This window comes from Flavobacterium movens (assembly GCF_039581425.1).
Taxonomy (GTDB): Bacteria; Bacteroidota; Bacteroidia; order Flavobacteriales; family Flavobacteriaceae; genus Flavobacterium; species Flavobacterium luteolum.
Window position 1 is genome coordinate 173,015 of the sequence record NZ_JBCPXY010000008.1, and the last position, 57,671, is coordinate 230,685.

Here is a 57,671-nt window from a genome sequence, read left to right on the forward strand (position 1 = left end):
TTCGTTCTTTAAATACCTTGTTTTTTGTTTTTTTTTTGTGTTAGTCAAGAGCCTGTTCCTTCAAACAGGCTCTTCTACTTTTATAAAGTTTATAATTCTGAAAGGACTTCTCGCATTTCCTCAATTACAAGTTTAACATCATCTTCTGTAGTTCTCCAATTCACAAAAGAAGCCCTGATTCCTTTTTTACCTTGATAAACCGTTGGTGTCATAAATACTTTTCCCGTATCATTCAAAACAGATAAAAACTGACTTACTTTTTCTTGATTGTGTTCTCCTTTCAGCGTAAAGCAGACATTATTTAAACGAATTGGTGCCAACAGCTCAAAATCATTTTCTATTAAAGCATTTCCAAAATGCAAAGCCAGTGCTGTACTATTTTCGATAATATCTCTAAAGCCTTCTTTCCCATAAGCTTTAAGCGAAAACCATACAGGCAATGCACGCAAACGACGTGAATTTTCAGGAAGAACATTCAAATAATTAAAATTCTCCAGCGGATTAGCTAAATATGGTGCATTAGAATTTTGGAATGTTTCAATCTGCAGATTTATATGGTCTTTTTTAACTAAATAAAAAGCACTTTCATAAGGTACATTGAGCCACTTATGACAATCGATCGTAATACTGTCTGCTCCTTCCCACCCTTGCACTAAATGTTTATATTTTTCTGAAACTGCTGCAAATCCGCCAAAAGCGGCATCAATGTGCCACCAGAAATTATATTTTTCTTTTAATGCTGCAATTGCTTCAAAATCATCAAAATCAGCTGTGTTTACCGTGCCTGCGCTCGAGATTAAGATAAAAGGCTTTCCGTCTAATTTCTTTATATTTTCTTCTAAATCATCAATATCAAGAGCTTCACGATTTCCCTCGACAGCTTTTATTGCTGTATAATTTTGACTTCCAATTCCTAAAAGCGATAGACATTTTATAGTAGAAGAATGTGGTGTTGCTGTTAGAATATTAATTGGTTCTGAAATTCCGTTTTTAGCAAAATCTTTTCCAAACTGCTTCCCAAACCATTGTCTAGCAACGCCAAGAGAAGTAAAATTTGACATTGTAGCACCAGTAACGAATCCGCCCAAAAATGAATCAGGAAGTTCTAACAATTGCAATAATAAATTGATGGTTTCAAACTCTATTAATGCCGATGCTCCTCCTTGCGCCTTTACAGCTTGAGTATTCTGATCATACACGGTCGTCAGCCAATCGCCTACAATAGATGCAGGCGTCGAGCCGCCTGTAACAAATCCCCAATATCTTGGCCCTGGCGAAGAAACCATCAATGGAGCTAATCTCTCGTTAAATTCCTTTAAAGCTTCAATAGATCCTAAACCTAATTCGTTTAGCTCCGTTTTAGGATCTATTGAATAAGTATTAGACGTTGGAATATTTTCGATATTATTCAGAAAATCAATTCCGTGCTGTTTTGTTTTTTCTAAGATATTCTCAAAATTGTTGAGATCATGCTGTAGTATTGAATTCATAAGTTTGTTGTATTAGTTATGTCGCGCAGATTGCGCGGATAAGGAAGATTAATAAAAATTTTGATTGTTTTAAAGAACAGCTACCACTTCGTCTTTTCAGAGAATCTCGAAACCATCATAGAACAGATTACATCTCCATTGGCGTTTAATAACGTAGCAATTGGGTCAACCAATGTCCCCAAGATCATAGCCACTGGCAAAGCTTGCTCCATCGGAAAACCATAAACCGTAATGGCTAAAATTTCTCCAATATAACCTCCGTTTGGAATTCCTCCTTCGACAATTGAAACTACAACTGTAATCCCGAGTGCTAAAAGAATCGTCATCGGATCTGAAAAATCTTTACCAAACATGGCAAACAAAAAAGTTATTTTTAAAATGGACGACATACTCGATCCATCTTTATGCAAAGGTGCTCCAAGCGGAATTACCAAATTACGTACGTGAGCCGGAATTCCCATTTTTTCTGCTGCAGCTAAATTGGCTGGAATAGTCGCAATACTGCTACAAGTTCCTACTGCTGTTAATGACGGTGCTATATTATTACTCCAGAAAACTTTAAAAGCTCTTTTCCCGCCAGAGACAAAAGCATATAAGCTAAAGAACACAAAGAAATAGAAAACACAAGCTGCATAATAAACTGCCATCGGTTTTGCATAAACTCCCAACAATTGCGGTCCAAAAACGCCAACTTGATAAGCAAAATAAGCTCCTAAACCAATTGGTGCAAATTTCATTATGATGTTCAGAAGCTGTTTCATTACCTCGTTTCCTGAATCTAGAAAACTTTTGAAAGCATTTCCTTTTTCTCCTGACTGTAAAGTGGAAAAACCGACTAAAAAGGAGAAAATGATCAAGGCTAGCATGCTTTTTCGAGATAATAATTCAAAGAAATCATTTGCTGTAAGCAGTTTTGCAATCTGATCTCCTGCTGATCCTGATGCTACTTCTTCAAACGGAACTTTGGCAATAGCAATATCTTCATGAATTGGAAAAAGATAAACAGCGCAGATCATTACAATTGCTGATATCAAAATTGTCCCTAGAAAAACTAGAATCATGATGATAAACAGTTTCCCTAATTTCTCCGTTCTTTCCAGATTCGCTATCGAAGAACCAATTGTAAAAAAGATAAGGGGAATAATGGCTGTAAAAAGTAAGTTTAGAAAAATATCCCCAAGTGGTTTTATAATTAAAACTTTTTCTCCGAAAACCAATCCAAAAATACTTCCAGTTATAATTCCGCCAAGAAGCCATAAAATGCTGCTGTAACTCTGTAAAAAATTGATTTTCTTAACTTCCATAATGATACAAGGGTTTAGAATTCAGCAACCTTTATTTTTTAACACATAGAAACGTTCTCTTTGTCTATAAAGGCGTTTCACTTATTTAAAACAAACATAGCTATGTGTGAAAAATGTATTTTTCTTTTAATTCTTCTCAACTAAAATTAAGAAAAATCTATGTTTCTATGTGTTTAAAATTTCAACTACTTCTCCAGAACAATAGTTGTAAAAGCTCTATCAACCAAGTCGCCGGTTTTGCTTTTTACTTTTTCAGTCTGTGTTTCTGTATAGACGATTTTAAAATCTGATTTTTTGATCAACTCCTGCGCTTTTTCTGTACTATACAATTCAAATTCGAATTGCGTAAACGGCAGTTTTTTCATAAAATCTTCTTCTGCAAATGTCAAACAGAAATTTCCATTTGGTTTTAAAACTCTGTAAATCTCTGAAAGCAATTCTTCGGGTTTCTGCCAAAAATAGATTGTATTTACAGTAAATATTTTGTCGAATAATCCATCCTCAAACGGAATTGCATTCCCATCATAAAGCGAAAAGAAAGCTTGTTTTTGAGAAACAAAATTTCGGTTGATCTGGCGCGCTTCCTGAAACATCAGTTCCGACATTTCCAGTCCGTAGTATTTTAATTTTTCTGCTTGTTCGAATAGAAATTCTACGTGCCCAGCGTTTCCGTGACCTAATTCTAGAATTCTATTTTCTTTGGAAATATTCAGATTGTGAATCGAATGTTTGGTCATATTGATGTTCGTTTCGTTCATCATATTGGCCATTTCGATTCCTTTTTCTCCTGTTGGATGTTTTAATTGAGAGGCTATGGCTTGTAATTCTTCGTTTTTCATGACTCGAAAATTTAAACTTCTAAATTAAACAAAATCCTTCAGCAATTTGTTGTCACTTGGTGACAGATTCCAATCAATGCTTGTTTTGAGTAGAAAGCCTTAAAAAACCTGACTAGCGATCTGACGAATATTCTCAGATTTACCCATTGAATAATAATGTAAAAACGGAACTCCAGCAGCTTTTAATTCTAATGACTGCTGAATTGCCCATTCGATTCCGACTTGTTTGATTTCAGCATTGTTTTTGCATTTATCAACCGCATCGATTAAATCTTCCGGCAAATCGATTCTGAAAATTTGCGGTAAAACCTGTAAATGTCTTTGAACAGCAATTGGTTTAATTCCAGGAATAATCGGAATTGTAATTCCCATTTCTCTTGCTTTTTCTACAAAGGCAAAATATTTTGAGTTGTCAAAAAACATTTGTGTTACCACATAATCTGCTCCTGCATCAACTTTTTCTTTTAATCTTTTTAAATCTGATTGTAAAGATGGTGATTCTAAATGTTTTTCGGGATAACCTGCAACTCCAATACAGAAATCAGCTTTATTATCAGCATCCATTACCTCATGCAGATATTTTCCGCAGTTCAAATCGTTGATTTGTTTTACCAAATCAATTGCATAATGATTACCACCCGCTTTAGGCACAAAAGATTGTTCGTCTTTCATTGCGTCACCTCGAAGCGCCATTACGTTATTGATTCCCAAATAATGACAGTCAACCAGCATATATTCTGTTTCTTCTTTAGTGAAACCACCACAAAGCAAATGCGGAACAGTGTCAACATTGTATTTATGTTTTATAGAAGCGCAAATTCCAAGCGTTCCTGGACGCATACGAGTCAATTTTTTATCCAAAAGTCCGTTACCACGATCAATATAAATATATTCTTCGCGAGAAGTCGTTACATCAATAAACGGCGGATTAAACTCCATCAACGGATCAATATTATCGTATAATTCCTGAATGCTTTTACCCTTTTGAGGCGGAATAATTTCAAATGAGAATAATGTTTTTCCTTTGGCGTTTTCTATATGTTCTGTTACTTTCATTTATTTTTGGTTGATTGTTGTTGGTTGTTGGTTGATGGTTCTTGTGGAACTTTACAATCATAACTTCAACTACATTATTTTTTTATAATAATTAATAAATCCGTTTAATAACTTCTTGCAGGTTTCAATCTGTCCAAGTGCGATATTAAAATTATTTTCTTCTATATATTTTTGATCAAAAGCTAAATAAAATTGAGTTTCCAATTCATAAAGCGATCCTCTCGAAATATGAAGAAAATGTATTGTTTCTTTTGATGTCTGTCTTCCACAACCCTCAGCAATATTTGAAGGTATTGAAATTGATGCTCTTCGCATTTGATTCGTCAATCCAAATAACTCTTCTTTTGGAAACAATTTGGAAAAATCATACAATAAATTCACCAACTTCCGAGCCTCCAGCCACACATCCAGTTTACTGTATTCCATTTTTTATTAGTTGTTTGTTGATGGTTGATAGTTGTTGGCATTTTGCATTCAAATCTATCAACCAAAAACCATCAACTATCAACTATTCTAGTCTGCTATATTAGGGTTTAACCATTTCATTGCGTAATCAAGCGGTACATTTCGGCGTTTGGCATAATCTGTGACCTGATCTTCTTTTATTTTTCCTAGTCCGAAATAACGGCTTTTTGGGTTTCCGAAATAATATCCTGAAACCGATGACGCCGGCCACATTGCCATACTTTCTGTCAGCTTTACTCCAATTTGTTTTTCAACATCTAAAAGCTTCCAAATCGTTGGTTTTTCCAAGTGATCTGGGCAAGCTGGATAACCCGGAGCCGGGCGAATTCCTTTATAATTTTCTTTAATCAATTCTTCGTTGGTTAAAGATTCTTCGCTATCATAACCCCAGAAATCTTTACGCACTCTCTCGTGAAGATATTCGGCGAAAGCCTCAGCAAAACGATCGGCAAGCGCTTTCACCATAATCGAATTATAATCGTCTAAATTCTTTTCGTATTCCGCTGCCCATTCATCAACACCAAAACCGGTTGTTACGCAGAAAGCTCCAATATAATCATCGATACCGCTTTCTTTTGGCAGAATAAAATCGGCTAAAGCGATGTTTGGAGCACCCTTTGTTTTTTGTGACTGCTGACGAAGCGTTAAGAATTTCTCCAAAACTTTTCCGTTTTCATCACGCAATTCAATATCATCGTCATTAACCTGATTCGCAGGAAAAATTCCGTAAATACCTTTTGCTTTTAGTTTTTTCTCTTCCAAAATTACTTTCAACATCGCCTGAGCATCATTAAAAACAGATGTTGCTTGTTCGCCCACAACCTCATCTGTTAAAATCGCTGGATATTTTCCGTACAATTCCCAAGTCTGGAAAAATGGCGTCCAGTCGATATACGGAACCAAAACATCCAATTCTATTTCAATGGTTTGTGCGCCAATTACTTTTGGTTTAGTTGGCGTGTATTCCGACCAATCCAATGGTAATTTATTTTTGCGAGCATCTTCAATCGTTAAGAAATTCTTGTCTCTCGAACGATTTAAAAACGTTTCTCTAAAAGAATCATATTCTGCACGAATGTCTGCCGCATATATTTTTCGGTTATGATCTAACAGATTTCCTGCAACGGTAACAGCTCTTGAAGCATCGTTAACGTGAATTACAGTTTCTCTGTATTGAGGTGCAATTTTCACGGCTGTATGCGCGCGAGAAGTCGTCGCCCCACCAATCATAATTGGGATTTTAATATCTTGTTTGTCTAATTCTTTGGCCAAATACACCATTTCGTCAAGCGAAGGAGTGATCAATCCACTTAATCCAATGATATCAACATTATGCTCAATTGCAGCTGCAATAATTTTTTCCGGAGGCACCATAACGCCAAGATCTACAATCTCATAATTATTACAAGCCAACACTACCGAAACGATGTTTTTTCCAATATCGTGAACGTCACCTTTTACGGTTGCCATCAAGATTTTTCCGTTTCCTTGTTTGTCTCCGGCTTGTTTGCTGGCTTCGATAAAAGGCAATAAATAAGCTACGGCTTTTTTCATTACACGAGCCGATTTTACTACTTGAGGCAAGAACATTTTTCCGCTTCCGAATAAATCTCCAACCACATTCATTCCTGTCATCAAATTGATTTCGATAACTTCAATTGGTTTTGTTGCTGCCTGACGTGCTTCTTCAACATCTTCTTCAATAAAAGCATCAATTCCTTTTACCAACGAATGCGTAATACGTTCCTGAACGGTTCCAAAACGCCATTCTTGAACCGCTTTTTCATCGCTTTTTGCTTCGCCTTTTACACTTTCAGCAAAATCCAAAAGTCGTTCTGTAGCATCATCGCGTCTATCTAAAATTACGTCTTCAACGTATTCTAATAAATCCTTCGGAATATCATCGTAAATCGTCAACATTTCAGGATTAACGATTCCCATCGTCATTCCGTTTTTGATTGCGTGGTATAAAAACACCGAGTGCATCGCTTCACGAACCGTATCATTTCCTCTAAAAGAGAACGAAACGTTACTCACTCCACCACTGATATGCGCGTGCGGAAGGTTTTCACGAACCCATTTTGTTCCTCTAAAGAAGTCTAAAGCATTTAAGCGATGTTCTTCCATTCCCGTTGCAACTGGGAAAATATTCAAATCGAAAATAATATCCTGCGGAGGAAAACCTACTTTGTTCACCAAAATATCATACGAACGCTGACAGATTTCAACTCGACGATCATAATTATCGGCCTGACCTACTTCGTCAAACGCCATGATAATTGCCGCCGCTCCGTAACGTTTGATCAATCGTGCGTGATGAATAAAGGCTTCTTCACCTTCTTTTAACGAAATCGAGTTTACAACGCTTTTTCCTTGTACTACTTTTAGACCTGCTTCAATGATTTCCCATTTCGAGCTGTCGATCATAATCGGCACTCTAGAAATATCTGGTTCTGCAGCGATTAAATTCAAAAATTTAGTCATTGCAGTAACGCCATCAAGCATTCCTTCATCCATATTGATATCGATGATCTGTGCTCCACCTTCTACCTGCTGTCTTGCAATATCAAGCGCCTCGTCATATTTCTCTTCCTTGATTAATCTCAAGAATTTTCTTGAACCTGTTACATTCGTACGCTCACCAACATTCACGAAAACACTTTCCGGCGTGATAATCAACGGTTCTAATCCTGATAATACAAGGTCTCTTCTTTTTTCTGTCATTTCTTTTTAAAGTTACTGAGATTCTAAGATGCTTAGATTCTGAGTTTTTTTATTCTATTTCTTTCCTGCAAGGTTTTTAAAATCTTGTAGGCATACTATTTACTTTTAATCAATAAAAACATGCTTCTCAAATCCTCCATAAAATACCTTTTCTATCCATGTCTTAAACTCTAAATTTGTCGTAATAGGATATATTTTACCATTACTTTCTATTTTGAATTTTTCGTTATTATCAATCTTGTTTCTAATAATTTTTAATTCAGAAACACAATATAAATATGGACTCGCCGTATCATACCAATTTGAATTCAGAAAAGCTTTAAAAATTTCCCCATCTTCTGAATAAACAATATGCTCTCCGTCCATTTTTAATAATGATTATATTTATTCAAAAACCGGTGCCACTCTCGGCTTATAATCCTTCGCAGCCTCAGCAATCAATCGAATATGATCTGGAGTTGTTCCGCAACAACCACCAATGATATTAATCAAATTATCATCCAAATATTCCTTTATCAGCACTTGCATTTCTTCTGGTGTTTCGTCGTATTGTCCGAAAGCGTTTGGCAATCCTGCATTTGGATGAGCCGAAACATTAAATTGTGTATGCTGTGATAATGTTTTTAAATAGGGTTTCAACAAATCGGCTCCAAGGGCGCAATTGAATCCTACGCTTAATAATGGAATATGAGAAACTGAAATCAAAAACGCTTCAACTGTTTGTCCTGAAAGCGTTCTTCCAGAAGCATCTGTAATTGTTCCTGAAACCATGATTGGAATATCAAGATTGCGTTCTTCTTTTACCTCTTCGATTGCAAAAAGTGCGGCTTTTGCATTTAATGTATCGAAGATTGTTTCTACCAAAAGCAAATGACAACCACCATCCATTAAGGCCTCGACTTGTTGTTTGTATGCAATTCGTAAATCGTCAAATGTTACGGCTCTGTAACCAGGATCGTTTACATCTGGTGACATACTTGCCGTTCTATTTGTTGGTCCGATTGAACCAGCTACGAAACGTGGTTTGTCAGGATTTTTAGCGGTAAACTCATCGGCTACTTCTCTTGCGATTTTTGCCGATTCGTAGTTTAACTCGTAAACCAAATCTTCCATGTGATAATCGGCCATACCGATTGTCGTTCCTGAGAAGGTATTGGTTTCTACAATGTCAGCACCTGCTTCATAATATGCGGCGTGTACATCGCGAATCGCTTGTGGTTGTGTTAGGGATAGTAAATCGTTGTTTCCTTTTAACGGATGCGGGAAATCTTTGAAACGCTCTCCTCTGAAATCTTCTTCTGAGAAATTATAGCGTTGCAACATTGTTCCCATTGCTCCATCAAGGATTAGGATATTTTTTTTTATTGCTTCTTGAATTGTTATTGCCATGTCTTCTTTTTTTAGCTTCTGAGATACTGAGAGTCTAAGATGCTAAGTTTTTTTATTTAATTGTATTTCCGATTTAAACCCGACAGGTTTTTAAAACCTGTCGGGTTTAACCTTCGATATTTTTTTTCACATTAATTCCAAAAATGCACTATTGCTGGCTCATTAGCCCCGATTGAAGTGGAAATCCTTTTGATTTTTTCTTTAAAAAATCAAAAGATTGCAACGTAAAGCGGGAACTACTGACTGCAAAAATGCGCCAATGATTCGCTCCTGATACAGAATCTGTTTCAGTAAATATTATATGTTATCGAGAAAAGTTTTGAGAAATACGAGTATGTATTTGTGTTATCTATCTTTAATACTGGAAAATGTCGTATAAAGTAGAATTTAGCACCTTCTTTATGATAAAGGGTTGCTAAGGTTTCATCGGGTCTATCCCTCCGCCTTTCGTGATAACGAACAATAATTTTAAGAACAGTGCAAAGGTATGAAATAGGCTTTCGATTTGCAAATGTTTTTTTTTCTAAGGTTCTGAGGGACTTAGGCGCTAAGGTTCTTAGGTTTTATCTTTTGGTTGATTTAGCTCCGGAGGAGCATAATATTTATAGAAAACAATCTACACAACGCAAAAGCTCCAGCGGAGCGACATATATTTCGCTCCGCTGGAGCTTTTGCAAACGAATAATTTCTTTTCTATAAATATGTCATCCCTCTAGGATTATTCATGGTAATTAAAAAAGCCCAAACTTTAAAAAGTTTGGGCTTTACAATATTTAAAAATCTTAGCGCCTTAGTCCCTTAGAACCTCAGCACCTCAGATTAAACAATCGCCTTCACAACTGCTTTTGGCGCTTCTTTACGAGTTCCGTCGAAACCATCTACACCTGAAACCGTTGTATATTTCAATACATATTTTTTACCTGGGTTGATGATTGAATAAGCAGCTTGGCACATTAAAGTTGCTTCGTGGAAACCACAAAGAATCAACTTTAATTTTCCTGGGTATGTATTTACGTCTCCAATTGCGAAGATTCCAGGAATGTTAGTTTGGTAATCTAATGCATTATTTACTTTAATAGCATTTTTCTCTATTTCTAATCCCCAGTCTCCAATTGGACCTAATTTTGGTGTTAATCCGAAAAGCGGAATGAAATAATCGCAGTCGATTTTACGGTGCGCTCCATTTTCTTCGATGTCTAATGACTCAACATGCTCAGCACCATTGATTCCGATAACTTCTGCTGGAGTAATTAATTTAATTTTTCCAGCTGATTTTAATTCCTGTACTTTTTCTACTGAATCTAAAGCTCCTCTGAATTCGTTTCTTCTGTGAATTAAAGTTACTTCTGAAGCTACATTTGCTAAGAAGATGCTCCAGTCCAAAGCTGAATCTCCTCCTCCTGCAATAACAACTCTTTTATCTCTGAATTTCTCAGGATTTTTGATGAAGTATTTCACTCCTTTATCTTCATAAAACTCGATATCTTCGATAAGTGGTTTACGAGGCTCAAAACTTCCTAAACCTCCAGCAATTGCAATAACTGGCGCGTGGAATTTAGTTCCTTTGTTTGATGTTACAATGAAAGTTCCGTCTTCTTGTTTTTCAACTGTTTCAGCACGTTCTCCTAAAGTAAAACCTGGTTCAAATTGTTTGATTTGCTCCATTAATCCGTCAACTAAATCTCCTGCCAATACTTCTGGAAATCCAGGAATATCATAAATTGGCTTTTTTGGATATAACTCTGATAGTTGTCCTCCCGGTTGTGGAAGAGCATCTAAAATGTGGCATTTTAATTTTAACAATCCTGCCTCAAATACGGCAAATAAACCTGTTGGGCCTGCTCCAATTATAAGTATATCTGTTTTAATCATTATGTTGTTGTTTATAATCATTCTTAATAACGCAAAGAAACGAATAAATCCTTGTACTTTCAATGATTTTTATCATTAATTTCTTTCCGAAACTTTTTTACTCTTTATTTTTTAATGAAGAGGTAATCTCATTCATTCTTTTTACCTTTTCTTCAAAATTGCCTTTTAAGGTTTTTCGATATTCATTCAGATTTTCAACCATTTGGTTAATATCTTCTGGAATTACTTCTTCAAAAAACTCTCGAAGCCTTTTGGCTGTTGTTGGTGATTTTCCGTTTGTTGAAATGGCAATTTTTACATTTCCTTTTGTTACAATTCCGCCAAGATAATAATCACATAAATCTGGTGTATCAGCTATATTGCAAATCAAATAGCGTTTTCTTGCTAAATCGTAAACCTTTTTATTTACTTTCAAATCGTCTGTACAGGCAATTACCATATGACGCTTTTTAAGCATTTTCTTTTTAAACTTTTTTTCCGTCAATTTAATTGAAGGATGTTTTTCTGCTAAAACCTTAATTTCTAAATGAAAATCAGGTGCAACTACCTCAACATTAGCATTCGGACTTGACTTTAGCAAGAAGGAAAGCTTTTCTAGACCTACATTTCCTCCACCTACAATCAAGACATTTAAATTGTGAAGTTTTAGAAATATTGGATATAATTCGTTTTGTTCCATTTTAATCTTTTTTCATCTAATCAAAATTAGAATAACCAATGAGATGTTCCTAACGGAACATTAATATTAACTTGGAAACATTTTTTTTTCTACCGATCAGATGTTCCTAACGGAACATAATTCTACCTAATTTCTTCTTTTGATAGAAATTCTTCGTAAAATCCTTTTAGTTTATTGCTTTCTCTCACAACTTCTCCAAGAACAATAATAGCTGGCGAACCTAATTCTTTTTGTTTTACAACTTCTAAAATCGAATCTACCGTTCCAACTCCTACTTTCTCTTCTGCTGTTGTTCCGTTTTGAATGATCGCAACAGGTAAATTTCCTTTATCTTCTTTTTGAAACAAATCAATAATTTGAGCCAATTTGTGCATTCCCATCAAAATCACCACTGTTGCTGATGATTTTGCTGCCAAAGCTACATCTGAAGATAATTTTCTATCAGAAGTTGTTCCGGTAATCGCCCAAAAGCTTTCTGAAACACCTCTTTTCGTAATTGAAATTCCCTGACTTGCGGGAACGGCAACTACTGATGAAATTCCGGGAACTACGATTGTTTCTATTCCGAAGCTCTCTGCAAAATCAATTTCTTCACCACCTCTTCCAAAAATAAATGGATCTCCGCCTTTTAATCGCACTACGTTTCCGTAAGTCAAAGCATTATCTACAATCAGTTGATTGATTTGATCTTGCGTGTAAGCATGATTTCCGATTCTTTTTCCAACAAAAATTCGGATGGCATTTTTTGGTGCGTAATCCAAAATTTCTTCGTTGGCCAAAGCGTCGTATAAAACCACATTAGCTTCAGCCAATGCTTTTACAGCTTTCAGCGTAAGTAAATCGGGATCGCCCGGACCTGCACCGACTAAAGTTATTTTGGGTTTTATATTAAGCATTTTCTAATTCCTGAGCTCTGAAAGTTTCGATTTTATCAAAGAAAACAGTTGCTTGTGCAATGTAACCTTTAGCGAAAGCTTCAGATGGTTCATTTTTATTGATTTGGTAAACCAAGTCTTTAAAAGTTGAGTTTAATTCTATTTTATTTGTGTCGATAAAAACAGTGTCAAACAAGTCTACGATTCCTGCGTGGTGATTTGTTTTTTGGTTTTCTGCCAATAACAATGCTTTTGCACCGTTTACAAATCCTGCGTAAGCATGGTAAATTGCATCTGACCATTTTTTCTCGTCGAAAGATTCTTGAGCCAAGATCAATTTCTCTTTAGCTTCAAACAATAATGTTGCAACTAAATCGATTACCACTCCGGCGCATTCTCCAACTCCAACTGCTTTTACATAGTTGTCTGCGTTACCCCAATCCACAAAATCTGCTTCTGTTAAATTGGTTACATCTGCAAAAGGTTTTAAGATTTCATAGAAATACTTTTCTCCTTTTGTATCATAATAATCAAGGAATTTTTGTCCGCTTCCGTTAGCATCAAAATCATTTAAGATCGTACGCAATGCATCTGGACCTCTACGACTCGGTACTTTGATTACTTTATCAGCAAAACGTCCTGCTCCATTTCCTAATCTTCCTCCACCCAATAAAACCTGTAAAGCCGGAGCAACCAATTTTCCTGAGTTGATAGACATTCCTTGGAATCCAATTGCAGACATATTGTGTTGTCCGCAGGCATTCATACAACCCGAGATTTTAATTTCGATTTCGCGGTTATTTAAATACTGAGGATATTCAGCACTTAAAACTCTTTCTAATTCTTCTGCAATACCGGTACTACTTGCAATCCCCAAGTTGCAAGTATCAGTACCCGGACATGCCGTAATATCTCCAACTGAATTATATCCTAATTGAACAAAGTCAAGTTTGGCTAATTCTTGATAAAAGAAAGGTAAATTTTCCTCTTTTACGTGACGTATTACAATATTTTGACGCAATGAAAAACGTAGTTCATTTGCTGCGTAATTTTTTATTAAAGCTGCTAATAATCTTGCTTTATCTGTATAAAAATCTCCTAATAAAACTTTGATACCGATAGCATAATAACCGTCTTGTTTCTGCTTGATTACATTCGATTTTTTCCACGCTTCATACGCTTCAGTATCTTCGATGGTAACTTGCGGAACTTCTAAAACTGGCTCTGGAATTGGACCATCAAAAGCAGTTGTATCAATTTCGTATGTTTCAAAAGCGATGGCTTTTTTCTCTTTTTCGACCAAATCAAGGAAAACATCTTTCCCCATTTCTTTGATTAAGAATTTCATACGCGCTTTCATTCTTTTAGCACGTTCTCCGTATCTATCAAAAATACGGATGATTCCTTCTGCTGTTGGAATGATTTCGTTTACCGGAACAAACTCCGAAAGCAATTCAGCATGCGCTGGCTGAGATCCTAAACCTCCTCCAAACATGATTTTGAAACCTTTTTGTCCGTCTTTAATTTTCGGAATAAATCCTAAATCGTGTAAATAACTCAAAGCAGTATCTTCGTCTGAAGAAGAGAACGAAATTTTGAATTTACGTCCCATTTCCTGACAGATTGGATTTCTTAGTAAGTATTGAAAAAGTCCGTGTGCATAAGGCGAAACATCAAATGGTTCGTTTACGTCAACACCCGCTAATTCGCTTCCTGTAATATTTCTAACTGTGTTTCCACAAGCTTCACGAAGCGTGATATCGTCTTTAGCCAAATCTGCCCAAAGTTCTGGCGTTCTGTCTAAACTAACATAATGAATCTGGATATCCTGACGCGTTGTAATGTGCAAACGTCCTGTAGAATATTCATCCGAAACTTGTGTGATACGCACTAATTGCTCGCTGGTAACTTTACCGTAAGGCAATTTGATACGAATCATTTGAACGCCTTCCTGACGCTGACCGTAGATTCCACGCGCTAAACGAAGACTACGAAAACGCTCATCATCAATTTTTCCTCCACGGAATAAGTGAATCTTTTTTTCTAATTCGATAATCTCCTTCTGAACTACCGGATTTTCTATTTCTGTTCTAAAACTTTCCATTTCTCTTTTTCGCTTTAGGCTTTAAGCTTTAGGCTATAAGCTTTTTAAACTTTGTGTTTTTCTTGCTTTAGGCTTTAGGCAATAAGCTATAAGCTTTTTTGCGTGCCTTTTTATACGTTTTTGCTAAAAGCTTAAAGCCTATAGCTTAAAGCTTACGGCAGGTTTACCTAATAAATCCTACTCCTGCTGTTGTGTTTGTTGCTGTATCAATTAAGATGAAAGCTCCGTTTGATTTGTTTTCGTTGTATGAATCAAAATATAACGGCTTGCTTAATTTGATCGTAACTTCTCCAATTTCGTTGATTGCCAATTGTGAAACTTCTGTCGTTCCTGAGTAATCAGTAGCAATTGTATTTTTGATGCTTTCTACTTTTGCTAAAACTCTGTTGGTATTATGTTGTACCAAATATTTAGTTCCCGCAACCAGTTTTTTACTGTCCATCCAGCAAACTGTTGTCGTGATATCTTTTTCAATTTTTGGAAGCTCATCTGATTTTACAATCATATCGCCTCTTGTTACATTGATGTCATTTTCTAATTCGATTGTGATTGAAGAACCTGCTGTAGCTTCGTCAAATGTTTTATCGAAAAAATGAATTTTAGATACTTTTGATTCTGTTAAAGAAGGAAGAACTGTTACAGCATCTCCAACTTTAATTGAGTTTCCGTATAATTTTCCAGCATAACCTCTAAAATCGTGGTATTCTTCAGTTTTTGGACGAATCACTGTTTGAACCGGAAAACGTGCTTTTCCTGCTTCGTAAACATCATGAGAATGTAACCCTTCTAAATGTTCTAAAACTGTTTGTCCTTCGTACCAAGGCATATCCTCAGATTTATCCACAACGTTTCCGCCGTTGATAGCGCTTAACGGAATGTAACTTACGTTTTGTTCTTTGAAAGTGCTTTTTGCATTTAAAGCCTCAAAATCAGCTTTGATTTTATTGAAAACTTCTTCTGAGTAATCTACTAAGTCCATTTTGTTGATGGCAACGATTACTTCTTTTACTCTCAATAAATTATTGATAAAAAAGTGACGGTATGTTTGCTCGATAACTCCTTTTCTGGCATCAATCAAAATGATAGAAACCTGAGAAGTCGAAGCTCCTGTAACCATGTTTCTGGTATATTCTACGTGACCTGGAGTATCGGCAATAATGTAACTTTTCTTTGCAGTCGAAAAATAAATATGCGCAACGTCAATTGTGATTCCTTGTTCTCTTTCTGCTACTAATCCGTCAGTTGCCAAAGAAAAATCAAGATAATCATATCCTTTTTGTTTACTGCTTTTTTCGATTGCTTCTATTTTATCAGTCGTCAATGATTTTGTATCGTACAATAATCTCCCAATCAAAGTACTTTTTCCGTCATCTACACTTCCTGCTGTTGCTATTTTTAAAACGTCCATCTTATTTTGTTTCAAGTTTTAAAAGTTTCAGGTTTCAAGTTTTCAACCTTACTTTTAAATATTTTGTTTTTTTTGAATCTTTGAATTTCACTCCGTTGTTAACCTCCTACGATCAACTTCTAACATCTAACTTTTAACTTCTTATTAAAAATTAAAAGTATCCTTGTTGTTTTCTCTTTTCCATTGCAGCTTCAGAACGTTTGTCATCGATTCTGGCTCCTCTTTCAGAAATGGTTGATGATCTGATTTCTCCAACTACTTCTTCGATAGTTGCTGCGTAAGATTCAACAGCTGCTGTACAACTCATATCTCCAACGGTTCTGAAGCGAACAATTCGTTCTTCGATTTGTTCGTCTTCTTCTTGGTACACAAAAGGAGAATGCGACCAGATTAAACCGTCTCTCAAAAAAACTTTTCTTTTATGTGAGAAATAGATTGACGGAATCTCGATTTTTTCTTTCTCGATATAACTCCAAACATCTAATTCTGTCCAGTTTGAAATTGGGAAAACACGAACGTTTTGTCCATTTTCAATTTTTCCATTTAAGATATCAAACAACTCAGGTCTCTGATTTTTTTCGTCCCATTGTCCGAAATCATCACGAACTGAGAAAATACGTTCTTTAGCTCTTGCTTTTTCTTCATCACGACGCGCGCCTCCAATACAAGCATCAAACTTAAATTCTTCAATTGCATCCAAAAGTGTTGTTGTTTGCAAACTGTTTCTACTTGAGTATTTACCAGTTTCTTCCACCACTTTTCCTTCATCAATAGCATCCTGAACATTACGAACGATCAACTCTAAACCTAATTCTTCTACCAATTTATCTCTGAAAGCAATGGTTTCAGGGAAATTATGTCCCGTATCAACGTGTAATAGAGGAAACGGAATCTTAGCAGGGAAAAATGCTTTTTGCGCTAAACGCACCAATGTAATAGAATCTTTTCCTCCTGAAAAAAGTAAAACCGGTTTGTCAAACTGTGAAATTACTTCTCTGAAAATGTATATCGCTTCACTCTCTAAAGCGTTTGTTTTTAATACTGAACTCATTGTTTTTTTGTTTGATATTTTGTGAGTTTCAAGTTTTAAGTTTCAGGTTTCAAGTTACCTGCTCTAAAAATCTCCACTCTTTATTCTATAATCTATATTCTATTCTCTAAAAAAGTCTTGCCTCTTGCTTCTTTCTTCTAAAAAGCCTACTCTTTCTTAGCACTGTGAAGCCCACACTCTTTATGGCTTGATTCCCACCACCATCTTCCGGCTCTGATATCTTCACCTGGAAAAATCGCTCTCGTACAAGGTGCGCATCCAATACTTACGAAACCTTGTTTGTGTAAAGCATTTTGAGGAACATTGTTCTCCGACAAATACGTTTCAACTTCTTCTAAAGTCCATTTTAGCAACGGATTGAATTTGATAATTTCGAAGTTTCCATCGTATTCAAACAAACTTAAATCATGCCTGTTCTCCGATTGTTCAGCTCTTAAACCTGTTATCCAAACTGAATTTCCTGCTAAAGCTTTTCTTAACGGAACCACTTTTCGAATAAAACAGCATTCTTTTCTGTTTTCAACTGAATCGTAAAAGCTGTTTGGCCCTTTTGTTTTCAGAAGATTTTCTACTGAAGCCGCTTCTGGAAAAAAAACTTCGATTGGTCTTTTGTATTTTTTTAATGTTTTATGAAAAACATCGTAAGTTTCCTGAAATAATCTTCCTGTGTCTAAAGTAAATACCGCAATATCAGTATTGCTTTTTGCTATAAAATCGGTAATTACCTGATCTTCCTGACCAAAAGAAGTCGAAAAAATTACTTTTCCTGGAAACTCTTTTGCTAAAAAAACTAAGGTTTCGTCAAGCGAAAGGGCTGCAGTTTTCTCTAATAATTCTTGTACAATAATCGCACTCATAATCTCTCCTTTCTAAAATTATCTTTTACAATAATTTAGATAATGTTTTTAAACTCAATATTATAATTAGAACTCCAACCGCAACCATCATTGGTTTTCTTTTGATTCTATTTACCAAATAAGCTGCTATTGGGGCTGAAATAACTCCTCCTAAAATCAATCCGATAATGATCTGCCAGCCGTGAATTCCACCAAAAAGCATGAAAGTGATTCCACTAGCAAATGAAATCGCAAATTCAGCCGCATTTACAGACCCAATGGTATATTTCGGGTTTCTTCCTCTTCCTAATAACGTTGAAGTCACAATTGGCCCCCAGCCTCCTCCTCCAACAGAATCCATAAAACCTCCAAACACTGCCAAAACTCCAAGTTTTTTTGTTTTCTTTTTTACAACACTTTTTCTAAGAGCCTTTCTGATAATTACAACTGCCAGAATAATCATGTAAACCGCAATAAATGGTTTAATAATATCTCCGTCAATGACATCTGACAATAAATAAGCCCCTGTAATTGATCCTAAAACTCCTGGAATCAATAAATGTTTAACCAATTTTTTATTGATGTTTCCAAAGCGGTGGTGCGAAAGCGCCGATGCTCCTGTGGTAAACATCTCTGAAACGTGAACTGCCGTACTGCTCAAAACTGGCGATACTCCATAAGCCAATAAAAATGATGTAGAAGTAGCTCCATACCCCATTCCTAAAGCGCCATCTACTAATTGTGCAAAAACACCAATTAAGAAAAACGCTAAAAGATTTTCATCAAATCCCTGAACAAAACCATCCCACGAAAATTCGGCGTGATGATTATAAATTAATGTAACTGCCAAACCTAACAACAAAACAACAGGTATTACAACCCACAATTTTTCCTTTAATAAAGAATCAGACTTTACTATAGCGTTGTTTAACTTAAGTTCATTTTCCATATTTTAAGAATTGTTTTTTTACTCTTAAAAATCCATTACCCTATCGGCTTAGTAGATTACTTTGCAAAAGTACTATATATTTCGAAATATCAAAACAATATATTTACTTTTTTACATTAGCTATAGTCTTATAAACCAAGTTAAAAGAGATTTAAAAAGGAATTAGTGATTATTTTAACAAATTAAATGCTGCCTCTTGTTATTTTAACAACACGCTTCAATTTTGTGATCCGCAAAAATACACATTTAATCTCTACAAAATCTATAGGATAATTATAAAATTGTTATTATTTTAGCGGCAAATATTTTTTCATGGATTTTCAGATCGGTCTTGTAATTGCAGGTTTAGTAGTTGGTTTTATTGTCGGATTAACAGGTGTTGGTGGAGGCTCATTAATGACTCCTATTTTATTATATTTTAATATTCCGCCAACAACCGCAGTAGGAACCGATTTATTGTACGCTGCGTTTACTAAAGCAGGTGGTGTTTTTGTTCACAATAAAAAAGGCAATATCAACTGGAAAATTACAGGCTGGCTCACTCTTGGCAGTGTTCCCGCTTCTTTAATCACATTATGGATTTTAAACAGTATTAAAACTGATATTGAAACTATAAATGGCGTTATTAAATATAGTTTAGGCTGGGCTTTATTGTTTACTTCGGTAGCGATTATATTCAAAAAGAAACTTTTAGTTTTTTCTCAAAAACATGCTGGAGATAAATTTCATAGCGCAAGTACCACTCAAAATATGCTTACAATTGCAATTGGAGTTTTACTAGGTGCAACTGTAACTTTAACTTCTATTGGAGCGGGAGCGCTAGGAACTGTAACTCTATTTTTTCTTTATCCGCTTTTACCAACTCCTCGTTTAGTAGGAACTGAAATTGCACACGCTGTTCCATTAACCCTAGTTGCAGGTCTTGGGCATGCTTCTATGGGAAATTTAGATTTAGGTTTATTAGGTCAATTATTAATGGGATCGCTTCCTGGAATCTATATGGGAAGTATGCTAAGCGGAAAAGTACCTGATCAGTTTCTTAGAAATGCAATCGCAGTAATGCTTTTCTTAGCTGGGTATAAATTGATTTTCTAATACATCATAAATAGAAAAAAGACCATTTCAAATTCAGAAATGGTCTTTTGTTTTATAAATAATAGCATTTCCTAAAATGCAATATCTGCCAGAGAATTACTTTCTAATATCTTAAGTGTATTATCACGAACTTCCGTCATTAAACGTCGTGCTGCACAAGTGGATTCGTCATCGCAATCATCACATCTTTCATAAAAATTATGACTCGCGCAAGGCAATAATGCTATGGGTCCCTCAAGAATTCTGTATACTTTAGCCATACTAATATCTTTAGGATCTTTTATCAGATAATACCCCCCACCTTTTCCTTTTTTTGCACCAAGAAAACCTGAATTTCTAAGCAACAACAAAATACTTTCCAGAAATTTTATCGAAATATGCTCGCTTTTAGCAATTTCGGCAATTTGCACAGGTTCATTATTTTCTCTTCTGGCTAAATATGTAAGAGCTTTAATTCCGTATTTTGTCTTTTTTGAAAGCATTTTTAAGTTTTAGATTGTAACTGCAAATTCTAGTTCCGATAATTAGCAAAATGAACTAAAACAAACAATACGTATATTTTCTGCAACAAAAATAATCTTTTTAAATGAGAATATAACAGATCCAAACTTATATTCTACTAAATTAGTATAGTTTAATTAATTTGCCTCTTCTACACCTATTAAATTGAATTCATGAAACGTTTTTATTTCTTCATCCAAAGCCTTCTTACTTACAACATAGGTCTCTGATATCGAATCATGCCAACCTCTAGAGCCTCCCAAAAAAGTTAGAGCGTCAAAAGGAATACATCGGCATAAGCTTCTTTTAACAATTGTTCCAAAATCTGGTTTCTTACCATTTTCATCTACAACAATACAACCTGTAGCAAATTTCCCTACAGTTCTTCCAAATAAAGCTTCCATAGTAATATAATAAACTAGAGAAACTACAATAGCAATGACATTCCACCCTAAATCGCCTAAACCATCCATCCATGCTGCTAATCCTGTAAGCCCAAATAATGCAGAAAGAATACCTATCATTGCACCAATTGCAATCAGGATTATAAAAAATATAAAAAGATCAATTATGTAATTTAAAAAACGTGCCCCTGCAGACACTAATAATTTGTCATCTAAAACGTAAGTAGAATTGCTCATATGCAATTAATTGTTAGTTAAACTTTTGGTTATAATTTTAGTCGCAACAAAAATATAATTTTTAAGTAAAAAACTACAAAAAATCATCACAAATTAGAGATGCATTTTCTTTTTCCATATACAATTGATGATTTTGACTTTCAAGAATCTCATTGGGAATTTTTAGATCCAGAAACCAGCTTGAATTTGGCACATTTTTGTCTTTATCGCCATAATAAAGTTTTATACTGCAATTAGGTTTTTCTTCCTCATAACGCAATCTTGTCGAAGAGACAGCTACTAACTCGCTAACTTTTAAACCTCTTAAGCAAGCTTTCCAAGCAATTGTTCCACCAATGCTAAAACCTAAAACTGAGGCATTTTCCCTCTCCAAATCCAATAAGTTATTTACAGCTTTTTCAATTCCGCCATTCAAAAATTGATTATGGATTTCATCACTTGAAGAATCAATCTGAGCTAATTTTAAAACATCATAATATTGAACATCAAATTTAAGTTCTAAAATTTCGATATAATTCTGAATCCATTCAGGATTGCCTCCAAACAAATCTGACAGAAAAAGCAATCTTGGTTTTTTCATATATTGTAAAACTAAATTAAGAAGAGTGATTCTTTCAATAACAAAGAAAGGGCTATTTCAAAAAAACAGCCCTTCAAAAATATTATATTTTATGTTTAAGCCAATGCTTGCTTTAAATCTGCAATTACATCTTCAACCGTTTCTAAACCAACAGAAACACGAACTAAACCTTGCGTGATTCCTACTGCCAATTGATCTTCTTCAGATAATTTGCTGTGTGTTGTAGAAGCTGGATGAGTTACAATTGTTCTCGTATCTCCAATATTTGCAGATAATGAGCAAAGTTGAATTGAATTCAAGAATTTTCTTCCTGCTTCGATTCCGCCTTTAATTTCAAATGCAATGATGTTTCCACCAGCTTTCATTTGTTTTTTAGCAATTTCGTATTGTGGATGCGATTTCAAGAACGGATATTTTACGCTGTTTACATTCGGGTGACTTTCTAAAAACTCAGCAACTTTTAATGCATTTTCGCAATGTCTGTCAACGCGAACAGCCAATGTTTCTAAACTTTTTGAAAGAACCCAAGCATTAAACGGTGATAAAGCTGGTCCTGTATTTCTAGAAAACAAATAAATCTGTCTGATTAATTCTGCATCTCCAACTGTTACTCCGCCTAAAACGCGTCCTTGACCATCAATCAATTTAGTAGCTGAATGAATCACCAAATGCGCTCCAAATTTAATTGGCTGCTGTAAATATGGCGTTGCAAAACAATTATCTATAATTAAAATCAAATTGTGCTTTTTAGCAATATTTCCTAACAATTCTAAATCGATTACATCAACTCCAGGGTTTGTTGGAGATTCGGCGTATAATATTTTAGTATTTGGCTTAATGAAACTTTCTATTGTTTCCGGCTTATTAATTTCGAAATAAGAAGTTTCGATATTCCATTTTGGAAAATAAGTCATGAACAAAGCGTGAGTTGAACCAAAAACACTGCTCGCAGAAACAATATGATCTCCAGAGTTTAACAAAGCGGCAAAAGTAGAATATACTGCTGCCATTCCTGTTGCAAATGCATAACCAGAATCGGCTCCTTCCATTTTGCAGATCTTGTCTACAAACTCCGAAGTGTTTGGATTGCTAAAACGGCTGTAAATATTTCTTTCCTTTTCTTCTGTAAAAGAAGCTCTCATATCTTCAGCATCTTCAAAAACAAAGCTTGATGAAAGGTACAAAGGCACCGAATGTTCTAAATATTGAGATCTTTCTAATTGTGTTCTGATGGCTTGTGTTTCAAAACCAAATTCTTCTGTATTCATTGTGTGTTGTTTTTTTTGTTTTTTTTGTTTCAGGTTTCAAGTTTTAAGTTTTAAAACTGAAATCTAAACCCAAAACAAGTCAATTATTTATGCGCAATCTGAGCATTTTCTAATTATCTAATTGACAAATTATCTAATTTATAAAGCTTCGTTGTTCAAGACAACTTTGTATTTAATTGTCGCTGTTGGTTCAACCGTTTTAGCTACCGAACAGTATTTCTCAAAAGAAAGTTGAGCCGCTTTTTTTGCTTTATCAGGATTGATTTCTCCTTCTAAATAAAAAACCACATCGATTTCTTTAAAAGGTTTTGCTTCTTCGATTTGAACTCTAGTTCCTTCAACCTCAGCGTTGAAAGAAGTAATTTCCTGACGTTGTTTTTTTAAGATCGAAATCATATCAATAGCGCTGCATCCTGCAACTCCCATTAATACCAGTTCCATTGGGCTTGCACCTAAATCACTTCCGCCAAATTCAGCTCTGCTGTCAACGTCAACTATGTGACCGCGTTCATTTTTCACTTTGAAATGAAATGCATCATTTACTCTGTTTAAAGTTACTTTCATGGTATTTATTCCTAAGTTATTTGTCTTTTTTATCTAATTTATTCCAATACTCTAAAACCTGTTTTTTAGATTCTGCATCTAAAGATTTAAAATTATCTGAAAACTTGTCTGTTCCAAAATTATCTGAAACACTTGACTCTATGCTGTAAAATTTATCTTTTTGGGAAAATACAAGATGAACTGACTGTTGCTTAAAATCAGCATTGTATAATCCGTAAATAAAAAGAGCATCTACACTTTTGTCTTTATTATAATCTCCAAATGCTTTTCGGCTTCCCCAAGATGAAATAATTCCGTTGTGGTTTACTTCCAAAATCGATTTTAAAACCCATTTATCATTTACTTTCGTAAACCTTTGGAAATACATTTTGTCAGGAATAACATTTTTTTCAATCTTAGAAAAAATAAAAACATTTTCTTCATTCCCTGGAGAGCTTACCTCATCAACCTGAATTATTCTTACTCCTTTGTACGGAAAAACATCCTGAGTATAACTGTCTTTGTTCCTAATAACATTAGAAACCTGAGCCATGATACTATTTGAAATCAACAATAAGATAAAAATCTTTTTCATACTTTTAAAACTATTTAATTAAGTTACGAATTTAAGATTTTTCTTTCTTTTATTGCTGTTGCATTATTATCCTTTATCAGATAATCTTAAAATATCTCCAAAAACTCCTCTTGCCGTTACCGCAGAACCTGCACCGGCTCCTTGAATAACGATTGGACGATCTCCGTAAGATTCTGTATAAATTTCGAAGAAAGAATCTGAACCTTTTAATCCGCCTAATGCAGTATCTTTTGGCACTGAAACTAATTTAACTTCTAGATTTCCTTTGTCATTTTGCAAATCTCCAGACAATTCACCAATATATCTTAAAACATGATTTGGCTGTTGTTCTGCTTTTATTTTAGCATAAATTGGATCGAATTCTTTCAATTTTGTCAAGAAATCGGCAGCACTTCCTTCGCGTAGGTGTTCTGGAATTAAATTCTGAATTGAGATTTCTTCAAATTCATTTTGCAAATCTAATTCTCTAGCTAAAATTAATAATTTTCTACCAACATCATTTCCGCATAAATCCTCACGCGGATCTGGTTCAGTATATCCGTTATCAATTGCTTCTTGCAAGATTTCACTAAATGGAGCATCTTTCGCTGAGAAATTATTGAATAAATAACTTAAAGTTCCAGAGAAAACTCCTTTTATTTTTGTGATATTTTCTCCTGAAAGGTGTAATAATTTAATCGTATCAATTAATGGTAATCCCGCACCAACATTGGTTTCATATAAATAATTCTTTTGGTTTTCTGCTAATGCTTTTCTTAACTCTTTGTAGAAACCATAGCTTAATGTATTTGCCACTTTATTAGAAGAAATCAAATCGAAACTGCTTTCTACAAGCGGAATGTAATTCTCAACAAAAGTTGCGCTTGCGGTGTTATCAATCGCAATTAAGTTCTCTAAGTGATGCTCATTCGCGTAAGCAATAATATCTTTTATGGTGTAAGCTTCGCCTTTGGTTTCAATTTCGCTTTTCCAATTGCTGTTAACACCGTATTTATTTAAAAGCAGTTTTTTAGAATTCGCTATAGCGAAAACATTAAGCTTAATGTCTTTACGTTTTTCAATTGCTGCAGCCGATTCTAAAATCTGATTGATTAAAGTTCCTCCAACTAATCCGTGACCGAAAATGGCAATGTTGATCTTTTTAGAAACTCCAAAAATCTCTCCGTGAATTACGTTCAGAGCTTTGTTTAATTCCTCTTTTTTCACAACTAAACTCACGTTTTTACCTGTTACAGTGTTGTTGAATAAAATTGGAACAATTTTATTTTTGATTAAAGCGGTGTATGGTTTATGGAAAGTACTTAAATCCTGTCCAATAATCGAAATTACTGATACATTGTCTGTAACCGTGATTTGATTTACATCTTTAGAATAAAAGTCATTTTCAAACTCTTTTTCTAATTCAACCATCGCAAGAGTAGCTTTTTCTGTTGCCACCACAAGACCGATTCCTCTTTCTGAAGAACCTTGAGAAATGATGCTTACACTAATATTGTGATCGCCCATTACTTTAAAAATTCGGGCATCAACTCCCGCTTTTCCAAGTAATCCACGTCCTTCAAGATTTACAAGAGAGACATTTTCTAAAACAGAAAGTGTTTTAATCCCTTCTTTAGAAGAATCCGATGTAATTAAAGTTCCGCGATTTTCATGATTGAAAGTATTTAAAATTCGTAACGGGATATTCTTTTCTAACAAAGGAATAATCGTCTTAGCATGAAGAATCGTTGCTCCAAAATTTGCCAGCTCATTTGCTTCGTTAAACGATAAATATTCGATTTTTTTAGCATCTGCAACCAAATCTGGATTTGCAGTATAGATTCCGTCTACGTGCGTGAAGTTTTGTAATTCTTCTGCGTTTAAATAATTTGCGATTAACGAAGCGGTATAGTTACTGCCATTTCTACCTAAAGTAGTTGTGTCGTTGTTGTTGTTTGAGCCAATGAAGCCTGTAACTATATTAACCGTTTCGCCGTTATGTTCTTTAAAATAATTTACTACGTTTTTCTTTGAAAGCTGTTCTAAAGGCTGAGCATCGCCAAATTTAGAATCTGTTTTCAACAAATCTCTTGTATCTACAAAATTGGCAGGAATTCCTTTTTCCAGTAAAATAGCCGTCAATAATTTAGCCGAAAGCAATTCTCCTTTAGATAAAATCTGATCTTTGATTTTTTTGCTGTAATCACCAATTAGACTTACTCCTTCAAAAAGTTTGTCTAAGACATTAAATTCTTCAGATAAATCAACCTGTGGATAATCTGATATTTGATATTTTTTAAAATTCTCTAATAATTCTTTATAACTGCCATTTTTAGCTGCAATGCTTAAAATAAACTCTAATTCGTCAGTAGCATTTCCGCGTGCAGAAACTACAACGGCAATTTTTTCACCTTGATTTACTTTATCAGAAATGATTGAAACAACTTTGTTAAGTCCTTCTCCGTTTGCTAACGATTTACCTCCAAATTTTAATACTTTCATTTTATTTCTTTATTGTTTCTGCCTTAAAAATATCGGCAAGTAAATGATCTAATTGTTTGTACTCGATTAAAAAAGCGTCATGTCCGTGAACCGAATCAATTTCGCTATAGAAAACATTGTCTTTAAACTTCTTCAACTCTTCATAAGTTTCTACGTTTTCTTTTGCTGTAAAAAACAAATCTGAATTGATTCCGACAATATGAATTGAAGCTTTTGTTTTAGACATTAAGTTTTCAAAACTTTCACTATTTCTAGTAATATCAATTGTTTTAAGCAACTGATTCATTAATTTATAAGAAGACAACTGAAATCTTTTCTGCAATTTTTTTCCATGATGCGCCAACCAGCTTTCGATATTAAAAATTAAAAGATCTTGGTTTATGGTACGCTGAAATTTTTCTTTGAAAGATTCTGGCGAACGGTAACAAAGCATGGCATGTATTCTGGCGTCTTCAATTGGTTTCGACGAATTATTAAGAATTTGCTCTTGTAAAAAGCAATTTGCGATAAGCCAATCTGTCGATTTCCAGTCGCTCGCTATCGGAATAAGGTTTTCTGTGATATTTGGCGCTAATGCTAAAATTTCCCAAGCAATTCCACCTCCAACAGAACCTCCAATAACTGCAAAAAGCTTTTCGATATTTAAAGTTTTCACACCTTCGATAAAAATTCTTGCAATGTCTCTGGCTGTAAAATCTAAATAGTTATCGATTAAGAAAGAATCGTTTCCGTTTCCTGGAACATCAAAAGACAAAATGGTGTAAACAGCAGTATCAATGGTTTTGCCTTCGCCAATCAAGTCATTCCACCAGCCACTTTCGCCAGTAACTTGCGAATTTCCAGTTAAAGCATGGTTAACCAAAACAATAGGCGCGCTGTGCAGAGGTTGACCTGCCAGCGTAAAACTTAATGGTATAGAATGATAAGTTGCATCACTTTCTGTGATGAAATCTTGAATTATAATGGGATTTGGTATATTTTCCAATTTCAAATCTGTTGTATTATTGATTTGTATATGGAAATATTAGAAAGAAAAACTAGGTTTAACTAGAAAAAATCTTGTTGTTATCTTTCCACGTTTGGCGTGGTAGAATGTAGCACCTTCTTCGTTTTAACGAAGGGTTGCTAAGGCTTCATCGGGTCTAATCCCTCGTCCTTTCTTTATAACATTTCAATACGTGTTTGAACTTAACGGTGCAAATTAACTACTATTTTCTCTAACAAACAAATTTTATCTAAAAGTGTTTGTTAAATTTCTGAGACTTATTTTAGCAAAAACTATTATACGCAAAAATTTACCGAACAAAAATGTCCAGTAAAATTAAGCAGGTTTTACCCTAGTTTATGATGCTTTTCCGTTTAGATAAAAAGCGTTTCATTTTCTTTTGAATACATCAAAAACAATAAAGAGTTAGGTACTTTTTTCTCTGCTGCTTTACCTTCCTCTGTGATTTCAGCCTCTGTTATTCCGAATCTTGGATGAGCCAATTCGTTTATTGGTGGAGGCGGATTATTTTTTCTTGTTCTTCTATTTTTCAAATCTGAAATTTTTTCTGCTAAGTAGTTCAATGTGCTCATGATATTAAGTTTTAGTTAAGTTGCGTTTTATAATCTTTATTTCTCTTTTATGTTTGTGTTAAGCCCCTTTCGGGAATAAAAAAACCCTTTTGGATTTTCTAGATACCAAAAGGGTTTAAGTTTTTAAACTCATTTATACTTTTAGTATCAACAGACGTATGCGCAAATAAGCGCGACAGTAAACATCTTGTTCATCTGTAAGGATTTATTCATCTGTGATTTATATTGTATTTTATTTAAATTCTGCATTTGTTGTAAATTAAAAAGCCTCCCAATTTTTCTTGGGAGGCTTTTACTATATTATTATTGTATTCTTACAATTTTTTTAAGCAATAGACACCCCAACCTCGGTCTTAACCGAAATGGCACAAAACATTTTGTTGACTTTTAAGTTCATTTGATTTCTAGTAGATTTTGGGTATAACAAATATGCAAATATTTTTTTTATTACACAAATTAAATTCAAGAATTTAATTACAAAAATCGTTAAAAATCAGTTTTTTAACGACAAAAAACGTCTTACAAAAACGAAAACGAAATAATAAAGGTAAAAAACCTACAAAAAAACATATTTTCCTTAATAATTCCATTTGACAAATCAATTTATCAAAGAACTTTTTTTCTTTTTTTTATTTTTTTCTAAAAATTTATAGCCAAACGGCTTCTTTAGCCCTAATTCGTTCTGCAATTTTCAGAATATCAGTTATAATTCCTCTTGAAATTGCCTGTTTGCATGGTGGAGCACTCTGAATTACAATCGGAATATCGGCGTACGATTTGGTATAAATTTCAAAAATGGTATCAGAACCTTTCAATTGCCCGATTGGAGAATCGACTGGTTCAGAAATCAATTTGGCTTCCAAAGTGCCTTTTTCAATATCAAATTCTCCTACATATCGAAGCACATGACTTTCTGCCTGAGTAATTTTGGCAATCTTAAAAGATTTATCGACTGCGTCTTTATTTAACACACCATTTTTTTCCAAATGTTCTTCGGTTATAAACGGCTTAATTTTAATATCTGAAAGCTCAAAATCTTTTCCAATTTCTCTAGCCAATATCAGAAGCTTTCTTGCTGTATCATTTCCTGATAAATCTTCTTTGAAGTTTGATTTCATTAAACCTAAAAGGCTTGCATCTTTTAAAACAGACGAAAACGAAACATCTTCCGATGAAAATCGATTAAAGACATAACTCAAATTATCAGAGAAAACCCCTCGAATCTTAGTGATTTTTTCTCCCGAATAATACAAATCTCTTAAGGTTTGCAAAACAGGAATTCCAGCCTCAACAGATGTTTCATAAAAAAACTCCTTGTCATACTTTTTAAGATCTGCTCTCAGTTCTTTATATAAGTCAATCGGGAGCGTATTGGCTTTTTTGTTTACTGCTACAATATTGAATCCATTTTTGATTAACGTATTGTAATGCTTCACCAATTCATCGCTGGCTGTTGCGTCTACGGCAATCAAGTTTTCGAATTCATTTTCTTGTGCAAATTCGACAATATCTTCTACTTTAAAAGGAACAGCCAATTGTCTAAAATTGGTTTCCCAAGCATATCCAACGCCTTCTTTCTCAAAAAAAGCAACCGTCGAATTGGTTATTATTGGAAAATGAAAATCGACATTTTTACTTTCCAGAAAAAACTCCTGACTTTCAACAATTTGATTAATCAAAGTACTTCCGATATTACCAATTCCGAAAAGGATAATGTTTATTTTAAGCTTTGACATAATTTCTAACATTTTTAATTTTTTAAAACCATATAAGTGATGTTAGTTCATTAATATTCCAACGTTTATCAATTAGACGCACTGCAGTGCGTCTCTACATATGATTTAAATTTTATAATGGTGTTTTTCATAAAAAATTACCTTTAGCAAAACCACTCGCTAAAGGCAATTTTTCAAACAAAAAACAAAAAAACCTAATTTTTATTGATGCTGAATTGAGAAAGCGAAACACTTTCAAAAACAGCTTGCAGATCTGCAATCAAATCTTCTATATCTTCAATTCCAACAGATAGACGAATCAAATCTTTAGAGACTCCTGTTTCTATTTGCTCTGATTCTGTTAATTGCTGGTGTGTAGTGCTTGCAGGGTGAATAATCAATGATTTCGTATCACCAATGTTAGCCAGCAGAGAGAATAATTTGGTATCATCTACCACTTTTTTGGCTGCATCAAAACCTCCTTTTAATCCGAAAGTGATAATGCCGCTTTGACCTTCTGGCAAATATTCTTTGGCCAGATCAAAATATTTATTTGATTTTAGACCTGGATAATTTACCCAGACTACCTCATCTTGTTTTTCTAACCATTCAGCTAGAGCCAAAGCATTTTCACTGTGTTTCTTGATTCGGATTGGAAGTGTTTCTAGTCCCTGAATAATCTGAAAAGCATTAAATGGACTCAAAGCGGCACCAAAATCACGCAGACCTTCAATTCGAGCTTTTGCTATAAAAGCGGCATTTCCTAAAGCTTCATGATATACTAATCCGTGGTATCCTGCAGATGGCTCGGTAAATTCGGGGAATTTTCCGTTTGCCCAATCAAAGTTTCCAGCATCAATGATAACGCCTCCTAATGAAGTTCCGTTTCCTGCGATATATTTAGTTAAGGAGTGAATTACAATATCGGCACCATATTTAATTGGGTTTAATAAATAAGGTGTCGCAACTGTATTGTCTACTATAAATGGTACTTTGAATGCTTTGGCTTCTGCCGAAATTGCTTTTAAGTCTAATACATCTAATTTTGGATTTCCTAGAGACTCAACAAAGAAAGCTCTTGTATTTTCTTTTGCTGCTTTTGTAAAGTTTTCAGGTTTTGACGGATCTACAAATGTGGTAGTAATTCCTAATCTTGGCAAGGTAACTTTTAGAAGATTATAAGTTCCTCCGTATAAACTATTTGACGCAACAATATGATCTCCTGCTTTTAGCAAAGTCAATAAAGTTGTAGAAATTGCCGATGCTCCAGAAGCTGTTACTACAGCTCCAATTCCGCCTTCGAGTGCTGCCAGACGTTGTTCTAAAATATCATTTGTCGGGTTGTTTAATCTCGTGTAGATAAATCCAGCTTCGGCAAGACCAAATAAATTGGCCGCATGATCGGCGTTATTAAATACATATGATGATGTCTGATAAATAGGCACGGCTCTTGTTCCTGCGTTTTTAGTTACGTCGTGTCCTGCGTGTAATGCGTTTGTTGCAAATTTTTGTGTACTCATGATTTCTTAGTTTTTTAGGTATTTTTAATACGTTTATATATTGTAATTGATTTTAATTTTTGAAATTGATTTAAGCTAAAATATCTTCAGCTTCTTCTTCAAGATCATATAAATGAAATAGTAATGATTTTTGTGTTTTTGTCTGCTGTGCAGGATCATATTTTAGCGTTTCAGTCGATGTCTCTTCCGAATTATTATTTCTTAATAAGTATTGAAATGCGATTGTATTTATATCTAGTGTATTCATGATTTAAAATTTAAAATGTTGGAAATAAAAAAGCCCTTTCGGATGGCGACCAAAAGGGCTTATAGTTTAACTATAACAAAGATTGTCTCTCTCACTTTTGGCAACAGCAAATTGGGATGCACATTTGCATCATCTTACAACACATCATATTTCCTTTTGCTATTGTTTTCATTTTGATTTAAAATTTGAATTCGACTATTTTTTAAATTCGACTAATTCGATAGAGTAAATATAATAAGTATTTTTTGAACGACCAAATTAAAATTGAAATTTTGTACTATTTTTTTTTGAAATTTCTTTCAAGCCTTTCAAATAAAGACTTGAAAGAAATTTATTTAATTAAAATTTAAAGCTCAAACGAGCAAAACCAAATCTTCCGTTTAATCCGAATTGAGAAACTGCTCTTGAATATGCAAACTGATTCGCATTTGTCAAATCTGTACTTGGCGCTGGCGACAAAGTTGGCGTTGTGTTTGTAAATGCAGGAGTTGCAGGATTATTTCTGTCTGGATAAACATCTCCTATATTATTAACTCCAATTGTAGCTCTCAAATGCTCGTTGATCTGATATCCTAAAGATAAATCGGTAACCAATTTTGCGCTGTATTCTGGATGTTCGTATACAGAAGAAAATCCGTCCAGATTAACATCTGTTGCTCCTGGATCTGTAACTTTTCCGAAATAGCTGTTTCTTAAATAAATATCCAGTTTTTTAATATTGAAAGTTGTCATCAAATTGGCTTTCAATTTTGGAATCGCTTCTTCCAAATATACTCGGCTTGATTCTGGAAAGAAAGAATAGATGTAAGGTTCTCCTCCAGCATTAACGATAGACTGCGGAATATGTAGATCTCCTACTCTTTTAGTTTCGTTGAAGCTTAATGCAAAATCATTTCTAATTGTGAAATCCTGAATTACATCGTATTTCTGCGAAATTACCAAATCAATTCCTTTTGTTTCAGAATCGATTCCGTTTGTCCAGAATGAAGCTCTTTCTACACCCTTCAAATCAAATGCCTGCTGAAATAAAGTCAACGCTTCAGCTTGTTCTGGTGAAGTTGCCGCTGCGATCTGGGCATCTGTTGGTCTAGAATATTGTCCAGACAATACAATTCTGTCATTGATTCTTGTAAAATAAGCATCAGTTGCAATGGTTATGTTAGCTTCAGGAATTTTGAATGTAAATCCTGTACTGATGCTTTTTGATTTTTCTGGTTTTAAACTTTCAATTCCAATGCTTTTTGCTGCTTGTGAATCGTTTGTAAAATAACCAACTTGATATGGAGAACCGTTTATAAACTGAGTAGAACTTGACTCAAAATATCTTTGCTGTAAAGAAGGCGCTCTAAAACCTGTCTGTCCAGAAATTCTCCAATTAATATTATCATTTAATTTTAAAAGAGAAGCCAATTTAAAAGTAACCGTATTTCCAAAATCTGAATAGTTTTCATAACGTGCTGCTCCGTTTATAAGCCATTTTTCAGTAGCATTCAATTCTAAATCTATGTAAGCCGCGCCACTTTTTCTGTTTTTTTCTTTAGCATCTGAAGGCTGAAATCCTGAAAATCCTTGCGCTCCTGCTCCACGTTTGTTTCCAAAGAAGTCAGTTACAATCAATGGTGAATTGCTTGGTAAAATTCCAGAAACTAGATTTCCGTTTACATCATACAATCCGTAAGAAGCTTCTTCTCCTGCTTTAATCTCGTAGTTTTCATATCTGAATTCACCTCCAAAAGCAACATTCAGTCCAGAAAGAACATCTAGCTTTTTACTAAAATCCAAATTGGTTGTGCTTTGCAAAAACGAAACTTTTCCTGCATCAAAACTAAAAGGAGAATTTGTCCCTAAAGTTGCATTGATGGAATTATTTACATCATAATTAAAAGAGTTTGTTCCTAAATTTGTGCTTAAATCAGTATCAAATCCAAATAATTGCGTAGTTACACCAACTGCTGCAGAAGCATCTAAAATTTTTGATTCAATTTCTGGCAAGAATCCGTTTTGATACACTTGCGTGAAAGTTCCAGAACCATTTGGCAATCTATTAAATGCATATGATTTTCCGCTTCTGTACGATAATCCACCAAAAGAATATAAAGAAGTTGTTTCTGTTAAAGGATATTTTGCATTGTAATATGCTTGTCCCGAAGCCAATTCTGACTGGCCAACACTCATATTATAATCACTTCTCTGCTGTCCTCTATAAGCCAATTCATTATTAGTTACATCAAAATTTAAAGCGGTCTGCATCTGCGCAATTGTTGAAGCTGATGCTATGGCGTTTTGCTGTGCTGTTGTAAAATAACTTACTTGCGGCGCATATTGTTTTAAAGAAGACAAAATCTGAGCTGAATTAGCAGTCGTATTAATGTTGCTAAATAAAGAGTTAATCTCAACTCCATCTTCTGCTGCTCTGTTTTCAACTGCATTGTAGGCATTAAAAATAGGATTGCTTCTAATTCCTGCTCTGCTCGTTGCTTGTCTCGTTACCGCAGTTCCTGTGATATTTAAGAAACTTCCAGGTTTGCCCAATGAAGTTCCGTAGTTTAAATCGATTTGAGCAGTTTGACCGTCTGCTCCTCCTTCAAAATTATTTGATCCCGAAGATAGATTCGCGCCATATTGAATTCCTCCTGTCAAATAATTAGCGTTTTTCTTTAGAACAATATTAATAACTCCCGCAATCGCATCAGAACCATATTGCGCGGCCGCTCCATCTCTTAAAACTTCTATTCTTTCTATGGCAAAAGACGGAATGGCATTTAGGTCTGTTCCAACAGATCCTCTTCCTGGCGATCCGTTAATGTTTACCAAAGCACTTGTATGTCTTCTTTTTCCGTTTACTAAAATCAGAACCTGATCTGGCCCTAATCCTCGTAATTGTGCAGGGTCAACGTGGTCTGTTGCATCTGCCGTAGATGTTGGATTACTCGTAAACGAAGGAGCAACATAATTTAAAATTTGAGTTACACTGGTTTGAGGTGCTCCTTTTGTTATTTCTGACACATTGAAAACATCAACTGGAACAGGCACATCTGTTTTAACTCTGTTTTTACTTCTTGATCCAATAATAGTAACTTCAGACAGTTCGTTGTTTTTTAAACTGTCTTGCTCTTTTTTATTTTCTTGAGCATAAAGTCCTGAAAAAGTCACAAGACCTAAAACGATTAGTACATTTTTCTTCATTTCTTTTTTTTACTGATTAATTATTGTATTTGGCTTAAAAAAAATCTTACAGATTTATTTTTGACATAAAAAAAACCTCTGCGATTCGGCAGAGGTTCTATTTATATTTTATTGAAAAATAACTACAATAGCGTCTCTGCGGAGAACTCCGGCATCTTACAAGACATCATATTGCAAACTGTAAATTTCATTTGTTTCTTTGTTTTAACGGGGCAAAGTTGCAAACTATTTTTTAATCGACCAAACAAAAAACAAAATATTTTCTATTACCCTATCAAAATAGTATGTTATTGTTAAATTTCTGCTAGAAAAAATAAAAAAAGTTGAACTTTAATTTGCAAATCAAAATGGTTTCATACCTTTGCACCCGAAACAGAGGAAAAATTTGAACTGATTGCAACCTCTTCATAATGAAATGGTTTCATTGTGAATGCTGAAAGATTCATTTCAGCAGTAAAAAATGCTAAAGCAGAAACTCTCCTTTAGCCCTTTTTAGCAATTATTTTCCTCGCTTAAATTTAAAACTAATACATTTTTATTACATTATTATGGCTTATTTATTTACGTCAGAATCTGTTAGTGAAGGGCATCCAGACAAAGTTGCAGATCAAATTTCGGATGCATTAATTGACAACTTTTTGGCATTTGACGCTGACTCAAAAGTAGCTTGCGAAACGTTAGTTACAACTGGTCAGGTTATTTTAGCAGGTGAAGTAAAATCGAATACTTATCTTGATGTTCAGCAAATTGCACGTGAGGTAATCCGTAAAATTGGATATACTAAAAGTGAATATATGTTTGAAGCAAATTCTTGTGGAATTTTATCAGCTATTCACGAGCAGTCTGCAGACATTAATCAAGGTGTTGACAGAGCTAAGCCAGAAGAACAAGGCGCAGGTGACCAAGGAATGATGTTTGGTTACGCTACAAACGAAACTGAAAACTACATGCCATTGGCATTAGATTTATCTCATAAATTATTACAAGAATTAGCTATTTTAAGACGTGAGAACAAAGAAATCACTTATTTACGTCCAGATGCTAAATCTCAGGTAACTTTAGAATACAGCGATGATAACAAACCAACTCGTATTGATGCGATTGTTATCTCAACTCAGCATGATGATTTTGATGAAGAAGCTGCAATGTTGGCTAAAATCAAAAAAGATATTATCGAAATCTTGATTCCAAGAATTATTGCTAAAAACCCAGAACACGCTCATTTATTTAACGATAAAATCAACTACCATATTAACCCAACAGGAAAATTCGTTATTGGAGGACCTCACGGAGATACTGGTTTAACAGGAAGAAAAATTATCGTGGATACTTACGGTGGAAAAGGTGCTCACGGTGGTGGTGCATTCTCTGGAAAAGATCCAAGTAAAGTAGACAGAAGTGCTGCTTATGCAACTCGTCATATCGCTAAAAACTTAGTTGCTGCCGGTGTTGCTGACGAAATCTTAGTTCAAGTTTCTTACGCAATTGGAGTTGCTGAGCCAATGGGAATCTTCATTGAAACTTATGGAACTTCTAAAGTAAACTTAACTAACGGTGAAATCGCTAAAAAAGTAGAAGCTATCTTCGATATGCGTCCTTACTTTATTGAGCAACGTTTAAAATTAAGAAACCCAATTTATAGCGAAACTGCTGCTTACGGACACATGGGACGTAAACCAGAAACGGTAACTAAAACTTTCTCTGCTCCAGGCGGAAACGAAAAAACAGTTACTGTTGAATTGTTTACATGGGAAAAACTTGATTTTGTTGACCAAGTAAAAGCTGCATTTGGATTGTAAATCTAGATTTATAGACTAGCTTAGATTGTTAGATATCTTAGTTGGCTAAACATAAAAAAGCCGATTTCTAAAAATTTAGAAATCGGCTTTTATTTTATATGCTAATCTTATTAATAAGTTCCATTCTGCATTTTAGCTAATACTTCTTTTATTTCGCTTGCAGTTTCTTCTTCAACAGTATCACTTAAATATTTTACCGCTAAAGTCTGAGTTGCAATAGCTTTATCTTTCTGTCCGTCTTTATAATATAGCTGCGCCAAAGTATCTAAATAATATGGATTGTTTTTAGTTAACACTAAACTGTATTCAGACCACTTTATCGCATCTTTGATAAAGTTAGAATTCTGAAGATTTGTCACCACTGCCCAAGCCGCATTATTGGAAATGTCTGAATGATAATATTTGAATGAATTCCATCCATCATAAGAATAACTTGAACTTGAATCTAATCCAGAGAAAATAGCGTCTAATTTTTCTATTGGACTTGCTCCTGCCAATGTTGTATCAAAATAGGCATTAAACTCTCTTAAATAAGTTGTATTAGAACCATCCTGATCTACAATCTGACTTAAATAATAAAAATAATTTTTGTAGACATCAAAATTACCTTTTCCTGATGCGATAATCTTTTTATAAATAGAATTGATTTTCTCCTTATTGATCTCCCCAGTCAGTCCGTCCTGAGAAGCGTACAGATTTTGCTGTAATGCATTCGTAACTTCAGAAATCGGGTTATTCATTAAAGGCACTTGTCCATACATGTCATTTCTTTTCAAATTGTTGAATGTACCTAGTTCTTTTTCAATTTCGTCAGAATGCTTTAATATATAATCAATTGCTAAGAAATCTGTGTCGTTAAGAATTCTATCTTCGTTAAAGAGCTGTTTTGTAAATCCTTCATTTTTGATTTCTTTCAAAATTGTTTCCACCAAATACATATTTACTGTTTTATCTTTTTGATGAGCCTCAATCAATTTTTTCCAACTTTGTGCCACTTCTTTTTGATCCAATACTGTTTTTGCAAAAACTAATTCTGTAGGATCTGATGAAATGTAATCTGAATCGTAACTGTATGATATTGCAAGTAATGCCGCTTTATTAAAAGCTTGAATCAGATCATCATCTGACGCTTTTTGGTTTTTCAGATTTTTTCCTAAAGAAACAAGAGCATTTGTACGCAATAATTTGGGATAAAAATTTCCATAATAATTAAACGCTTCCTCCTTATTTGACAAATTAGCTTTTGCTGTTGCCAATATATCCCCATTATCGTTTAAAACAATAACAATTGGATCGTTTGTAATTTTATTGCTTTTCAGCCATTTTTTATCATTGGTTCCAGCCAGATAATAGTTATAAATATCATATTGAGCATTATAGGAATCATACATACTATATCCAGCTTGTGTTTCCTGATTTTTTATAAAAGCATCAAAATCTTCTTTTGCCTTTTTATTCTTGTCATCAACCACAACTACCAAAAATTTGTTACTAGCTGTTTTGGTAGATTCTATTGCCTTTTTTAGATTGTCTTCTATTTTTAGTTTAAAATCGTATTTGGTATAAGAAGAAGGAGGATCAAGAGGATAATCTGCTGCTGGTATTGCAGTAGTATCAACTGGCAGACTATTATATATGCTATCGACTACAGCTCCTCCGTAACTCTCTCCATAATAAGAGTCTTTCCCTGGATACGTCCAGTTTGAAATACTTTCAGTTTGTATTGGAACGACTGCTGGAGTCTTAGCTGGCTTTTCATCTTTTTCATTTACAAATACCAAAGGATCTTTCCCGTATGATTCAGAAATTCGTAATTCATTTGTTTTTTTATCAAAAAATCCTCCAAGATTTAAATCATTCAAAACCGCCAGATCATAGTTTATTGTTACCTCCGAAACATCTTTCGGTAAGGCATATTTGCTTACGTCACTTTTACCGTTGTAATCTTCATAAACCAAGTATAGAAAATCAGTTCTTTCTATTTCGAAATCTAAATCAGTAGTTTTCCAATCTGGATCAACTTTTGTTTTAATATCGGCTACTCTTTGATATTGAACTGCTTCAGAACCATTTTGAGTTCCTATAAAAAATGAGTAATAAGAAGGATTCAAAAACTTAATTTTAATCTTTTTTGCTTTTTTATCTTTAACAAAAGAAAGATCAAATCTATTGACTGTTTTTGTGTTTTTTAAGAAGATAAGAGAATCTCCTTCAATTTTGTAATCTCCTGAATAAAAAACCAATTCGTACTTATTATTCTCTAATAAATTTAATTTGATTTTCCCTCCCTTATTTATAGATAAATAAGTTCCTTTTTCTATCCCATTTGTTTGGCCGAAAGAGGTAGAAAATCCAGCAAAAAGGAGTGATAAGCTCCAAAGAAAATTGCGCATAACTACATGTTTTGTTGTTAGTAATATTGCGCAAAGATATCTGATTCATCTTTAAACAAATCATAAAAAATCATAATTTTTGCAGTTAAAATACTACAAATTATATTTCATTGAAAATATAATGTAACGAGGCTGCACGGTGTATTGCGATACTCGCGTCGAAAATTGCGAAAAGCTATCATCGTTAAGATATCTCGTGTTTAACAAGTTGGTTGCAGACACTTTATACTCCCATTTGCTGTTATTTTTTTGATAAATTAAACTGGCGCTTAAAAAATCATATTCGTTATCTACAGTTTTATTTCCGTTGTAATAATGATAGAATTCATACTCTGAAACAAAAGAAAAACTGTCTAAGAAATAATAGTCTAATCTTGCAAATGGTTTATCGGTATAAAAAGTAGAGCCGCTGTACTTGTTAACCAAGAGATTATAGCCAAACTCTATATTAGGCAGTTTTTTATAATTTGTTGAAGCTTTAACAGTATAGCTTTGCACAAAACTCTCTGTAGTTGCTAATTTTTCGTTTTGAATGTTGTTGAATTTTGACCAATTAAGACTTGCACTTGCTGATGCTTTGTAGTTTTTCAAGAAAGAACGTCCATAAGTTCCCATTCCCGAAAAAGTTTCGTCTGCTAAATTGGAATTATAAGGAACCGAAGACTGATTAATTCCGTCAAAATCGGCTTTTGTTTTAATGGCGTCTACCTTTTTCGTGTATGTTGCGTTGGCAAATATATTCTCAAAATTGAACATATTATACTTAAAGTAGCGCAACGAATGCACTTGTGAAGTAGCATTTTCTAAAAAACGGTTTCCGCGGAATAAACTACTGTAATCTGACAAAACATAACCCGCCGCCAGCTGATTGATATCTGTAAAATCATTAGTCAGAGAGAAATTATAAGTCAAAGTTTCTGATTTTTTGATTTGATATAAAGCAAAGAAATCTGGAAGTACTTTTACAAAATTCTGAGAATAATCGTTCCCCAATTGGCCATTTGTCATTTGATACGTATGAAGGCTTACTCCTGGCGTAAACGTAAATTTTCCTGTTAGAATTTTATAATGAAAACCTAAAAAGGCATCATTAAATCTATAATCTACATCATTATTGTTTTCCGTATCATTAAGATCATTTCGATCCCCATTATCTAACATTTGGAAAATATGAGAATTAAAATTCTGATAAGAATAGGTATTTCCAAAAGTAACATTAATATTGCTTTTTGGTGTCACCATATAATAGTAATCCAGTTTTGCATCGATTTTATTGGTTTTTACAAAACGATCCTGATTTAAATCATTACGATTTTGCCCAGAAATATAACCCGATAAATCAAAAGGCTGTGTTCTTAAATTGGCATTATAAAACGGATTTTCATCTTGATATAGATGCTGCATTTCAAAAGCAAAAATATTTTTACTGCTCTGTGTATAATATAAACTTAGATTCTGATTTATAGAAGTTGGATCTTGCTTTTTTTGAGTTAAAATAGTTTCTACCGCAGAAACATCACTAACAATAGATTCACGAAGCAAATCTGTATCTTCATTCTGTTTTGATAATTTGGTTAAGATATCATAATCAAACTGAAATTTATCATTTGGTTTGTAAGTTGAACTTAATTTAAAAAGTCCCAAATTATTCTTTTGATGCGTCATTTCATCACGTTTCTGCTGATCTCCAGAATCCAAAATCGTAGTTTGAGATTTAGTCTCTAAATCTGTTTTTGAAGTTGAAAGAATTCCGAAACCACTTATATTCCAAGCTTTGTTAATGGAATAAGCAAAGTTTGTCGCTCCAAATTTTGTTTCAATTTCCTTTGCCCGATTATTTCTAAGCAGTGAAATTCCTAAATCATTCGAAGAAACATTAAAACTACTTCCTCCCTTTTTCATGACGTTCTTAAACCCACCAGTAAACTTAAAATAATCTTGTGCAGTAAGAGGTAATTCGCCAATATTATTAAAATTGGTGATTAAATTAATGCTGTATTTCGGACTATAATAAAACAATTTAGGATTAATAATGTATCTGCTATCCAATTCTGCAACGCCAATTCCTGCAGTTACATCTCCAAACCAAAAGTTCTTTTTCCCTTCTTTTAGTTTGATGTTCATTGCTACATTTTCCTGATCGTTTTCTAGACCTTTTAGCTGACTTATTTCATTATAGTTTCGTAAAACTTGAACTTTATCAATCGCATCGGCGGGGATATTTTTGACGCCCAATTTGGTGTCTCCGTCAAAAAAGTCTTTTCCTTCCACCATCAATTTACTGACTTTTTTTCCTTCCACTTCAATTTCTCCATCAGCATTTACCTCAACTCCTGGCAGCTTCTTTAAGACATCTTCAAGCTTTTTTTCTGTTCCCGATTTAAAAGAATCAGCATTATAAACAATTGTGTCTCCTTTTATGGAAACGGGCATTTCGCGAACAATTTCAACGCCTTCCAATTCTATTCCAGTACCATCTAAAAAAATATTCTGACTCATATTTTCAGTTTTAGTCGATACTGCAATTTCTTTAGATTTCATTCCCAAATAACTCACTTTTATAGTATAAGCCGTATTTGGTTTTAATGTCAGCTGAAACTTTCCTTTATCATTGGTTATTCCGTAAGAATCCATTGCTTTTGTGCCATTATTAATAGCCATTATATTGGCCATTTCTAACGGATTCTTTTTTTCATCCTGAATTAAACCATCAAAACGGATACTTTGCGAAAAGGAAATAGAAGTAAAAAGCAAGGCGAATACAAAAAGGATCTTATTCATGATAAGAATATTGAAAGTTTGAGTTTTGGATTTTAAAGAATTGGTATTTTACAAACATTACCTTCCCATTGGAGGTGGTGGTCCACCGGCTCTGCCACGATTCATCTCTCTAAATTCTTCCATTTTTTTTATTACCGTTTCATCATATTCTTTCTGAGAAATTACTTTTCCTTTTTTAGAAGGTTTAATTTCTACTTTGTCTTTTGAGTTCAAAACAATTTTTGAACATAAAATTGTCGTAGTTCCATCATTGATTTCCAAGATTAATCCTGGAAGTCCCCAATAGTTTTCTGGTCCTTGATTTATTGGGATTTCTGGTGTATACCAAGCTGTTACGACAATCTCTTTTGGTATTTCAAAATTATCGGCAAAATTGGTTTTCGTACCGTCCGAAGTCTTTTTAACTTCTTCTTTCTTTTCGCCGTTGTTTTTAGGCCTAAAGTTTCTAAAATCGGTTTTACTTGCTTGTTTTACTACTGTCGCCTTATAACAATTGTACCCGCCAATTTGTTTGGTTTCTTGTTCTAATTTCCAGTTTAGCTTTGGCAGCGAATCGACTACAAGAAATTCTTTGCCCATAAATTCTTTATCAACAGTATACGTTTTTGCTTTTACATCTTTATAAAATGTGCCTCCTCCACCTGTAAGCGAGCCAAACATCATGCGAAAACCACCTTGCTGGCCTGGTGTTTCTAGTTTTTCTTCTTCTTTGTAAATTGATGCTGCTTTATCAAAATTTAAAATGAATGTTTTTTCGAGCATTTTTTTCATACGTTCCTCCATGTTTTTCTGCATTTCTGGCGTAATATCTCTATTTCCACGCATTCCTTCAAACTTTGGCGCTTGTGTTTTTGACTCGTAAACGGCCATTCCCTGAAAATCTTTTTGCGCCTGAATTTGAGTAGAAACAAGCATTATAATCATATAAAAAAATATCTTTTTCATTTCATTTTCTTTAAAGTGAGCAAATCCGATAAAACTTACATTCAAATGTATTATTTATTTTAAAATTCGAAAAACTAAATATATTAATGGTATTAACGCATAGACAGAACCGCTTATTTTTTAGACTATTAGATTTTAAAAAGGTTTAAAACTTAAAATTGAATTTCTAAGGAGAGTTTTTTGTAATTTGGTACTCTTGTAAAATAATCGCTAATGTGTAAAACGGTGCAAAAAACTTTATTCTTCCTATTTCTTTTCTGCACTTTTCAGGCGCTTTCAGCTCAGGATTTGATCATAACTCCAACTTTAATCTCACAGTATAAAAATACTTCTGATATATTTTTAGGATATGATTCGTTTGGATATTCTTATCAGATTACGAATAATGTTTTTAGTAAAACGAAAGGCAAAGAAATCTTCGAGTATAAGAATGTTTCTTTGGGAAAAATCACGAAAGTCGATCTTCAAAATCCGTTAAAAATTGTACTTTTTTATGAAGACTTCAATAGTGTTGTTTTATTAGACAATCAACTAAATAAAATGACAGAAATTAATTTTTCTCAAAACGCAACTCCAATTGTAGTGAGCGCCATCGGAATGTCTACGCAAAATCAGTTATGGATTTATAACACTTTAAACCAACAGATTGGTCTATTTGATTATTTAAAAAACGAATACAAAACGATTTCAATTCCGCTGACAGAAGTCATTCAATATTACCAAACCGATTTTAATACTTTTTATTGGATTGATAAGAAAAACAACTGGTATTCTTCTGATATTTTTGGGAAGATCACATCGCTAGGAAAGATAACTGATTTTGATAGAATCACTATTGTCAATTCTTCGCAATATCTTTTCTGTAAAGATAATTTATTGTATTTTAAAGGAATGAATAAATTGAATCCCGAAGTAATTTCTGAAATCAAAGTTTTGGAAAAAACCTTTGACAATTTTTATTACAAAGACCAAATTTTATCTATTTTTACAGCTACAGATATATCAAATTATAAAATCGTAACACCGTAATGCACATAGCAATAGCAGGAAACATAGGCGCAGGAAAGACTACTCTGACCAAATTATTGGCAAAACATTTCAAATGGGAACCTCATTATGAAGATGTAGTCGACAATCCTTATCTGGATGATTTTTACCATCAGATGGAACGTTGGTCATTTAATCTTCAGATTTATTTCCTTAATAGCCGTTTTCGTCAAGTGCAGCAAATTCGCGAAAGCGGAAAAAAGATTATTCAGGACAGAACGATTTACGAAGATGCACATATTTTTGCTCCCAACTTATACGCAATGGGATTAATGACAAGTCGTGATTTTGAAAATTACACATCTTTGTTCGAATTGATGGAATCTTTGGTTAAAGCTCCCGATTTGTTGATTTATTTGAGAAGTTCAATTCCTAATCTTGTTGGTCAAATCCACAAACGCGGACGCGAGTATGAAAATTCTATTTCTATTGATTATTTGAGTCGTTTGAACGAAAGATACGAAGCTTGGATTCAGACTTACACAAAAGGAAAGTTACTAATTATCGATGTTGACAATATTAATTTTGTTGATAATCCTGAAGATTTAGGAGACATCATTAATAGAATTGATGCAGAATTGAACGGATTGTTCTAAAAACGAATTGTTACAGAATATAAAAGCCTCTAAAAATATTTTTAGAGGCTTTTTCTATTTTAAGAAACTTGTCAAAGTTGTTATTTCGCAGCTTCAACTTTTGCCAGAACTTCTTCTTCAGTTCCTTCAAAAACTTCGGTTGTTGTTTTTCCATCTACTGTTTTAGTAACAGTTCCAGTAGTTTTACCGTTTATATTTTTTACTTCAACACGAACCGATTGTTTCTCATATTTGCTAGTATCAAAACAATCCGTCTTTTGATATTTTCCATTTACATCAAAATGAGCCAGACATTTAGCTGTTTCTTCCTCAGAACAACCTTTTTCTTTACACATTTTAATACATTCTTCTTTTGTCATTCCAGACATATCGCCACATTTAGACATTCCTGCATGCATTTCTGTTTTAGCACAGCAAGAAGCTTTTCCTGCAATGTCTGATGGTGCGTGACCTTCGCCTAAAATTGGAGCAATTACCAATCCAATCAAGCAAGTTAATTTAATTAAAATATTCATTGATGGTCCAGAAGTATCTTTAAACGGATCTCCAACTGTATCTCCAGTAACTGCGGCTTTGTGCGCATCAGAACCTTTATAAGTCATTTCGCCATTGATCATAACTCCTGCTTCAAAAGACTTTTTAGCGTTATCCCAAGCTCCTCCAGCATTGTTTTGAAAAACTGCCCAAAGAACTCCAGAAACAGTAACTCCTGCCATATATCCTCCTAACATTTCAGCAATTAACTGATTGTTGTCTGAGTAAACTAGTTTTCCTAAAAGAACAATTAAAATTGGGAAACCAATCGTTAAAACTCCTGGAAGCATCATTTCGCGCAAAGCTGCTTTTGTAGAAATTTCAACACATTTTCCGTATTCTGGTTTTCCTGTTCCTTCCATAATTCCAGCAATTTCTTTAAACTGGCGACGCACTTCGTACACCATATCCATTGCCGCCTTTCCAACAGAATTCATTGCTAAAGCTGAGAAGACCACAGGAATCATTCCACCAACAAATAACATCGCTAAAACTGGAGCTTTAAAAATATTGATTCCGTCGATTCCTGTAAAAGTTACATATGCTGCAAACAAAGCCAATGAAGTTAAAGCCGCAGAAGCAATTGCAAATCCTTTTCCTGTTGCTGCAGTTGTGTTTCCAACTGAATCTAAAATATCTGTTCTAGTACGAACTTCTTTTGGTAATTCGCTCATTTCGGCGATTCCACCAGCGTTATCAGAAATTGGTCCGAAAGCATCGATCGCCAATTGCATTGCTGTTGTAGCCATCATTGCAGAAGCTGCTAAAGCTACTCCGTAGAATCCTGCTAAAGCGTACGAAATCCAAATTGCCACCGCGAACAATAATACGGTTGGGAAAGTGGAAATCATTCCAGTTGCCAAACCTGCAATTACGTTTGTTCCCGCTCCTGTAGATGATTTTTGAACAATTGCCATAACTGGTTTTGTTCCTAATCCTGTATAATATTCTGTTACTGATGAAATAGCACCACCTACAACTAATCCGACCAATGTAGCATAGAAAACACGCATTGATGAAATCGCTTTAGAACCTTCTCCAAAGAAAGTCATTTGCATTGTTTCAGGAAGCATGTGCTGTACTAAGAAAAAACAAGCCACAGCTGTTAAAACAATAGAAACCCAGTTCCCTATATTTAATGCTTTCTGTACTTGCGCTTCTTTAGCATTGTCATCTGATATTTTTACTAAAGTTGTTCCGATAATTGAAAATAAAATTCCGAAACCGGCAATTGCCATTGGAAGTAAAATTGGTCCAATTCCGCCAAAAGCGTCATTGATACTTCCTCCCATATCTTTTATTACATAGTTTCCAAGAACCATTGCCGCCAACACAGTTGCTACATAAGAACCAAATAAATCGGCACCCATACCTGCAACGTCTCCTACGTTATCTCCTACGTTATCTGCAATTGTAGCAGGATTACGCGGATCATCTTCTGGAATTCCAGCTTCAACTTTACCAACTAAATCAGCTCCAACATCGGCTGCTTTTGTGTAGATTCCACCTCCAACTCTGGCAAACAAAGCAATTGATTCTGCACCAAGCGAAAATCCAGCTAATGTCTCTAAAACAACTGTCATTGTATCGGTATCTTTCCAAACTCCACCAGAGAATAAATGAAAGAAAATTATAAAAAATGATGTCAAACCTAAAACGGCTAATCCAGCAACGCCTAATCCCATTACAGTTCCACCGCCAAAAGAAACTTTTAGAGCTTGCGGTAAACTTGTACGGGCTGCCTGAGTAGTTCTGACGTTTGTTTTAGTCGCTATTTTCATTCCCATATTTCCCGCTAAAGCAGAGAAAAATGCACCAAAAATAAATGCTATTACGATTAATAAATGTGTTTTTACTCCAGGAATAAAAGTAATTCCTGCCAAAGCTAGACTGGCAATAATTACGAAGATGGTTAATAGTTTGTATTCGGCTTTTAGAAAGGCTAAGGCTCCTTCGTAGATATAATCTGAAATCTCTTTCATCTTACCGTCTCCAGCGTCTTGTTTTAAAACCCAAGTCCTTTTTATTCCCATGAAAAGTAATCCTAAAACTGCCATTATAATTGGCAGGTAAATCATAAATGCATTCATAATATATTAATGGTTTTGGTTAATAGTCAACAATCTAACTGAAACGAATTTAAACAAAAAAGCAATACTCCTGACGGTAGTATTGCTTTTTTTATAATAGAATAAGGTTAAAATTATTTAATGCTAAATAATCCCTCTGGTTTATTTTCAATGTCATCAAAACGTTTTGTACACTCAGCGATAATGTCGTAAGCCTCTTTTACGTCTCCCCATCCTTCTACATCTACTTTTTTGTTTTCAAGATCTTTGTAAACTTGGAAAAAGTGCTCGATTTCTTTTACTAAGTGAGGATTAATATCTGAAAGATCATTTAATGAATTCCAGATTGGATCTGAAACTGGTACGCAAATAATTTTCTCGTCTGGTCCTTTATCATCTGCCATGTGGAATACACCAATTGGCTTCACTTCCATAACACATCCAGGGAAAGTTGGTTCGTTTACCAAAACTAATACGTCAAGAGGATCACCGTCTAAAGCTAAAGTTTCTGGAATAAATCCGTAATCAGCTGGGTACATCATTGAAGAGAATAACATTCTGTCAAAACGCATTCTTTTAATTTCAAAATCGTACTCGTATTTATTTCTGCTTCCTCGTGGTATTTCGATTAACACATCGAAAGTCGTTAATTTGTCTGCGGTCATTTTCGTTTTTTATTGTTTCTATAATTTCGGTTGCAAAAATAACTAAAGAATCTAGTTTTACAATAAAAAACAAGGTTAAATTATGTGCATTAAAGTTTAAAAAACAAGCATTTAATAGGTAATTGTTCGATTTCTTTTCTTAAGGTAATAATGCCATAGCAAATAGGTCGCATAAGAACGATACGGACTCCACTGTTCTGCGTGAATTTCCATTTCTTGTTTGTCATGAATATCCAGCAATTCTTTGATCGTATTTATTACTGCTATATCGCCAAGCGGAATTAAATCGGGTTCTTCCAAACAAAACATCAGATAAATATCAATTGTCCAATTGCCGATTCCTTTTAGTTTAATGAGCTCTTCACGAACTTGTTTTGCTGGTTTTAAAGCTAAACTTTCAATATCTAATTCTTTGTTTAAAACCGCTTCCGCTAAAATCTTAATGTATTTAGTTTTCTGGCGACTTACCCCAAAATTTCTAAATTCCTCATCAGTCAAAACAGCCATATTTTCGGGATTGCAAGTTTTGTAAGCTTTGATTTTAAAAAATGTGGCTTTCGCCGAGTCTATAGAAACCTGCTGCTCTAGAATTAATAAAACCAAAGTTTCAAATCCAGGCGGACGTCTCGGAATTGGAGGCAATCCGTATTTTTCAATAATTTCTAGAAATATTGGATTTTTATTGATTAAAAAATCGATGGCTTCTTGCATGGTTTTGAATTTCGAAAGTAAATCAAAAATAAGAAAAATGAAATTAGTTCTCGCAAAGACGCCAAGTTGCTAAGTTTTTTTTCACGCAAATTTTATACAACAAAAAAAATCGCAAAGATTTTTAAAACCTTTGCGACTCTGTAACTTTAAACCTTTGCCTCTAAAATACAATTAAAAATAAAACCCGAAAGATCCTTTAATTGCAAATTTGTGCGCGTCTGGCATATCTAGATAATTTCCTCTCCAAGAAAAATCAAGACGGAATACTTTAAAAATATTTCCAATTCCTGCATTATATTCCCAGTATACTTTTTCAGGAGCGTTATACGGTAATCCGGAAGCATTAATAGCACGATTGGCATCAGAAATAGTTCCATGAACGGCTCTAATTCCGATAAACTCTCTCCAGTTCAGTTTTCTCATGAATGGAATTCTAGCAAACAATCTTCCACCAAAATCATGATTCCACTGCAAGGTTGTATATTGATCTGTAACGAATTCATAGAAATTCAAGTTACTGAATGTATTTTCGATTGTAAAGTAAGTTTGGTTACCTGGAATTACGCTCATCAAACCTAACGGAATTGTACCAAAAGTTTTTCCTGTTTCGATTGTAATATTTGTTCTTCCTAAAGGCCCAATAATGATCGGCTGTCTATAGAAAACCTGAATTTTCTCATATGCAAAATCACTATCAAAAACTCCTTTTAATCCGTAACTGAAATTAACGAAGAAATGGCTAAAAGGACTATCAACCAAACTCCTTTCTACACCATAACCAATCGTTTTTCTGTTTGGCATAAACTCAAACTGAATATTGGCCTCAGATTGTTTTACCATACTTTCAACAACTCCTGCTGGATTTGCTGCAGTTGGTAAAGTTGTATAATAGTCCAAACTAAAGGTCTTCGATGCCGACTCTAATGTTCGATATGAAAGTCCTGCCGAGACAATAAAATTCTTTTTAGGCTCCATTTCTACAGAAACATTACTCAAATTAATATTGGTCAGTTTCCCGTTGCTTCCAGTCGTAAACAGGGCCGAAGAGGCAAAACTTCGCCCTAAAACGTCATTCGTAGTCGTTAAACTGGCACCAATCTGTTCAATATCTCGTCTGTTTCCTCCAGAGATGATAACTCGGTTTTTCTTGTCAACCATCCATTTTCCAGAAACCCCGTATTTGAATTTATTATCATCAAATCCGTAAGCTGTATAGGCCTGAATACGCCATGGATCATTCGGTCCAAAATAGGTTCTTCCTCCTACTCTCAATCTCAAACCTTCGACTTCGTTATATCCAAAAGTTGAAAATATAGGTCCGTAATCGAAATTTTTAAATTCAATGTAGCCACTTCCTAATATCGAGACCAGATTATACAGCTGCTTAAATCGCTTAACAGTTTGTAGTGTATCGAGCATTTTATAAATACCCTGTTCATCCTTATTTAGCTTTTCAAAACGATTTTCTTCCCAAAACTCAGGCGGTCGTTCATAAACGGCATTATCTATAAAATTAACTTCTTCTTTATAAAATTTCTCTGGCTTCTGAATATTGAATTTATGATTACGGTATAAAGTTGTTCTTTTACCATAAACTCCTTTTGATTTTTCTTTTTTATTTAAAGCAAAATCAGACATCATGTAATCACGTGTCAAAAGGAAAACGGAGTCGTTTTCTACTTCAAATTCCTGTTCAATATAAATGTCTTTTACCCAGTTAATATTGGCGCTTTTTGTCACACCCATATTAATTTTCTTGATCGCAAAAGTGGTATCGTTTACCCAAAAATCTCCCTTAAAAGTCAATTCGTTTTTACGTCTAGGATAAAAAACAATATTATAACACCATTTCTTATCGATATAAGCACTGTCTTTTAAAACATAATTGTAAACATCGATTCCTGTTCTTGAAAGCGGACTCGTAAAACTCTTATCAAAGAATTTCAGATGATTGTCGTAAATATTATAGTCCGAATAAAGGTCTTTAACAAAAGATAAAATCTGCTGATTTCCATTGAATCCAGACATTTTATTTCCGGTAAGATTTTCCTTTACCTTTTTTAATTTATTATCTCCGTAAACATCATAGACCGATTCGTTGATAAAAATTGGCAAATAGGTTTTTCCGGTAACATCTGAAGTATCAACGTGATTAAAGATAAACTCCATTCCTTTAAAAAGCTTATTCTTCATGAAGGCACTATCAATAGTGTTCATGTCAAATTCCACTTTTTCATACTTCTGCATTTGATACTGATTAAATAGGTATAATCCGTTTTTACGTTTTCTTTCCCATATTTTTCTCAAAATATCCAATGCCGGATTATTTTTTTTGGAAGTTTTACCCGTATAAATCACAACTTCGTTAAGCACTTGCTCTTCAAACAAAACAATTTTAAAATTATAATTAACTGCTTTGTCTAAAGGAACTTCTTTATCTGAAAATCCTGCTGAAGTAACCAAAAGTGCCGTATAGGTATTTGGCGATTCTAGATAAAAACGCCCATCCTCATTGGAAACGATTCCGATATTAGAACCCTTAAAAACTACATTTGCAAATGGTATTGGCTGATTCGATTTGTCCAAAACAACTCCACTCACTTTAGTTTGTGCAGTAACAACATTCGCAAATGCAAATACAATATATAAGAGAAGTAGAGTTAATTTGTTCATTATAAAGTAAAAAAAAACTTCACCAATCCATGTTGTCTGATGAAGTTTTATGAGTATTATGTATTTGTATTATTTGTACAATACTTTTTTAACTGCTTTTACTACATCACCTGCATTTGGCAACCAGTCTTTAAGCAATACTGGAGAATACGGTGCTGGAGTATCTGCTGTTGTAATACGTTGAATTGGCGCATCAAGGAAGTCGAATGCTTGTTCTTGAACGATATAAGAGATTTCAGAAGAAAGGCTGGCAACTGGCCAAGCTTCCTCAAGAATTACTAAGCGGTTTGTTTTTTTAACCGATTTTAAGATCGCATCTTTGTCCATTGGACGAACTGTTCTTAAATCGATAATCTCACAAGAGATTCCTTCTTTTGCTAATTCATCAGCAGCGATAAAAGCTTCTTTGATAATTTTTCCGAATGAAACAATCGTTACATCTGTTCCTTCACGTTTAACATCAGCAACACCTAGAGGAATTGTATATTCTCCATCTGGCACTTCACCTTTGTCTCCGTACATCTGCTCAGATTCCATGAAAATAACTGGATCGTTATCACGGATAGCAGATTTTAAAAGTCCTTTTGCATCGTAAGGAGTTGAAGGAACAACAACTTTAAGACCTGGAGTATTAGCAAACCAGTTTTCTAAAGCTTGTGAGTGAGTAGCTCCTAATTGACCAGCAGAAGCTGTTGGTCCGCGGAAAACGATAGGCACATTAAACTGTCCTCCTGTCATTTGACGCATTTTAGCAGCGTTATTTATAATTTGATCAATACCAACTAAACAGAAGTTGAATGTCATATATTCTACAATAGGGCGGTTTCCATTCATTGCAGAACCTACTGCAATTCCTGAAAATCCAAGCTCAGCAATTGGAGTATCGATTACTCTTTTTTCACCAAACTCAGCAAGCATTCCTTTAGAGGCTTTGTAAGCTCCATTGTATTCTGCAACCTCTTCTCCCATTAAATATATGGATTCATCGCGACGCATTTCTTCGCTCATCGCTTCACAAATGGCCTCTCTAAATTGTATTGTTCTCATATTTTATATTGTATGTTGAATTTTCTGAAGAGCAAAAATAAATATTTTAAATAACTTAAAAGCATAAATTGAATTTAAAATCGAATGAACTTCTATCTGTTCTCAGGTTTTAACTTTTTAAACTTTATTGTGATATTAACGAAATCGATATAATAACGTGCAATTCACACTTAAATCTCTCTCAAAATATTTTTTAGACAAACTTTTATGCATTTGTTTAATTCTTGTTTCTTCAAATTCACTCATCATAACGTAAAAAACCAAAAATTAGTATTTCTCAGACAAAAATTAATCTGCTCCTCAACTATCAGTTATTGCAAAATTCCTAACAATCAGACAAAATGAGTATTATTTTATTTTTAGATTCCGATGAAAATCATTCAAAACTGAACAATCTGCGAAATCGTAATAGTTTTAAAAAATATTATGCATGCATAGTATAGTTATTCCAAATTAAATTCTAAATTTGTAAAAGCATATTATAAATTCAAAATATATACTTATGAAAATACTAGTTTGCATCAGCCATGTGCCTGATACTACTTCAAAAATTAACTTTACCAACGGTGACTCAGAATTTGACACTAATGGAGTACAATATGTAATTAACCCTAACGACGAATTCGGGCTTACACGCGCTATCTGGTTTCAAGAGCAACAAGGTGCAAATGTAACGGTTGTAAACGTTGGAGGTCCTGATACTGAACCAACTTTGCGTAAAGCATTAGCAATTGGTGCAAACGAAGCAATTCGTGTGAATGCAAATCCAACTGACGGATTTTTTGTTGCCAAGCAATTAGCAGAAGTTATTAAAAACGGAGGTTATGATCTTGTAATAGCCGGAAAAGAATCTTTAGATTATAACGGAGGAATGGTTCCTGGAATGATCGCAGGAATTTTAGGTTCTAACTTCTTAAATTCTTGCACAAGCTTAACTGTTGACGGAAATAACGTAAAAGCAGTTCGTGAAATTGACGGTGGAAAAGAAACTGTAAGCACTACTCTTCCATTAATTATTGGAGGTCAAAAAGGTCTTGTTGAGGAAAAAGATTTACGTATTCCGAACATGAGAGGAATTATGACTGCAAGAACAAAAGCTTTAACTATCCTTGAGCCAGTTGATGCAGCTGTTAATACAAAAGCAGTGAAATTTGAAAAACCAGCTCCAAAATCAGCAGTAAAATTAGTTTCTGCAGATAATTTAGATGAGTTAATCAATTTATTACACAACGAAGCGAAAGTAATCTAGTAATCAGTTTTTAGTGTTCAGTTTTCAAACTTGAAACTTGAAACCTGAAACTTTAAACCTCAAAACAAAAACATCATGTCAATATTAATATATGCAGAATCTGCAGAAGGAAAATTTAAAAAAGTAGCTTTTGAATTAGCTTCTTATGCTAAAAAAGTAGCTGAATCATTAGGAACAACTGTTACAGCTTTAACTGTAAACATCAGCGATGTGAGCGAATTAGGCAAATACGGAGTTGATAAAGTTTTAAAAGTAAGCAATGATAAATTAGCTGGTTTTAATGCAAAAGCTTACGCTGATGTTATCAAACAAGCTGCTGAGAAAGAAGGAACAAAAGTATTATTGCTTTCTTCTACAACAGACAGTATTTACCTTTCTCCACTAGTTGCGGTAGCTTTAAATGCTGGTTTCGCTTCAAATGTAGTTGGATTGCCAGTTAGCACTTCTCCTTTCCAAGTTAAAAGAAATGCTTTCTCAAACAAAGCTTTCAATATTACAGAAATCAGTACAGACGTAAAAGTTCTTGGTTTAGCTAAAAACTCTTATGGTCTTTTTGAAAGCGCAGGAGCGGCTGCAGCAGAAGATTTCAATCCAACAATTGGAGACAATGACTTTGGAGTAAAAGTTGAATCTGTAGAGAAAGTATCTGGAAAAGTTTCTATCGCTGACGCAGATATCGTAGTTTCTGGCGGACGTGGATTAAAAGGCCCTGAAAACTGGGGATTAGTAGAAGATCTTGCCGCTGTTCTAGGTGCTGCAACAGCTTGTTCTAAACCAGTTTCAGATTTAGGATGGAGGCCTCATAGCGAACACGTTGGGCAAACAGGAAAACCAGTTGCAACAAACTTATATATTGCTATCGGTATTTCTGGAGCTATCCAGCACATTGCAGGTATTAACTCTTCTAAAGTAAAAGTAGTGATCAACAACGATCCTGAAGCTCCTTTCTTTAAAGTGGCTGATTATGGTGTAGTTGGGGATGCTTTTGAAATCGTACCACAATTAACAGAGAAATTAAAAGCTTTTAAAGCTCAGCATTCTTAATACAAAGAATTCTCTTTAAAAATATTGCTGCCTAAAAACAAGATGTTGTATCTTTGTTTATAGGCAGCTTTTTTGTTCCATATTTTTTGATTAAAATTGCAGCTTTATTTTTTAAACCAAAACAGTATTAAAATAAGGTGCTAAGTGCCTTTTTTACAAACATATATGAGTCTAGTAAAATTATCCATAAAAGGAATTTCATACAGTCAAACTCAAAATGGCGCCTATGCCTTAATTTTGAATGAAGTCGATGGCGAAAGAAAATTACCTATTGTTATTGGTGCTTTTGAAGCCCAGTCAATCGCTATTGCTTTAGAGAAAGAAATAAAACCGCCGCGTCCGTTAACACACGATTTATTCAAAAATTTTGCTGAAAGATTTGACATTGTGGTAAAACAAGTCATTATCCACAAATTAGTTGATGGTGTTTTTTATTCTAGCTTAATCTGCGAAAGAGATAAAATCGAAGAGATTATAGATGCTAGAACTTCTGATGCCATTGCCTTAGCACTACGTTTCAACGCTCCTATTTTTACTTATAAAAATATTTTAGATAAAGCAGGAATTTATCTAAAATCAAATACTGCCGAAACAGATTCTGGTGCTCAAGAAATTGATGATGTTCTTTCTAATCCTGAAACTTTTGGACATGAAGAGGAAAGCAACCAATCTGGAGATGTTTACGCAAAACATAGTTTACAAGAACTAAACGAGCTTTTAGATCAAGCCGTTTCTCAGGAAGATTACGAAAAAGCAGCAAAAATTAGAGACGAAATTTCTAGAAGATAATTTAAGGCTACAAGCCGTAAGCTTTAGGCTGTAAGCTTAAAGCATAATCATAAAAAAACAAATTTTAAGCATTAGGAAAAAAGCCTAAAGCTTAAAGCCTAAAGCTTAAAGCAAAAATGAAACAATACTTAGATTTAGTAAAACACGTTTTAGAAAACGGCAATCAAAAAGGAGACAGAACCGGAACTGGAACTAAAAGCGTTTTTGGTTACCAAATGCGTTTTGATTTAAGTGAGGGTTTTCCAATGGTTACAACAAAAAAACTTCATTTAAAATCTATCATTTACGAATTGCTTTGGTTCTTGAAAGGAGATACAAACATTAAGTATCTTCAGGAAAACGGAGTGAAAATTTGGGACGAATGGGCAGATTCTAATGGTGATTTAGGCCCTGTTTATGGTCATCAGTGGAGAAATTGGAATAGTGAAGAAATTGATCAGATTTCGGAATTGATTACGGAATTAAAAACAAACCCAAACAGCCGAAGAATGCTGGTTTCTGCATGGAACCCATCTGTTTTGCCAGACACTAAAAAATCTTTTGAAGAGAATGTTGCAAATAACAAAGCAGCACTACCTCCTTGCCATGCTTTTTTCCAATTTTACGTAGCAAGTCCAGATCTTGAAAAAGGAGAAACAAAAGGAAAATTATCTTGCCAATTGTATCAGAGAAGTGCCGATATCTTTTTAGGAGTTCCTTTTAACATTGCTTCTTATGCATTGTTGACAATGATGATCGCACAAGTATGTGATTTAGAACCAGGCGAATTTATTCACACGTTTGGCGACGCACATATTTACAATAATCATTTTGAGCAATTGGAATTGCAATTAACGCGTGAACCAAAACCATTACCAAAAATGATTTTAAATCCAGAGATTAAAAACATTTTTGATTTTGATTTTAATGATTTTACACTAGTAGATTACGATCCGCATCCAGCCATAAAAGGAAGTGTTGCTGTATAATTATAAAAAAATCCGCTTAAAAATTTAAGCGGATTTTTTTATACAACTAAAACCCCATTTTCACTTCCGGCATAGTCATTCCATTTGTAAAAATCGGCTTCAGGATCGTTAACATAAATTCCGTCAATTACATACTTAAATTCGTAAATCGCATCTTTCACCAAATCGTAAGTTGCTTTAAACGTTCCGTTTTTCAACTTGCTCAAAGCTCCTTCTGAGGCATTCCAATTATTAAAATCTCCAACCACCGCTGCCGAATCAGCATCTTTGGCATCTATTGAAAATGTAACTTTAACAACCGGCTTCGTTTTGATAAATTGTTTTTTCAAAGACATAACTATTTCGTTTTTAGATTTATACATCTAAAATTAATTAAATTCAACGAAACACTTACTACTACCAGAACCGATTTATGATAATATTAAAAACAGTATATTTTTTTCGCTTTATCGGCAATTTAAAGCGGTTAAAATTTTGTTATTCAAATTCTTAGATCATTAAAAAACAAATATTCCACAACCAAAATATTGTCTTTCCAAAATAAATTTTAACTTTATAATCTCATTTTTATCTTATGGAAAAAGAAGTGCACGAACAATACGAATACGCTAGACGACGATTAAGACAAAAAAAAATCCTATATTTTCATTTTGTTCTTTTCCTTCTAGGAAGTTTATTTTTATTTATTGCTAACAAGTTTTTTGGTTTTGGAGAGGGCACAACCCAAAACTGGTGTATTTGGGGAATTACAATCTGGCTTTTCCTTTTTATTCTGCATTTTATAAAAGTGTATATAACAGACCGTTTTATGAATAAAAAATGGGAAAGAGAGCAAATTGACCGATTAGTTGCTTTACAGCAAAAAAGAATTAGCCAGCTTGAATCTTCTATTAATGAAGAGAATGAAAATAAAATTTAGTTAAGCATACCATGATTATAATGATAGCGGCTGCAGCCGAAAATAATGCGCTTGGAAAAAACAACGAATTAGTATGGCATCTTCCAAATGATTTTAAAAGATTTAAATCGCTTACCACTGGTCATCATATTATTATGGGAAGGAAAACTTTTGAAAGCTTTCCAAAACCGTTGCCAGATCGTGTCCATATTGTAATTTCTCGTCAAGAAAATTATAAACCAGAAGGATGCATTGTCGTAGACAGCATTGAAAAAGCAATTGCTTTATGCCCAGAAAACGATGATAGTTATGTTATTGGCGGTGGCGAAATTTACAATCTTGCTCTTCCATTTACTGATATTATAGAATTAACCAAAGTTCATCATTCTTTTGAAGCAGATGCTTTTTTTCCTAAAATCAATAAAAGCGAGTGGATTTTGGTAGAATCTGAAGAAAATCACAAAGATGAGAA

At 34.1% G+C, this 57,671-nt stretch carries 48 protein-coding genes and 2 riboswitches (1 of these 50 cut by a window edge); of the genes, 10 read left to right on the forward strand and 38 right to left on the reverse strand.

What is annotated here, in order from left to right:
• Positions 1-89 precede the first annotated feature (89 nt).
• The 16 genes from AAYQ05_RS15670 to AAYQ05_RS15745 form a co-directional block, all read right to left on the reverse strand.
• A complete protein-coding gene (locus AAYQ05_RS15670; protein ID WP_343544357.1) occupies positions 90-1,490 on the reverse strand; it encodes a pyridoxal phosphate-dependent decarboxylase family protein in 1,401 nt (466 codons plus the stop codon).
• Positions 1,491-1,570: 80 nt separating this feature from the next.
• On the reverse strand, positions 1,571-2,794 hold the full coding sequence (locus AAYQ05_RS15675; RefSeq protein WP_343544358.1) for a dicarboxylate/amino acid:cation symporter: 1,224 nt from the start codon (positions 2,792-2,794) through the stop codon (positions 1,571-1,573).
• Between the two features lie 185 nt (positions 2,795-2,979).
• Complete coding sequence (locus tag AAYQ05_RS15680; protein WP_343544359.1) at positions 2,980-3,633, reverse strand: class I SAM-dependent methyltransferase; 654 nt, start codon at positions 3,631-3,633, stop codon at positions 2,980-2,982.
• Between the two features lie 99 nt (positions 3,634-3,732).
• Complete coding sequence (gene metF / locus AAYQ05_RS15685) at positions 3,733-4,689, reverse strand: methylenetetrahydrofolate reductase [NAD(P)H] (RefSeq protein WP_343544360.1); 957 nt, start codon at positions 4,687-4,689, stop codon at positions 3,733-3,735.
• A 69-nt stretch (positions 4,690-4,758) separates the two neighbouring features.
• Positions 4,759-5,115 (reverse strand): four helix bundle protein, encoded by a 357-nt coding sequence (locus tag AAYQ05_RS15690; protein ID WP_343544361.1) that lies wholly within the window; start codon positions 5,113-5,115, stop codon positions 4,759-4,761.
• Positions 5,116-5,202: 87 nt separating this feature from the next.
• Positions 5,203-7,878 carry a methionine synthase gene (gene metH / locus AAYQ05_RS15695; protein WP_343544362.1) on the reverse strand — a complete coding sequence of 892 codons (2,676 nt, stop codon included), beginning with the start codon at positions 7,876-7,878 and terminating at the stop codon, positions 5,203-5,205.
• Between the two features lie 105 nt (positions 7,879-7,983).
• Positions 7,984-8,244: a hypothetical protein gene (locus AAYQ05_RS15700; RefSeq protein WP_343544363.1), complete on the reverse strand. Its 261-nt coding sequence runs from the start codon at positions 8,242-8,244 to the stop codon at positions 7,984-7,986.
• Between the two features lie 18 nt (positions 8,245-8,262).
• Positions 8,263-9,267 carry a homocysteine S-methyltransferase family protein gene (locus AAYQ05_RS15705; protein ID WP_343544364.1) on the reverse strand — a complete coding sequence of 335 codons (1,005 nt, stop codon included), beginning with the start codon at positions 9,265-9,267 and terminating at the stop codon, positions 8,263-8,265.
• 342 nt (positions 9,268-9,609) lie between these two features.
• A riboswitch (SAM riboswitch) is annotated at positions 9,610-9,726 on the reverse strand.
• Between the two features lie 360 nt (positions 9,727-10,086).
• Positions 10,087-11,139, reverse strand: a complete 1,053-nt coding sequence (locus AAYQ05_RS15710) for an NAD(P)/FAD-dependent oxidoreductase (RefSeq protein ID WP_177211081.1) — start codon at positions 11,137-11,139, stop codon at positions 10,087-10,089.
• Between the two features lie 97 nt (positions 11,140-11,236).
• A complete protein-coding gene (locus tag AAYQ05_RS15715) occupies positions 11,237-11,818 on the reverse strand; it encodes a precorrin-2 dehydrogenase/sirohydrochlorin ferrochelatase family protein (protein ID WP_091493804.1) in 582 nt (193 codons plus the stop codon).
• A 122-nt stretch (positions 11,819-11,940) separates the two neighbouring features.
• The gene (gene cobA, locus AAYQ05_RS15720) at positions 11,941-12,714 is read right to left on the reverse strand and encodes a uroporphyrinogen-III C-methyltransferase (protein ID WP_343544365.1); all 774 of its coding nucleotides are present in this window, start codon (positions 12,712-12,714) and stop codon (positions 11,941-11,943) included.
• Positions 12,707-14,797, reverse strand: coding sequence for a ferredoxin-like domain-containing protein (locus AAYQ05_RS15725; protein ID WP_343544366.1), 2,091 nt, complete (start codon positions 14,795-14,797; stop codon positions 12,707-12,709). The genes cobA and AAYQ05_RS15725 overlap by 8 nt, the downstream gene beginning before the upstream one ends.
• 163 nt (positions 14,798-14,960) lie before the next feature.
• Positions 14,961-16,205 (reverse strand): sulfate adenylyltransferase subunit 1, encoded by a 1,245-nt coding sequence (locus AAYQ05_RS15730; protein WP_343544413.1) that lies wholly within the window; start codon positions 16,203-16,205, stop codon positions 14,961-14,963.
• A gap of 151 nt (positions 16,206-16,356) precedes the next feature.
• Positions 16,357-17,256, reverse strand: a complete 900-nt coding sequence (gene cysD / locus AAYQ05_RS15735; protein ID WP_008466601.1) for a sulfate adenylyltransferase subunit CysD — start codon at positions 17,254-17,256, stop codon at positions 16,357-16,359.
• A gap of 146 nt (positions 17,257-17,402) precedes the next feature.
• Positions 17,403-18,113, reverse strand: coding sequence for a phosphoadenylyl-sulfate reductase (locus AAYQ05_RS15740; protein WP_343544367.1), 711 nt, complete (start codon positions 18,111-18,113; stop codon positions 17,403-17,405).
• Between the two features lie 25 nt (positions 18,114-18,138).
• Positions 18,139-19,041 carry a sulfite exporter TauE/SafE family protein gene (locus AAYQ05_RS15745; RefSeq protein WP_343544368.1) on the reverse strand — a complete coding sequence of 301 codons (903 nt, stop codon included), beginning with the start codon at positions 19,039-19,041 and terminating at the stop codon, positions 18,139-18,141.
• A 312-nt stretch (positions 19,042-19,353) separates the two neighbouring features.
• On the opposite strand from AAYQ05_RS15745, the gene AAYQ05_RS15750 reads away from it, so the two are divergent.
• A complete protein-coding gene (locus tag AAYQ05_RS15750; protein WP_343544369.1) occupies positions 19,354-20,136 on the forward strand; it encodes a sulfite exporter TauE/SafE family protein in 783 nt (260 codons plus the stop codon).
• A gap of 71 nt (positions 20,137-20,207) precedes the next feature.
• Here AAYQ05_RS15750 and AAYQ05_RS15755 read toward each other — a convergent pair whose 3' ends face one another.
• From AAYQ05_RS15755 to AAYQ05_RS15815, 13 genes are all read right to left on the reverse strand, one after another.
• Complete coding sequence (locus AAYQ05_RS15755) at positions 20,208-20,618, reverse strand: RrF2 family transcriptional regulator (protein WP_008466594.1); 411 nt, start codon at positions 20,616-20,618, stop codon at positions 20,208-20,210.
• Positions 20,619-20,774: 156 nt separating this feature from the next.
• Positions 20,775-21,278, reverse strand: a complete 504-nt coding sequence (locus AAYQ05_RS15760; protein ID WP_343544370.1) for an RDD family protein — start codon at positions 21,276-21,278, stop codon at positions 20,775-20,777.
• A 73-nt stretch (positions 21,279-21,351) separates the two neighbouring features.
• On the reverse strand, positions 21,352-21,858 hold the full coding sequence (locus AAYQ05_RS15765) for an alpha/beta hydrolase (protein ID WP_343544371.1): 507 nt from the start codon (positions 21,856-21,858) through the stop codon (positions 21,352-21,354).
• 95 nt (positions 21,859-21,953) lie between these two features.
• Positions 21,954-23,126, reverse strand: a complete 1,173-nt coding sequence (locus AAYQ05_RS15770; RefSeq protein WP_198854634.1) for a trans-sulfuration enzyme family protein — start codon at positions 23,124-23,126, stop codon at positions 21,954-21,956.
• A 138-nt stretch (positions 23,127-23,264) separates the two neighbouring features.
• Positions 23,265-23,690, reverse strand: a complete 426-nt coding sequence (locus tag AAYQ05_RS15775) for an OsmC family protein (protein ID WP_281634721.1) — start codon at positions 23,688-23,690, stop codon at positions 23,265-23,267.
• A gap of 16 nt (positions 23,691-23,706) precedes the next feature.
• A complete protein-coding gene (locus AAYQ05_RS15780) occupies positions 23,707-24,264 on the reverse strand; it encodes a hypothetical protein (protein ID WP_343544372.1) in 558 nt (185 codons plus the stop codon).
• Positions 24,265-24,330: 66 nt separating this feature from the next.
• Complete coding sequence (thrA, locus tag AAYQ05_RS15785; RefSeq protein WP_343544373.1) at positions 24,331-26,745, reverse strand: bifunctional aspartate kinase/homoserine dehydrogenase I; 2,415 nt, start codon at positions 26,743-26,745, stop codon at positions 24,331-24,333.
• A 1-nt stretch (position 26,746) separates the two neighbouring features.
• Positions 26,747-27,730, reverse strand: coding sequence for an alpha/beta fold hydrolase (locus AAYQ05_RS15790; RefSeq protein ID WP_343544374.1), 984 nt, complete (start codon positions 27,728-27,730; stop codon positions 26,747-26,749).
• Positions 27,731-27,807: 77 nt separating this feature from the next.
• Positions 27,808-27,915, reverse strand: a riboswitch (SAM riboswitch).
• 189 nt (positions 27,916-28,104) lie between these two features.
• Positions 28,105-28,323, reverse strand: a complete 219-nt coding sequence (locus tag AAYQ05_RS15795) for a hypothetical protein (RefSeq protein ID WP_343544375.1) — start codon at positions 28,321-28,323, stop codon at positions 28,105-28,107.
• Between the two features lie 647 nt (positions 28,324-28,970).
• Positions 28,971-30,059 (reverse strand): homoserine dehydrogenase family protein, encoded by a 1,089-nt coding sequence (locus tag AAYQ05_RS15800; RefSeq protein WP_343544376.1) that lies wholly within the window; start codon positions 30,057-30,059, stop codon positions 28,971-28,973.
• 194 nt (positions 30,060-30,253) lie between these two features.
• Positions 30,254-31,558, reverse strand: coding sequence for an O-acetylhomoserine aminocarboxypropyltransferase/cysteine synthase family protein (locus AAYQ05_RS15805; RefSeq protein ID WP_343544377.1), 1,305 nt, complete (start codon positions 31,556-31,558; stop codon positions 30,254-30,256).
• Between the two features lie 70 nt (positions 31,559-31,628).
• A complete protein-coding gene (locus AAYQ05_RS15810) occupies positions 31,629-31,805 on the reverse strand; it encodes a hypothetical protein (RefSeq protein WP_177211093.1) in 177 nt (58 codons plus the stop codon).
• Between the two features lie 339 nt (positions 31,806-32,144).
• Positions 32,145-34,991: a TonB-dependent receptor plug domain-containing protein gene (locus AAYQ05_RS15815; protein WP_343544378.1), complete on the reverse strand. Its 2,847-nt coding sequence runs from the start codon at positions 34,989-34,991 to the stop codon at positions 32,145-32,147.
• A 548-nt stretch (positions 34,992-35,539) separates the two neighbouring features.
• Here AAYQ05_RS15815 and metK point away from each other — a divergent pair.
• The gene (metK, locus tag AAYQ05_RS15820; RefSeq protein ID WP_111367782.1) at positions 35,540-36,790 is read left to right on the forward strand and encodes a methionine adenosyltransferase; all 1,251 of its coding nucleotides are present in this window, start codon (positions 35,540-35,542) and stop codon (positions 36,788-36,790) included.
• Positions 36,791-36,900: 110 nt separating this feature from the next.
• On the opposite strand, the gene AAYQ05_RS15825 is transcribed toward metK, so the two are convergent.
• The 3 genes from AAYQ05_RS15825 to AAYQ05_RS15835 all read right to left on the reverse strand — a co-directional run bounded on the left by AAYQ05_RS15825 (position 36,901) and on the right by AAYQ05_RS15835 (position 42,909).
• On the reverse strand, positions 36,901-39,183 hold the full coding sequence (locus tag AAYQ05_RS15825; protein WP_343544379.1) for a hypothetical protein: 2,283 nt from the start codon (positions 39,181-39,183) through the stop codon (positions 36,901-36,903).
• Positions 39,184-39,276: 93 nt separating this feature from the next.
• Positions 39,277-41,964, reverse strand: coding sequence for a carboxypeptidase-like regulatory domain-containing protein (locus AAYQ05_RS15830; RefSeq protein ID WP_343544380.1), 2,688 nt, complete (start codon positions 41,962-41,964; stop codon positions 39,277-39,279).
• Positions 41,965-42,021: 57 nt separating this feature from the next.
• Positions 42,022-42,909, reverse strand: a complete 888-nt coding sequence (locus AAYQ05_RS15835) for a GLPGLI family protein (RefSeq protein WP_343544381.1) — start codon at positions 42,907-42,909, stop codon at positions 42,022-42,024.
• A 213-nt stretch (positions 42,910-43,122) separates the two neighbouring features.
• Between AAYQ05_RS15835 and AAYQ05_RS15840 the strand changes: the two genes are divergently transcribed.
• Positions 43,123-43,938 carry a hypothetical protein gene (locus AAYQ05_RS15840; RefSeq protein ID WP_343544382.1) on the forward strand — a complete coding sequence of 272 codons (816 nt, stop codon included), beginning with the start codon at positions 43,123-43,125 and terminating at the stop codon, positions 43,936-43,938.
• Positions 43,938-44,552 carry a deoxynucleoside kinase gene (locus tag AAYQ05_RS15845; protein ID WP_129746158.1) on the forward strand — a complete coding sequence of 205 codons (615 nt, stop codon included), beginning with the start codon at positions 43,938-43,940 and terminating at the stop codon, positions 44,550-44,552. Before AAYQ05_RS15840 ends, AAYQ05_RS15845 begins: the two co-directional genes overlap by 1 nt.
• 80 nt (positions 44,553-44,632) lie before the next feature.
• On the opposite strand, the gene AAYQ05_RS15850 is transcribed toward AAYQ05_RS15845, so the two are convergent.
• The 5 genes from AAYQ05_RS15850 to AAYQ05_RS15870 all read right to left on the reverse strand — a co-directional run bounded on the left by AAYQ05_RS15850 (position 44,633) and on the right by AAYQ05_RS15870 (position 52,251).
• On the reverse strand, positions 44,633-47,176 hold the full coding sequence (locus tag AAYQ05_RS15850; protein ID WP_343544383.1) for a sodium-translocating pyrophosphatase: 2,544 nt from the start codon (positions 47,174-47,176) through the stop codon (positions 44,633-44,635).
• Between the two features lie 113 nt (positions 47,177-47,289).
• Positions 47,290-47,820 (reverse strand): inorganic diphosphatase, encoded by a 531-nt coding sequence (locus AAYQ05_RS15855; protein WP_281634707.1) that lies wholly within the window; start codon positions 47,818-47,820, stop codon positions 47,290-47,292.
• A 111-nt stretch (positions 47,821-47,931) separates the two neighbouring features.
• Positions 47,932-48,531: a DNA-3-methyladenine glycosylase family protein gene (locus AAYQ05_RS15860; protein WP_343544384.1), complete on the reverse strand. Its 600-nt coding sequence runs from the start codon at positions 48,529-48,531 to the stop codon at positions 47,932-47,934.
• A gap of 171 nt (positions 48,532-48,702) precedes the next feature.
• Positions 48,703-51,204: a DUF5686 and carboxypeptidase-like regulatory domain-containing protein gene (locus AAYQ05_RS15865; protein WP_343544385.1), complete on the reverse strand. Its 2,502-nt coding sequence runs from the start codon at positions 51,202-51,204 to the stop codon at positions 48,703-48,705.
• Between the two features lie 69 nt (positions 51,205-51,273).
• Positions 51,274-52,251: a pyruvate dehydrogenase complex E1 component subunit beta gene (locus tag AAYQ05_RS15870; RefSeq protein ID WP_008466560.1), complete on the reverse strand. Its 978-nt coding sequence runs from the start codon at positions 52,249-52,251 to the stop codon at positions 51,274-51,276.
• A gap of 502 nt (positions 52,252-52,753) precedes the next feature.
• Here AAYQ05_RS15870 and AAYQ05_RS15875 point away from each other — a divergent pair.
• From AAYQ05_RS15875 to AAYQ05_RS15890, 4 genes are all read left to right on the forward strand, one after another.
• Entirely contained in the window at positions 52,754-53,500 is a 747-nt protein-coding gene (locus tag AAYQ05_RS15875) for an electron transfer flavoprotein subunit beta/FixA family protein (protein ID WP_095928090.1), read from the forward strand.
• Positions 53,501-53,575: 75 nt separating this feature from the next.
• Complete coding sequence (locus tag AAYQ05_RS15880) at positions 53,576-54,544, forward strand: electron transfer flavoprotein subunit alpha/FixB family protein (protein WP_343544386.1); 969 nt, start codon at positions 53,576-53,578, stop codon at positions 54,542-54,544.
• Positions 54,545-54,709: 165 nt separating this feature from the next.
• Positions 54,710-55,333 (forward strand): bifunctional nuclease family protein, encoded by a 624-nt coding sequence (locus AAYQ05_RS15885; RefSeq protein WP_008466556.1) that lies wholly within the window; start codon positions 54,710-54,712, stop codon positions 55,331-55,333.
• Positions 55,334-55,449: 116 nt separating this feature from the next.
• Positions 55,450-56,301, forward strand: coding sequence for a thymidylate synthase (locus AAYQ05_RS15890; RefSeq protein ID WP_343544387.1), 852 nt, complete (start codon positions 55,450-55,452; stop codon positions 56,299-56,301).
• Positions 56,302-56,339: 38 nt separating this feature from the next.
• On the opposite strand, the gene AAYQ05_RS15895 is transcribed toward AAYQ05_RS15890, so the two are convergent.
• The gene (locus AAYQ05_RS15895) at positions 56,340-56,636 is read right to left on the reverse strand and encodes an isoamylase early set domain-containing protein (protein WP_177211108.1); all 297 of its coding nucleotides are present in this window, start codon (positions 56,634-56,636) and stop codon (positions 56,340-56,342) included.
• A 239-nt stretch (positions 56,637-56,875) separates the two neighbouring features.
• On the opposite strand from AAYQ05_RS15895, the gene AAYQ05_RS15900 reads away from it, so the two are divergent.
• A complete protein-coding gene (locus AAYQ05_RS15900; RefSeq protein WP_281634701.1) occupies positions 56,876-57,220 on the forward strand; it encodes a 2TM domain-containing protein in 345 nt (114 codons plus the stop codon).
• Positions 57,221-57,231: 11 nt separating this feature from the next.
• Positions 57,232-57,671, forward strand: partial view of a dihydrofolate reductase gene (locus tag AAYQ05_RS15905; protein ID WP_343544388.1) — the 5' portion only. It continues 43 nt past the right edge of the window; 440 of the gene's 483 nt are visible here — the first part of the coding sequence; it begins with the start codon at positions 57,232-57,234; its stop codon lies beyond the right edge, outside the window.

Bases quoted from the DNA above. Each gene is read 5' to 3' on its own strand.
- AAYQ05_RS15670 (WP_343544357.1), bottom strand. From the start codon at position 1,490: ATGAATTCAATACTACAGCATGATCTCAACAATTTTGAGAATATCTTA.
- AAYQ05_RS15775 (WP_281634721.1), bottom strand. From the start codon at position 23,690: ATGAAAGTAACTTTAAACAGAGTAAATGATGCATTTCATTTCAAAGTG.
- metK (WP_111367782.1), top strand. From the start codon at position 35,540: ATGGCTTATTTATTTACGTCAGAATCTGTTAGTGAAGGGCATCCAGAC.
- AAYQ05_RS15860 (WP_343544384.1), bottom strand. From the start codon at position 48,531: ATGCAAGAAGCCATCGATTTTTTAATCAATAAAAATCCAATATTTCTA.
- AAYQ05_RS15750 (WP_343544369.1), top strand. From the start codon at position 19,354: ATGGATTTTCAGATCGGTCTTGTAATTGCAGGTTTAGTAGTTGGTTTT.
- AAYQ05_RS15700 (WP_343544363.1), bottom strand. From the start codon at position 8,244: ATGGACGGAGAGCATATTGTTTATTCAGAAGATGGGGAAATTTTTAAA.
- cysD (WP_008466601.1), bottom strand. From the start codon at position 17,256: ATGAGTTCAGTATTAAAAACAAACGCTTTAGAGAGTGAAGCGATATAC.
- AAYQ05_RS15880 (WP_343544386.1), top strand. From the start codon at position 53,576: ATGTCAATATTAATATATGCAGAATCTGCAGAAGGAAAATTTAAAAAA.
- AAYQ05_RS15800 (WP_343544376.1), bottom strand. From the start codon at position 30,059: ATGTCAAAGCTTAAAATAAACATTATCCTTTTCGGAATTGGTAATATC.
- AAYQ05_RS15885 (WP_008466556.1), top strand. From the start codon at position 54,710: ATGAGTCTAGTAAAATTATCCATAAAAGGAATTTCATACAGTCAAACT.
- AAYQ05_RS15680 (WP_343544359.1), bottom strand. From the start codon at position 3,633: ATGAAAAACGAAGAATTACAAGCCATAGCCTCTCAATTAAAACATCCA.
- AAYQ05_RS15900 (WP_281634701.1), top strand. From the start codon at position 56,876: ATGGAAAAAGAAGTGCACGAACAATACGAATACGCTAGACGACGATTA.
- AAYQ05_RS15855 (WP_281634707.1), bottom strand. From the start codon at position 47,820: ATGACCGCAGACAAATTAACGACTTTCGATGTGTTAATCGAAATACCA.
- cobA (WP_343544365.1), bottom strand. From the start codon at position 12,714: ATGCTTAATATAAAACCCAAAATAACTTTAGTCGGTGCAGGTCCGGGC.
- AAYQ05_RS15675 (WP_343544358.1), bottom strand. From the start codon at position 2,794: ATGGAAGTTAAGAAAATCAATTTTTTACAGAGTTACAGCAGCATTTTA.
- metF (WP_343544360.1), bottom strand. From the start codon at position 4,689: ATGAAAGTAACAGAACATATAGAAAACGCCAAAGGAAAAACATTATTC.
- AAYQ05_RS15840 (WP_343544382.1), top strand. From the start codon at position 43,123: ATGTGTAAAACGGTGCAAAAAACTTTATTCTTCCTATTTCTTTTCTGC.
- AAYQ05_RS15835 (WP_343544381.1), bottom strand. From the start codon at position 42,909: ATGAAAAAGATATTTTTTTATATGATTATAATGCTTGTTTCTACTCAA.
- AAYQ05_RS15780 (WP_343544372.1), bottom strand. From the start codon at position 24,264: ATGAAAAAGATTTTTATCTTATTGTTGATTTCAAATAGTATCATGGCT.
- AAYQ05_RS15815 (WP_343544378.1), bottom strand. From the start codon at position 34,991: ATGAAGAAAAATGTACTAATCGTTTTAGGTCTTGTGACTTTTTCAGGA.
- AAYQ05_RS15895 (WP_177211108.1), bottom strand. From the start codon at position 56,636: ATGTCTTTGAAAAAACAATTTATCAAAACGAAGCCGGTTGTTAAAGTT.
- AAYQ05_RS15825 (WP_343544379.1), bottom strand. From the start codon at position 39,183: ATGCGCAATTTTCTTTGGAGCTTATCACTCCTTTTTGCTGGATTTTCT.
- AAYQ05_RS15725 (WP_343544366.1), bottom strand. From the start codon at position 14,797: ATGGAAAGTTTTAGAACAGAAATAGAAAATCCGGTAGTTCAGAAGGAG.
- AAYQ05_RS15710 (WP_177211081.1), bottom strand. From the start codon at position 11,139: ATGATTAAAACAGATATACTTATAATTGGAGCAGGCCCAACAGGTTTA.
- AAYQ05_RS15875 (WP_095928090.1), top strand. From the start codon at position 52,754: ATGAAAATACTAGTTTGCATCAGCCATGTGCCTGATACTACTTCAAAA.
- AAYQ05_RS15795 (WP_343544375.1), bottom strand. From the start codon at position 28,323: ATGAGCACATTGAACTACTTAGCAGAAAAAATTTCAGATTTGAAAAAT.
- AAYQ05_RS15845 (WP_129746158.1), top strand. From the start codon at position 43,938: ATGCACATAGCAATAGCAGGAAACATAGGCGCAGGAAAGACTACTCTG.
- AAYQ05_RS15765 (WP_343544371.1), bottom strand. From the start codon at position 21,858: ATGAAAAAACCAAGATTGCTTTTTCTGTCAGATTTGTTTGGAGGCAAT.
- AAYQ05_RS15870 (WP_008466560.1), bottom strand. From the start codon at position 52,251: ATGAGAACAATACAATTTAGAGAGGCCATTTGTGAAGCGATGAGCGAA.
- AAYQ05_RS15890 (WP_343544387.1), top strand. From the start codon at position 55,450: ATGAAACAATACTTAGATTTAGTAAAACACGTTTTAGAAAACGGCAAT.
- AAYQ05_RS15715 (WP_091493804.1), bottom strand. From the start codon at position 11,818: ATGGAACAAAACGAATTATATCCAATATTTCTAAAACTTCACAATTTA.
- metH (WP_343544362.1), bottom strand. From the start codon at position 7,878: ATGACAGAAAAAAGAAGAGACCTTGTATTATCAGGATTAGAACCGTTG.
- AAYQ05_RS15850 (WP_343544383.1), bottom strand. From the start codon at position 47,176: ATGAATGCATTTATGATTTACCTGCCAATTATAATGGCAGTTTTAGGA.
- AAYQ05_RS15805 (WP_343544377.1), bottom strand. From the start codon at position 31,558: ATGAGTACACAAAAATTTGCAACAAACGCATTACACGCAGGACACGAC.
- thrA (WP_343544373.1), bottom strand. From the start codon at position 26,745: ATGAAAGTATTAAAATTTGGAGGTAAATCGTTAGCAAACGGAGAAGGA.
- AAYQ05_RS15760 (WP_343544370.1), bottom strand. From the start codon at position 21,278: ATGAGCAATTCTACTTACGTTTTAGATGACAAATTATTAGTGTCTGCA.
- AAYQ05_RS15705 (WP_343544364.1), bottom strand. From the start codon at position 9,267: ATGGCAATAACAATTCAAGAAGCAATAAAAAAAAATATCCTAATCCTT.
- AAYQ05_RS15690 (WP_343544361.1), bottom strand. From the start codon at position 5,115: ATGGAATACAGTAAACTGGATGTGTGGCTGGAGGCTCGGAAGTTGGTG.
- AAYQ05_RS15770 (WP_198854634.1), bottom strand. From the start codon at position 23,126: ATGAATACAGAAGAATTTGGTTTTGAAACACAAGCCATCAGAACACAA.
- AAYQ05_RS15745 (WP_343544368.1), bottom strand. From the start codon at position 19,041: ATGGAAAATGAACTTAAGTTAAACAACGCTATAGTAAAGTCTGATTCT.
- AAYQ05_RS15755 (WP_008466594.1), bottom strand. From the start codon at position 20,618: ATGCTTTCAAAAAAGACAAAATACGGAATTAAAGCTCTTACATATTTA.
- AAYQ05_RS15865 (WP_343544385.1), bottom strand. From the start codon at position 51,204: ATGAACAAATTAACTCTACTTCTCTTATATATTGTATTTGCATTTGCG.
- AAYQ05_RS15740 (WP_343544367.1), bottom strand. From the start codon at position 18,113: ATGAGTGCGATTATTGTACAAGAATTATTAGAGAAAACTGCAGCCCTT.
- AAYQ05_RS15810 (WP_177211093.1), bottom strand. From the start codon at position 31,805: ATGAATACACTAGATATAAATACAATCGCATTTCAATACTTATTAAGA.
- AAYQ05_RS15830 (WP_343544380.1), bottom strand. From the start codon at position 41,964: ATGAATAAGATCCTTTTTGTATTCGCCTTGCTTTTTACTTCTATTTCC.
- AAYQ05_RS15730 (WP_343544413.1), bottom strand. From the start codon at position 16,205: ATGGACGTTTTAAAAATAGCAACAGCAGGAAGTGTAGATGACGGAAAA.